Raw genomic sequence first — 57,671 nt, forward strand, 5'->3', positions numbered from 1 at the left:
TCGCAAGGCGGAGGAGGGAGTCGACGCGGTGGGGGTACCACCGTGCCCCCAGGGCACAGGGGGACGTCGGTGACCGACGACAACGCGGCGAGGGCACGCACCAGGGCACGACGGGCAGACGGGACTTTGAAGACACGACCTAGGAGGAGGGGTAGCCGAAGACGGGCCCGTCCTCGGGCGGGGGCGGTGGGGTCCGGGGAGGTGTGCTCGGCGGGGGCGGCACCGGCGACGGCGCGCCCTGCCCGTCCCGTACGGCGGTCTCGGGGGCGGCGCCGGCACCGGGCGCGGGGCCGTCCGTCGGGCCCGGGAGCGAGGGCTCCTCCGCCGGGGGCAGCGGCGGCGGCGCCTGACCTTGGGCCAGCCGCGCGCCCAGGACCTCCTTGATGACGTTGGCCGCGAGCCGGCGCGGCTCGTCGAGTTGGTGTTCCTCCAGCCCGCCGGGGCCGCCGCCGAGCGCTTGCAGCGCGACCTTGAGCTGGTTCTGGAGGGTCTGCAACTGGTCCTGGCGCAGGTTCTCCATGACGAGGCGGGCGTCTTCGGGGCGCCGGGCGAGCTGGAAGGCCATGGCGGCCGGCCCGCCGCGTTCCAGGTAGTAGGTGTAGTACGCGATCTTCTGCGCCTCGATCTCCTGGAACTCCAGCTCCTGGCGGCCCTGGGCCATCCGCCGCTGGTGTTCGAGCGCCTGCTGTTGGAGCTCGATGCCGTGCTGCTGCTGCCCCTGGACGAGGGCGCGTTCGGCGGCGAGTTCGTCCTCCCGCAGGAGCAGCGCCTGCTGGGGTTCGAGGCGCTGGCGCGCGAACTCGATGTCGCGCAGCTGACGGTCCTGTTCCAGGGCCGCCTCGTCGCGCCGGATCTGGAGGCTGCACGCGACGTCGAGCCCGCAGCGGACGCCCAGCGGGCCGGCGGCCTCGACGGCCTTGGCGACGTGGAGTTCGGCCGACGTGCCGTCCTGCATGGCGTAGGTGCGGAGCACGGGCCGTACGGCCAGCTCGACCAGGCGCTGCACCATGGCCGGCACGTTCCGCTCGCCGCTCGCGACGAACGCGGCAGGGTCGATCACCTGCCAGGTGCACCCCAGCGAGACCTCGAAGAGGAAGGCGTCGTTCTGGCTGGGGAGGGCGAGGACGGTGGTGGCCTCGTGGCGCCCCATGTCCACCTCGTACACGCTGGTCCAACGCCGGGTGGCGAGTTCCGTGCGGCCGGGCCGGTTCGGCGGCAGATAGGTGTCGAGGCCGCCTTGGGAGGTGGTGAAGACGAGGGCGTGGTCGATGCGCGTGGCGCGCAGCGGCTTGAAGCGGGACAGCTCCTGGATCGTGACCACCGGGTCGACGAGCACGGAGTGGCGGTGGGCTTCCTGCTGCCACTGGGGTGGCTGGTTCATCATGGTGAAGCTGCTCCTTGGCACGGTTCGAACGGCGGGCACCCGAGCGGGTGTTGCCGGAGGGTTTCGCCGAGCGGCGGGGACGCGGGGTGGGGCGGGCTCACCGGGTTCGCCGGTGCGCCGCATTCATCGGGGTCGCCGGTTCACCGGGACGCAGCGTCGGCGGGCGTACGGGCGCCGGTGGGCGGGGCGGACACGAGGGTGCGCAGCCGGACCGCCACGGCGGGCGGGCCGGACTCCCCCTCGCCGCGCAGGCTCTCCAGGAGGTAGGCGAGCCGTCGGTGGTCCTCCACGGAGACCGTGAGCAGGGGCAGCAGTTCGGCGAGCGCGGCCTCGGCCCCCCGGTCGTCCTCGGCGGAGCGGACCCACTGGCGCATGTTGTTCAGCCCGGACGCGGCGCACTGGGGGTCGTTGAGCACGCTCCGCCACAGGGCGGCGAGGTCACGGCGGACCAGCGCCCCGTCCGTGCCGGGTGTGCGGTCGGCGCGCCCGAACAGGTCGAGCAGGAGGGGCCGCCCGGTGCCCGCGGGGCCGTCCTTCGGGCCGCAGGCGTGCACCATGGCGCTCAGCACGAAGGCCCTGGTGGTGCCGTGCGTCAGCGGCGGCAGGGCGCCCCACAGCTCGGCGACCGCCGGCCAGTCGTCGCGCGCGGACGCGTCCTGCCCGGCGGCGAGCAGCAGCGCGGCGGCGGACTGGGCGAGGTCGTCGCGCTCCTGCGGCCAGCCGCGGGCGGGCCCGCCCCGGGCCTCCGCTTTGCGTGCGGCCTCGGTGAGCGCGGCGAACCCCTCCCTGGGGAAGGCGTCGCCGACCAGGGCGTAACTGCGGACGGCGGTCCAGCGCAGCCGGTGGTCCGGGGCGACGCACCAGTCCGCGAGGATCCGGGACACGTGCGGGGTGCCCAAATGGTGGGCGAGGGCCAGGGCGTTGGCCGCCGCGAGGCGGGCACGCATCCGCGGCTGCGCGGCCCAGGAGCGGATGAGGAGCGCCATCGTCGACGGCAGGTCGGCCTCCGCCATGACGGCGGCGGTGGCGGCGGCCCGGGTGCGAACGACGGGGCGGGGGTCGTCGGCGAGGCGACGCAGCCAGGCCACGAGCGCGGGCCGGGCGGAGGGGTGTCCCGTCCAGACCTCCCGCAGCAGGGCGATGGCGGTGAGCCGATCCCTGAACTGCACCTTCGTCTGGAGCACCGGGCCCCACTCGGTCTCCTCCGACTCCTGGTAGCGGTCGGCGAGCGCCTGCTCGACGCGCTGGGCGCTGGAGGTGCCGAAGACGGGGATGCGGGCCGGTTCCCCGGGGTTCTCGATGCGCTGGAGGAGGCCGAAGAGGATGTCGCTCAGCTCGGCGGTCAGCGGGTAGGGGGCTTCGTTGAAGGTGGCGAGGGCGATCAGGAACGCCTTGTCGTGGAGGGTGTGTTCCGTGCTGTCGAACCACTCCCGGACCTGGCGTTCGGCCGCGTGGTGACCGAAGGCGCCGAGGTCGGCCAGGGACACGGTGCCGCGGGCGTGGCCGGCGACGCGCCGGGCGAAGCCGGCGGTGTCGGCGACCGGCCGGTGGTGCGCGAGGACGGACCGGACCTCGGCGAGGGCGAGGAGTTCGTCCACGCTGCGTCCGGCCAGGTCCAGGTTCTTGAGGTGCCCGGCGAGCAGGGCGGCGGGCGCCGGCGGCTGCCAGGGCACGTGGCCCACGCCGCCGTGGATGACGGGGTGGGGGCCGACGACGAGGACGAGGTGGCTGCCGGTGGCCTTGAGGCGTTCGCTGAGGGCGCGGACGTGGTGTTCGCGCAGGGGGCGTTCGGCGCTGGTGGCGAAGTCGGCGACGAGGTGGCCGCAGCCTTCTCGGATCTCCGCGACGAGCCGGCCGGGCGGCAGCGCGGGGTCGAGGGACCGGTAGGAGCGGGAGCGCACCGCGCGGAGCAGCATGAGGGCGGCTGCCCTGCGGCCGGTGGTGGCCGGCCCGGCGAGGACGGCCAGGCCGTGGGCCGTGAGGTCGGCGAGGGCGAGGGCGAACGGACTGCCGGGCTGCCACGGCTCGTCGGGGCTCTCGGTGTGGTCCGGCGAGGTGCCGTCCGACGGTTCGTCGTCCGACGGTTCGTCGTCGCCCTCCGCGGGGGGATAGACGAAGTTCGCGGCGAGCGCCTCGACTTCGGCGCCGGGGATCTCTCCGGACCGCTCCTCGATGTCGCCGCCGAGGTGGTACTCCACCTTGCTGCCGCCGAGTATGACGTCCCCGGTGACCTGCCCGCCGCTCACGCCGTGCTGGTCGCCGCCGACGAGCGAGCCGCCGAGCCGGGCGGACTGCCCGAGCATGATGCCGGGGCTGTGCCGGTAGAGGTCGCGGCGGGAGTCCCAGGCGTGCTCCGTCTCCGCGTCGCCTTCGGTTAACTCCTCGGCCCCGGTGTCCGGTTCGCCGGCGCCGTCCGGTGCGGGCGGGCCGACGACGGGGTCTTCCGGGGGCGGTCCGTAACCGTCCGCGCCGGCCGGATGGTCCTGGGGCGCGTTCACGACCGGCCCCCGTCAGCGGTGCCGCCGCGGGACCCGGCGTCGCGTTCGGTCCGGGTACCGCCGAGGACCACGTCCCCGGTGACCTGCCCGCCGCTCACGCCGTGCTGGTCGCCGCTGACGAAGGAGCCGTGCACCACGGGCGCGCCGTGGAAGTGGAAGACGGCCCCGGCCGGCCGTTCCTGCGCAGCGGGTGCGGGGGTCGCGGCGGGGGTGGTGTCAGGTGCGGACCGGGCAGCGGGCGGGGTGGTGGGGGCGGACGCTTGGTCCGCCGTCGCCCCCTGGTGGATCCAGGCGGGCAGCACCCCGTCCTTCACGACGACGTCCGCGGGCCGGAAGTGCTCCGGCCGCACCCCGCGGTGTCCGTGCCGCACCACGCCCTCGTACACCAGGGCGCTCACCGCGAGGACGCAGTGCTCGTCCTGGCGTCGCGTCAGCGCGCTGCGCAGCACGTCGGCGTCGAGCAGTCGGCACGCCTGGTTGAGGTCGTGTCCGACGAGTCCCCCGATGGTGCCGGCGTGTGCGTCGTGGGCCACCTCGCCGGCGGCGAGGACGGTCCGCACCCGCATCTGGGCGCTGTCGGAGGCGAGCAGGTTGTGCTCGTGGAGGAGGTCCGGGAGGGTGCTGAGGAGCGAGCGCAGGAGCGCGGTCTTCGCCACGTCCCCGCTGATCAGCACGATCAGCCCGTCCCCGCGGTCCTCGCGGTACTGCTGGGTCGCTTCGACGCCGGCCGCCTCCAGGGTCTGGTCGGCGATCTTGTTCAGGGTGCGGCGCAGGACGACCTGCACCACGTCGTCGCGACGGCTGAACCGCTCGATGTCGAAGAGCAGGATGGTCCGGTTGACAGGCTCGCGCATGGCCGCCTTCCGTTGATGACACGGCCCGATGGGGCCTTGGGACATCGAAGAAGATGTCAGGGGCGGGGAGTTCGAGGCGACGGAAGTTAGCACACTCGGAATGTGACCGTGTGCACAGAACGAAGGCCCGGCCGGGTGGTCCGGCGCGGGCGGTCAGCCGTTGCCCAGGCTCGCCATCTGCCGCAGCACGTCGGGGCGTACGACGACGAGCCCGCGCCGACCGGTCCGTACGACGCCCCGGTCCCGCAGTTGCTTCAGCAGCCGGGCGACGGCTTCGCGCGAGGCGCCCACGGAGCCGGCGAGGTCGCTCTGGGTGAGCCCGGCCCTGAGCCGTACGCCGTCCTGCGACTCCTCGCCGTGGGTGCGGATCAGTTCGAGCAGCAGCAGGGCGAGCCGTTCCTGCACGGTGAGGGAGGCGAACTGCACCCGCCGCCGGTCGCTGTCGCGGGTGCGGTCGGCGGTCAGGGCGAGCAGTTTGCGGGCGATGCCGTGCCGTTCGTCGAGGAGCGCGCCGAAGCGGTCGGCGGGCACGGCGAGCGCTTCGATCCGTTCGAGCGCGGTGACGGTGGCCCCGCGCGGCCGTCCGCTGAGCAGGGCCTGTTCGCCGACGAGGTCGCCGGGGCCACGGAGCGCGAGGAGCGCTTCGTACCCGTTGGGCGCCGCGGAGGTCACCTTGGCCCAGCCGGAGAGGATGACCAGGACGTGGGTCGAGGGCTCGTGCTCGCGCAGCAGGACCTCACGGGCGGGGAAGGCCAGGGGGCTGCCGCTGTTCAGGAGCGCCTTGCGGTCGTCGGATTCCAGCCGGGCCAGGAACGGGACCTGGTCTTCGAACTGCATCAACTTCCCCTCCCCCGATGCCCCTTCGGACCGCACGCACGATCCTCGGAATGAGCCGGGAGGTTAGCGCATCCCGGCCGCGGCGGGAGGGGGCGGGCTCACAGCAGCGCGGGTGCGTGGAAGGCGCCGAGGCCGGAGGTGAGGTCGCGGTCCAGCCAGTAGCGGCGGGGTACGGCGAGCATCACGTCGACGCTGACGGCGAGGATGCCGGGGATGGCCGCCAACTCGTGGTCGACGAAGTGCGCCACCGCGGAGCGGTCGGTGACCAGCGCGGTGGCGAGGACGGACGGGTCGCTGGCGACGTGGGCGACCAGGCGCGTCTGCGGGAGCAGGTCGATGCGGCGCATCACTTCGGGGGTCTCGCCCGGGGCGACCCGCAGCCGGAGCATGAACGGGGTCTCGAAGCCGAGCCATTCCGGCACGACCTCCAGACGGGGTCTGACCCAGCCCTCGTCCAGGACCCGGCGGACGACGCGGTGGGCGGTGGAGGTGGCCAGCCCGGCCGTCCGCGCGATGCTCGCGGCGGAGGCGCGGCCGTCCTGGAGGAGCAGGGCGACGACGGTGCGGTCCGCTTCGCTGAGCGGCTTGGCCGGGGGCGTCGCGGTGGCGGTCGCGGTGGCCTCGGGTCGGGCGCCGACCAGGTGCAGCAGGTCGTCGCGTTCGGCGTCGGTGAGGGACTGGGGGTCCCAGGTGATGCCGCGGCGCAGGGTGCTGAGGGCGGGCAGGGCGTTCACCCGGCGGACCCCGCGGACGGAGAACATCCGGTCGATCGCCCGGCTGGTCTCCGCCTCGGAGGGGGCGTGGACGACGGCGTACAGGGGGTAGTCGCCGGAGATCTGCGCCATGAGCTGGAGGTGCGGCAGCTCGCGCAGACGGTGCAGGACGGCGAGCGGGGTGTCGCCGCTGATGTCGAGGAAGACGTGCACCGGCATCGCCGTGGAGTGCACGCCCCAGTCGGCCTGGCCGATGACCCGGACCATCCGGGCCTCGTGGAGCCGGTCGTAGCGGCGTTTGAGGGTGCTGGCGTCGGCGGCCAGGATCCCGCCCAGGTCGTCCCAGGTGGCCCGGGGTGCCAGATGCAGCGCGCCGATGAGACGCCGGTCGAGCTCGTCGAGGAGAGGGCGGGTCATGGCGCCTTACCTTAGCCCGCCAGTTAATCCCACCGTTATCTGCAAGGACTAGAGAATCTCTCACTCAGGTGCCATTGTTCGCAGGAACATCCTTCCCTTGTACGAAGAGGTACCGATGAGCGTCACCTCCGCCGAGCCTCGGCCGACCGAGCCGCAGTCGAGAGCCCTGCGCACCGCGTTCCGGTTTTTCGCGGCGATCGAGAAGGTCGGCAACAAACTCCCCCATCCCTTCTGGCTGTTCTGGATACTCGCGGGGGTCGTCGCCGTCCTCAGCGCCGTGCTCGCGGCCGTCGACGTCAGCGCCGTGCACCCCGGCAAGGGCGAGACCATCACGGTCAAGAGCCTGCTCAGCCACGAGGGCCTCACCATGGCCATCGAGGGGGCGGTCGACAACTTCGCGGCCTTCCCGCCGCTGGCCACCATCCTCACCGTGATGTTCGGCATCGTCGTCGCCGAGAAGAGCGGGCTGTTCTCCGCCCTGCTGCGCCGCATGGTCGAACGGGTGCCGGGCAAGTACCTCACCTTCGCCCTGTCGCTGACGGCCATGGTCAGCCATGTCGCGGGGGACGCCGCGTACTTCACCCTGGTGCCGATCGGCGCGCTGATCTTCCGCGCGGCAGGCCGCAGCCCGGTGCTGGGCTGCATCGTGGCGTACGTCTCGATCTCCGCCGGGTACAACGCCTCCCCGTCCCTGACCACCACCGACGTCCTGCTGTCGGGCATCTCCACCGCCGCCGCCCAGACCATCGACGCCGACTACGTCGTCACCCCGGTCGGCAACTACTTCTTCGGCATCGGCTCGTCGGTCCTGGTGGCCCTGGTGATCACCCTCGTCGTCGACAAGGTCATCGCGCGGCGCACCGACCTGGAGCCCGACGAGCCGGTGACCGCGCCGGACGCCGAGGAGCGCGAGGCGATCGAGGTCACCGCGCAGCAGCGGCGCGCGCTGCGCGCCACCGGGCTGGTCGCCCTCGGCTTCGTCGTCCTGCTGGTGGCGGCGATGGTGCCCGTCTCGTCACCGCTGCGCGGCGAGGGCGGCGGCATCGTGAACTCCCCGGTGATCGGCGGGATGGCGCTCGTCCTCGGGCTGTTCTTCGCGGTGGTCGGCACCGTCTACGGACGGATGACCGGCACCTTCTCCGCCCCTCGGGACATCATCGGCGCGATGGTCGACGGCACCCGGTCGATGGCGCCGATCCTCGTCCTCTTCTTCGCGATCTCCCAGTTCCTCGCCTACTTCAAGTGGACGAACATCGGGGACATCCTCGCCGTCAAGGGCGCCGAGACGCTGCGCGACCTGGACATGCAGGGCTGGACGGTGCTGGTCGGCATCGCCGTGCTGATCACCATCATGAACCTCGTCATCACCAGCGGCTCCGCGCTGTGGGCGCTGGCCGCGCCGGTGCTCGTCCCCATGCTGATGCTGATCGGCATCGAGCCGGAGACCACCCAGGCCGTCTACCGGGTCGCCGACTCCGTCACCAACTGCGTCACCCCGATGAGTCCGTACTTCGTGATGGCGCTGGGCTTCATCCAGCAGTACCGCAAGTCCGCGGGCATCGGCACCCTGGCCTCCTTCACGATCCCGATCGCCGCCGTCGTCTGGGTCGCCTGGATGGCGTTCTTCGTCGCCTGGTACCTGCTCGGCATCCCCTTCGGCATCAGCTGACCCCGCTCCCCCGCCCAGGCGTTCCCCACCCCGTACGAGAAGGCAGACCATGACCGCCGTACCCACAGCCGAACTCACCGCCCGCGCCCACGAGGCGTCGGCGGAGATCGTCGCCGACGTCCTCACCCTCGTCCACCACGAGACCGGCAGCTACGACCTGCCCGGCCTCGCCGCGGGCCTGGACCTGCTGCGCGAGCTGACCGTGCACCGGCTCGGCCCGCCCGAGCGCGAACAGCGCCACCCGGGCGGCGAGTGCGGCGACACCCTCACGCTGACCTACCCCGGCACCGGCCCCGGGCACGTCGCGCTGGTGGGCCACTACGACACCGTGTGGCCGACCGGCACCCTCGCCGGGTGGCAGCACCCGGCGCCGGGCGACGACGGCCGGGCGAAGCTGAGCGGCCCCGGCATCTTCGACATGAAGACCGGACTGGTCCAGGGCGTCTGGGCGCTCAAGCTGGCCCGGGAGTCCGGCGCGCCCGTGCCCACCGTCACCTTCGTCTTCAACGGTGACGAGGAGATCGGCTCGCTGTCCTCGCGGCCGGTGATCGAGGACGTCGCCCGGCGGGTCGACGCCACCCTCGTCCTGGAGCCGAGCGCCCACGGCGCGGTGAAGACCGCCCGCAAGGGCTCCGGGATCTTCCAGGTCACGGCCACCGGGATCGAGGCGCACGCCGGGCTCGCACCGCAGGACGGGGCGAGCGCCATCACCGCGCTGTCGGAGTTCGTGGTGGCCGCCGCAGCCGTCGCGGCGCCCGCCGTCGGCACCACGGTCAACACCGGGACGATCCAGGGCGGCTCCGCCACCAACGTCGTCGCCGGCCGGGCCACCGCGAGCATCGACATCCGGGTCAGCAGCGCGGCCGAACAGGCCCGCGTCGACGACGCGCTGGACGCCATCGAGGTCAGCGACCCCCGCGTCCGCATCGACGTCGACCACGCGTGGAACCGGCCGCCGATGACCCTGGGCGCCGCGTCCGCACCCCTGCTCGACCTCGCCCGCACGGTCGCCCGCGAACAGGGCCGCACCCTGTCCCACACCGCCGTCGGCGGCGCCAGCGACGCCAACTTCGTGGCCGCCCTCGGGCTGCCCGTGCTGTGCGGGCTCGGTGCCGTCGGCAACGGCGCGCACGCCCAGGGCGAGTTCATCTACCCCGACACCGTGCCCACCCAGACCGCGCTCGTCGCGGGGGTGCTCGGCCGGCTGGCGACGCCCCTGAGGGGCCCGGCCGCCGCCGGCTGACGCGCCGCGCGCCGAAGGGGGCCGGGGCTATATTCCGGACATGCTCGTGGATGCCGTGGCCCAGTCGATCGTCGACGACGTCGTGACCCGTCTCGGCGTCAGCGTGAACATCATGGACGAGCGCGGCGTCATCGTCGCCAGCAGCGACCGCACCCGGCTGGGCAGCGTCCACGAGGGCGCCCTGCGGGTGCTGCGCACCGGCGAGCCCCTGTCCCTGACGCGGGAGGCGGCCAGCGCGCTCGACGGCACCCGGGCGGGCGTGAACCTCCCCCTGCGGGTGGAGGGGCGCCTCGTCGGGGTCGTCGGCGTGCCGGGCGAGCCCGCGGAGGTCGGCGAGATCGCCCGGGCCGTCGCCCGGCTCGCCGAGCTGATGGTGATGCGCGAGACCTTCGCGGGCGAGGTGGGCTGGCGGCACCAGGTGCGCCGGCAGGTGCTGCGCGACCTGCTGGCGGACCGGCTCACCGAGGAGGGCTGGCGGCAGGGCCAGCAGCTCGGCGGCTGCCGGGTCGACCCGCCGTACACCCTCTTCGCCGTGCGCGCCGACGCCCTCGCGAGCGAGGAGGAGCCCCGGGAGCCGTACCGGCTGCTGGAGCTCGACGAGCGCTCCGCGCTGATCGCACCCGACGAGACCGGCACGGTCTGGACGGTGACCGGTGGCAGCGCCTCGGTCTCCCTGCGCTACCGGCTCACCCGGCTGTGCGAGGCGGACCCGGCGGCGGGGTTCCTCGAAGCCGGGCCGGCGGACGACTTCGCCGCCCTGCTGCACCAGGCGGGCCGGGCCCGCTTCGCCGTGCGCCGCCACTTCACCGGGGCCGTCCGCCTCACCGACGTCGAGCTGCCCGTACTGCTCGCCCGGCTCGACCCCGAGGTGCGGTCCGCCGCCGCGGAACGCGTGCTCGGCCCGCTCTCCGCCGAACTCCGCCGCACCCTGCGCGTCTACTTCGCCAGCGACTGCAACGCCGCCGAATCCGCCGAACGGCTCCGGGTGCACCGCAACACCCTCGCCTACCGGCTGCGCCGGATCAGCGAGCTCACCGGCAAGGATCCCAAGGTCTTCCAGGACGCCGTGGCGCTCCAGGTGGCACTGCACCTGTGCGACATCGACTGAGCGTCCGCGTGAGCGTGAGCGCCCCCGCACTTCCGCCGGTGCTTGTGCACCGCGCATAAAAGCGGGCGGTGAACGGCGGATGAAATCCGTTCACCGGGCCAGTATTCGCCGGTGACGGAAGCGCCTAGAGTGCCGACACGGCTCATCGAGAGCCCGTTATCGCACCCCTTCAGACCCTTCTTCGGAAAAGGAGCACTTCCTGTGCGTGTCGTCCTCGCTCCTGACTCCTTCAAGGGCAGCCTGTCCGCCGCGACCGTCTGTGCCGCGATGGCAGCCGGTGTGCTCCGCGCCCTGCCCGGCGCCGAGGTCGTCCGGGTGCCGATGGCGGACGGCGGGGAGGGCACGCTGGACTGCATCGGCGCGGTCACCGGCGGCTCGGAGGTGCGGCTGGACGTCAGCGGTCCCCTCGGCGCCCCGGTCTCCGCCCGCTATCTGCTCGCCCCCGACGCCTCGTCCGCCGTCGTCGAACTGGCCTCGGCCTCCGGCCTGCCGCTGCTCGACCCGGCGCGGCTCGACCCGCTGCGCGCGGACACCGCCGGCACGGGCCGGCTCATCGCCGACGCCGTCGCGCGGGGCGCCCGCTCCGTACTCGTCTGCGTCGGCGGCAGCGCCAGCACCGACGGCGGCACGGGGCTGCTGCGCGCCCTCGGCGTACGGTTCCTCGACGCCGACGGGAGCGAGCTGCCGCCCGGCGGCGGCACCCTCGTCGACCTCCACCGCGTGGACGTCTCCCAGGTGCCCGCCGAGGTGCGCGCCACCCGGTTCCACATCGCCTGCGACGTGACGAACCCGCTGGTCGGCCCGCGCGGCGCCGCGGCCGTCTTCGGCCCCCAAAAAGGCGCGGGCCCGGCCGACGTCGACCTCCTCGACCGGGGTCTGACCCGGCTCGCGGACGTCCTCGCCGACCAGCTCGGCACCGCGGTGCACGACCTGCCCGGCGCCGGGGCGGCCGGCGGCACCTGCGGCGGCATGCTCGCCGTCCTCGACGCCACCGCCCAGCCCGGCTGCGAACTCGTCGCCCGCAGCGTCGGTCTGCCCGAAGCCCTGGCCGGCGCGGACCTCGTCCTGACCGGGGAGGGGCGGTTGGACCGGCAGAGCGCCGACGGCAAGGTCGTCTCCCACGTCGCGGCGCTCGCCGCGGCCCGGGGCGTCCCCGCGGTGGCGCTCGCCGGTCAGGTGGTCCCGCCGCTGACCGAGTTGTACGGGCTGGGCCTCACCGCTGCGTTCAGCATCGCGGACGGCCCGCGCACCCTCGACGCCATGACGGCTTCGGCCGCCGAACTGCTGGCGCACGCGGCGGAACAGACCGTACGGCTGCGCACCGGCTGAGCCGCCCCTCCGCCCGGTCCGCCGAACGGACCGCCCCCCGTACACGACTCCCCGTACGCAGTCCCCGTGTACGCACGTCCCCCTCCGTGCCCGGGCCGTGCCGGCCCACGGCCCCGGGCACGCCGCCACCCCGCTAGGAGTCCCATGAGCACCGCCGGTCCCGCCCTGCTCGCCGCCCTGGCCGCGAGCATCGGGCTGATCATCCTGCTGTGCGGACGGTTCCGTCTGCACCCCTTCCTCGCCATCGTGCTGTCCACGTACGTCTTCGGGCTGCTGGCGATGGGCGTCGGCGCCGCCACCGGTGCCGACCGGAAGTTCGTCGACGACCTCGCCGGCACCATCGCGGAGGGCTTCGGCTCGATCCTCGCGAGCATCGGCCTGGTGATCCTCTTCGGCACGATCATCGGCAAGGTGCTGGAGCGCACGGGCGCGGCCGTCACCCTCGCCGAGGGCGTCCTCAAGGTCGTCGGCAAACGGCATCCGGCGCTCGCCATGTCCCTGATGGGCTGGGTCGTCTCGGTGCCCGTCTTCTGCGACTCCGGTTACGTCGTGCTCTCGCCGCTCCAGCGCTCGATCGCCCGCAAGACCGGCAAGAACCCCGTCGTCCTCGGCACCGCCCTGGCCACCGGCCTGTACGCGTCGCACACCTTCGTGCCCCCGACGCCCGGCCCGATCGCCGCCGCCGGCAACGTCGGCATCGGCTCCGACGGCCTGATCTGGGTCATCCTCTTCAGCATCCCGGTCTCCCTCGTCGCGGCGATCGCGGGCCTGGTGTGGGCGCTGCGCCGCACCGGTGACCTGGAGAGCAAGCTGCCGGACGCGCGCCAGACCTTCGAGGAGTACAAGGCGCAGTTCGACCGGCTGCCCTCGATGGGCAGCGCGCTGGCCCCGATCCTGGTCCCGATCGTGCTGATGGCGATCGGCTCCGTCGCCGCCTTCCCGTCCGGCGGCGGCACCCTCGTCGACGGCGCCTTCGGCGCGTTCCTCACCGACCTGGGCGACCCGGTGAACGCCCTGCTCATCGGCGTGCTGCTGGCGCTCGCCCTGCTGCCGCCGAAGCGCGACGCCAAGGCCCTGACCACCTGGGTCGCCGAGGGCCTGGTGGACGCCGCGCCGATCCTCGTCATCACCGGCGCCGGCGGCGCGTTCGGCGCGGTCATCAAGGGCACCCCGATCGCCGACTACATCGCCTCGCTCATCGGCGACGGCTCCGCGGTCAGCGGCGTCACCGCGCTCCTGGTCCTCTTCGGTCTCGCGGCGCTGCTGAAGACCGCGCAGGGCAGCAGCACCGCCGCGCTGATCATCACCTCCACCCTGGCCCAGCCGCTGCTGCCGGCGCTCGGGCTCGACGGCACCATGGGCTCCATACCGATCGGCCAGGTCATGGCCGTGCTCGCGATCGGCGCCGGTGCGATGGTCGTCAGCCATGTGAACGACTCGTACTTCTGGGTCGTCTCCCAGTTCTCCGGCATGGACGTGAAGACCGCCTACCGTGCGCAGACCGCGGCCACCCTCGTCCAGGGCCTCACCGCGCTCGCCTTCGTCCTCGCGCTGGGCGCCGTGGTGCTGTAGGACGCGTCCCACAGCGGGCCCCCGAGTACCGGACTAGGCTGGGAGACGGACTCGGGGGCTTTCCTGGCCAGGAGGCGAGTGACCATGGCTGGGCTGGTGATCCGTAACTTCGCCGCCGCCGACGAGACGCGGCCCTTCGAAGCCGGCAAGGGCAAGTTGGACCTGCTGAACACGGCCGGCGGCCCCGTCGGCCGGGCCGTCTTCGAACCCGGCTGGCGCTGGTCGGAGCACGTCAAACCGTTGGCGGGGACCGACAGCTGTCAGTCCGCCCACACCGGTTACGTGGTGAGTGGCCGCATCAAGGTCGTCATGGACGACGGGGAGAGCGCCGAGGCGGGACCGGGCGACTTCATCGAGATCACGCCCGGGCACGACGCCTGGGTCGTGGGGGACGAACCCTGCGTGGCGATCGACTGGACCGGGTACGGCGACTACGCGAAGCCCGCGTGAGCGGCCGTCGCCCGGAGGAAGAGGCTCGGGGCCGGGGGTGATTCCCCGGCCCTCTGCCCTCCGCTGCGCGGTCAGCCGGCGAGCTGACGCACCGCGGCCAGCAGCCGTGCCGCCTGGGTGACCCGCGCCGACGAACCGCCCTGGGCCGCCACGTCGGCGAGCCCGGTGGCCAGGTCCCCGTCCTTCTGCGCGTCCTTCTGTGCCGTACGGTCCGCGGCTCCGGGCTCCGCGCCGTCCCCCTCGCCTCGGCTGGGGGCGCAGCGTTCCGCGCAGTCGGCCGCCACTTCCAGCAGCTCCCCGAGGGCCCGCACGGGCGGTCGGGCCGGCAGCAGCGCCGGCAGCGCCGCCGCCAGGACGGCCCACGTCGTCTCGTGCGCGCCGGTGGCCGCGGCGGTGCGGGCGGCGTCCGCGAGCCGGTTGGGCTTGAGTTCACCGCTGACGACCCGTTCGCCGACGAGCCGGCCCAGCAGCTCCGGGTCGAGCTGCCGGCGCGCGGCGAGCGTCAGCAGGGTGTCGACCGCGGCCAGCCGCACCTCCTGGTCGGGCGCGCCCAGAGCGGTCACCACCGCCCGGTGCAGCGGCGGGCCGGCCACGCCCTCGCCCTCCCCTTCGGCGAGCAGCGGCAGGGAGCCCATCAGACCGCGCCACTCCCAGCGCCCGGCGCCCCGGGTGCAGAGGTGGTCCAGCAGCGCCAGCACCCACGCGGCGACCGCGTCGCGGTGGTGCGGCAGGGTCGCCACCCAGCCCGGGGTGAGCTGGGTGAAGTCGTGCTGGCCGTCCGGACAGCGGTACGAGTGCAGATGGCCGGTGTCGACCGGCCTGCTCAGCCAGCGAGCGTGTGAGGGCAGCAGCCGTCGGGCCTTCAGCAGGTCCCGGGTGCGGTCCGCCAGGGCGCGGGCGCCGCGCGCGGTCTGCTCCAGCAGCGTCGACGTCGGGGGCTGGCCGTCGGGCCAGACCGGCTCCCTGGGCTTCTTCGCGCCGTCGGGATCGCCTTCGGGCCGTTGCAGGGCGACCAGCTCCGGCCAGGTGTCGTCCAGCCAGGTCGCGAGCCGGTCGCCCTCGTCGGTCCCGAGGAGCGCGGCTTCCTGCGCCGCCGGTCCACCGCTGGCCGGCGCGACGCGCAGCAGCGCCTGGGTGAAGTCCACGGGTTCGGGCCGCACGCCGAGGCGCTGGTACTCCCGCAGGCGCTCCACCAGCACCTCGGCGTCGAGCGCCCCGGTCTCCCAGGTCGGGGTGGCGAGCAGCAGCGGCAGCGGGTCGGTGCGCAGCCGCCAGGCCACCTCGGCGAGCCGTCCGCGCAGAACGGCGCCCATGCCGTTGACGGGGCAGACGTCGGAGGCGGTGCTCTGGGCGTGGACCTTGCGGACCGTCTCCAGCGCGATGGTCCCGACGCCCGCGGCAAGCACTTCCCGCAGCCCGGTCACTCCGTACGGGAGGGGGTTGCCGTGGCCGGGGTTGCTGAACCACCACGCGTCCTCGAAGCTCTCGCGCACGGCCGTGACGAGCGGCTGCCGATCCTGGTACGCCAGTCGGACCAGTCCGTCCAGGGCCCGCTCGAAGGCGACGGCGGTCGGCTGCGTGGCGACGGCCGCCACCAGCTCGGAGATCAGCTCGGGCACGGAGGATGCGGGTGCCTGGGCGCGCCGGCGGACGGGGGCGGCGGGCAGTGTCTCCGCCTCGTACGCCGTGGACTCGTCGGCGAGCGGCGTGCCGAGCAGCTCCGCCGCGGTCCGTCGGTGCACGGTGCCGAGGAGCAGCGCGGATTCCGCGAGCGCCAGCCGGGTCGCCGTGTCGACGGCGGGCAGGTGACGGGCCACCAGCTTCAGGGCCCGCTCCTGCGCGGCGGCGTCCGCGTGGCCGAACGCCCCGCCGACCGAGTGCAGGAGGGTGCCGACGGCGTCCTGGTCCTTGGCGCGCGCCCGGGCCGTCAGCACCTTGCCCAGCAGGATGAGCTGGTCGCGTACGAGCTTCTTCTCGGGCCGGAAGAACACGGACTCGCACGCCTCGGCCAAGGTGGCGTCCGGGAGCCGGCCGTCGAGCGCGAGGCGGCCGAGCACGCCCTGGGCGTGGGCGGCGACCTGGGGGACGCCGTCGGCGGCCATGCCCATCCAGTCGGGGATCCGGGCGGCCTCCTCTTCGGGGGTGAGGGCGAGCTGCTTCAACACGGCGAGGGCGAACCGCAGGTCCTGCGGCCGGCCGCCACGCAGCAGTCGGGCGACGCAGTGGTCCACCAGCTCGGGTCGGGCCATCGCACCGCACTCGGCGAGTCGGGCCAGCGCCTGCGGCCAGTGGTGCGGCTTGTCGGGCTCGGCGAAGTCCAGCACGTCCACCGGTATCTCGGGCAGCTCGAACAACCGGCCCACCAGGGTGGAGACCTGCGGCTCCTGGAGGATGCCGCGCATCAGCAGTCGGCGCTCCGTCAGATGGCGGGCCCAGCCGCGGACGTAGCCGTCGCTGGTGGGCACCGGACAGCCGGCGACGTCCACCAGCTCCCGGATCAGGGCGTAGTCCTCCTCGCCGGTGGAGGTGCGGGCCGCCAGTCGGTGGGCCAGGTCCGCGAGCCAGGCGGGGTCCCGCTCGGAGAGCACCTGCACCAGCGGCGGCAGCACCGGCATCTGGGCCGGGCCGCGGGGCAGCCGCAGGTCACGGGCGCCGATCCAGGCGGCAGCGGCGGCGGCGCCGGTGTGGCAGGCGGCGCCCGCGACCAGCAGCGCCATGCTGATCTTCCCGCGCTTCTTCCACGCCTCCCAGTCCTCCCAGTCGCTGTTGCGCTGTTCGTTGCGCAGGGACTTGAGTTCGTGCAGCAGTTCCTTGCGTTCGGCGGGCGTGAGCGGGGCGAGCCGCTTCACCAGCTCTTGCAGTTGGTGGCCGCGTACGGCGTCCATCACCTCGTTCATCTGGCGCCTCCCGCCGTCTCGATGCCGAGCGCGCCGGTGGACGCGGTGGCGCCGGGTGCGGCGTCCGGTGACGCGGTGGCGCCGCGCCGGACCATGCGGACGGCCAGCGCGTGCTTGCAGGGCCCCCGTCCGCCCTGGTGCTCCGCCCACCAGGCGCAGGTGCACCACAGCCGTCCGGCGCGCTCGCCGACCCGGTAGGTCCGGTCGCCGGAGACCACCGAGGCCGGCTCGCTGCCGGCGCCGAGGCGCACCGCCCCGGCCGCCACCAGCTCGCGGGCGTTCACCAGTCGGGGGTTGTGCTTCTCCGTGCGGCGGGCGTCATAGGGCAGCTCGCGGTGGAAGTAGGCGGCGTCCGCGACGTCGTACCCCACCCGGCCCGCGGTGCCGAGGCGCACCAGTGCCGCCCGGACCCGCCCGACCGGCAGTCCGGAGCGCTCCGCCAGCTCCGTCGGGTCGATCGTCGGCTCCCAGGCCAGCAGCACCGAGATCAACTCGGCGTCCCCGGCGGCCTCCTCCGTCGCGAGCGCCTCCAGGACCCCGCCCTCGCCGGAGAAGCCGCGGGCGGTGTCCGGCGACAGGGTCAGCGTCAGCCGCATGCCGGGCAGCTCCACCTCCCAGGCGGACGGGGTGCGGTCGTGGCCGGTGCCGGCCGGGGCGTACACCCGCAGGGCGGTGGCGTGCCGCAGCACCCGGTGCAGCGCGGTCAGCCGCTCGGGGCCGGGGAGCCGGACCGCGCCGTCGGTGGGCCGGGTGGTCGGGCGCAGGGTACGGCCCGTGGGGACCATCCAGGTCGCGTTCCGCGAGGCGCGGCCGGTCGTCCGGGGCAGGGTGCGCAGGAAGCGCACCGCTTCCAGGCCGGTCAGCTCCGCGCGCAGGTCGAAGCCGGCGGTGGCGACCTGTGCCTCGGCGAACCCGCGCAGCCAGCGGTCCGGCAGCGGGACCTTCTTCTCCACGACGGACCCGTCCTCGGTGGTGACCGCCAACTCGTCCGGGCCCACCCGCAGGTGCATCGGGCTGTCCCCGGTCATCCGGGAAAGCGCCTCCCGCAGCGGATTGTTCACGTCCACGTTGGTGGTGCCGTGTCCGGTCTCCGCCCCGTCGAGCCCGTCGCTCAGCACGTCGAGCCGGGCGTACACCCCGCAGCAGCCGGAGAAGGACTCGAACCGCAGGCGGTCGCCGTTGCCCGTCACCACCGGGTCGAGCAGCGGCCGCGGCGTGGGGTCGGTGTAGCGCGCGGCGGCCACGTCGGCGACGGCCAGCAGGGCGCGGGCCGCGGCCTGCGGTGCGGCCAGGAAGCCGGAGAAGAAGGTGGGGTGGGCCTCGGCGCCGGTCGGGGTGAGCCCTCCGGAGGTCTCCAGGCCGAGGAGGCTGCCGTCCGCCCGGGACTCCAGGGCGGAGGAACGGGCGTAGGCGAGCGCCTGCGTTGTTCGCGTCATGGGGCCAGACCGTAGGACCCACCACTGACAACGGCCCAGGCCCGTAGGAAACTTCGCAGGTCGGGCGGGGTGCGCCCGAGTTACGGAGGCATGCGCTCCGGTGGTGGGGCGCTGGCCGGCGACATCCGTACGGGCGGCGTCGGGGACGTTGGCGCTCAAGGTGTTCGGCCGTTCGCGGCCGACCGGCGAGGAGCCGGCCGGCCCCGTCGCCGAAGTCTCCGGCGTCGGCCCCTTGTGCCGACGGTGCCGCGTCTGCCAGATTCTCCGCAGCCACATGTGTCATGGACGCAACAAGTACCCCTTGCTGCGTCCGCCCCCTCCTGCGCACCCCAGCAGGGCTCCACCCCCACACGATGGAGAAGACCACGTGCGTATCACCCGACTCATACCCGCGCTCGCGACCGCCGCGCTCTCCGTAGTCGCCCTCGCCCCCACCGCCGCGGCCCAGTCGCCCGAGCCGGCGCCGGCCACGAAGAGCGCGCCGAGCGGAGACGTCGGCACCAAGGCCCTGCCGATCATCGGCGGCGGCTACGCGAGCGACGCCCCCTGGGCGGCCCGGCTGTTCTCCAACGGCCGGCAGACGTGCAGCGCCACGATCATCGCGCCCACCTGGATCCTCACCGCGAAGCACTGCGTCACCGGCGGCGGCCTGTCGTTCCGCATCGGCAGCCTCGACCAGAGCAGCGGCGGCACCGTGGCCAACGCGTCCGGCGTCTACAACCACGCCTCGTCCGACCTCTCCCTGGTCAAGCTCGACCGCTCCGTCTCGGCGACCTACGCCCGCCTCGGGCAGCCCGGCTCGGTCTCGGTGAACCAGACGGTGCAGGTGTACGGCTGGGGCGCCACGTCCCAGTGCGGCTCCGAGATCAACTGCCAGTCCCGCTACCTGAAGGTCGCCAACGTCGTCGTGACCGGCGGCTGCCGCGACGCGTACAACGGCTCCGCGATCTGTGCCCGCCGCGGCGACGGCATCACCGCGGGCGGCGACTCGGGCGGTCCGATGATGGCCAACGGCATCCAGGTCGGCGTCGCCTCCACCAGCGACCGGCAGACCATGACGGCGTACACGAACGTGACCGCGTACCGCTCCTGGGTCCAGTCGATCGCCGGCGTCTGAGCGAACCCCGGCCTCACGCCCGAAGGTGGGGCCCGGCCCAGGCGCCTGGGCCGGGCCCCACCCGCCGTGGCACTGCTACGGCCGCACCTGGATCAGCGCGTGCGTCCCGCTCGTGCGCCACGCGGCGCCGGAGGCTTCGAGGGAGTCCAGCCGCTCCTGCTCCAGGCCGACGACGACGTCGGACTTCAGCGTCCGCAGCGCGGCGACGACCCCCGGAAAGTGGGCGGTGCGCTCGGCGAACGGCGTCGTCGCGTCCCACAGCCGGTCGCCCACCAGCCGTCGGTAGTTGAGGTCCCCCTTCAGGAGCGTGAGAGCGCCGCCCGTGAACTCCCCGCGCAGGTCGTCGGGCATCTCCTCATACGGCAGCGGGGCACAGAAGAACGGGTGGGTGCGGACCTCCAGGCCGCCCGCCGCCATGGCGCGCCACAGCCGGTCACCGATCCGGGCAGCCTCACCGGGCGCCTGGCGCAGGCGTCGCAGACAGTCGACGACGTCGGCCGTCATCGCGTCGGAGACGTAGTACGGATACGGCTTGACGTGGAGCACGACCCGCGCCGCGTGCCGGTGGTGGAGGAGGTGGTCGATGAGGACGAGGTCGGGGATGAGCTCGCGCCCCGCGTTGTCGGCCACCACGGCGACACTCGCGCCGGCGCCGGCCGGCAGGAGCCGCCACAGCAGGGCACCGTCGTCGGCGACCAGCGCGGAGGCGGCGTCGTCGACGGCCCGCTCCCCCGCCGAGACCAGGAAGCCGAGGTCCGCACGGTTGCCCCAGAGCGACGCGCCGAGCAGGGCCGCGGCCCGCTCGTCGGCCGGCGCGTCGACGAGCGCGTCCAGGGCCCGTAGCTCCTCGGCCACCGCTTCGCCGCGCAGCTCGGTCTGCTTGAACGGCGCGAAGGGGTCGATCCCCCGCCAGGCCCCGGCGCCGAAGTACCCGACCGCGCCGAGCAGCCTGCGGTAGAAGTAGCTCTCGGACCAGAGGAACGGCGCGTCGTACCACGACCGCCCGAAGCGGCCCCGCCCCCACTGCGTCCAGCGCTCGGCGTCGTGCTCCTCGGCAGCCAGCGGCTGGACGACGCCTTCGGCGGTCTCGGTGAGCAGGGCGTCGAGGGCGTCCTGCTGTCGGCGGCCGTACGGGAAGGCGTCGCGGACCTGCTGGATCAGGGCGGGGTGGCGCTCGGCCAGCACGCCCCGGGCGAACGAGCCGGGCTCGTTGCCCAGGACGACGGGCGCACCGACGGCGCCACCGGGGACCTGCGGAGTCCTGTCGGTCATGGTGTCCCAGCCCTTCGCTTCTCTCTCACGGGCCCATGATCTCCACACCACGACGCCGACCGCAGGACCGCCCGGACCGGCTCAGGAGGACGCGCGTGCGGTGAGCGCCCCGAGCAGACAGCAGAAGGCCGCGACGGCGGTGACCGTGCGCAGGGCGTTCATGCGGTTCCAGCGCGCCTCGAAGCGTTCGCGGACGGCGCGCAGGTCGGGGATGGCGTCGGGGTCGCCGGCCGCGATGAGCGCGTTGTTGAGCGGGACGTTCACCGCGAGGGTGACCGCGAGCGTGACCGCGTACAGGACGAGGGCGGCCACCGTCCACGGCAGCACGTCGCGGTGGTCCGCGGGCAGGTGCAGGCCCGCGGACAGCGCGGTGAAGAGGAGAGCCGCGTTCGACACCGCCATGAACAGCGGGTTGTGGATCGCGGTGTTCAGGCGCTGCGAGGCGTCGACGAACGTGCGGTCGTCGGCCTTCGCGAGGCCGGGCATGACCGAATTGGCATAGGCCAGCACGATGCCCGCGACGAGACCGGTCGACCCCGTCGCGACGAGCAGGGAGAGAAGGCGGAACGCACCCATGGCGGAACTCCGGAAAGGGGTGAGGTGGTGAAGCGGTGAAGGTGGGGAAGGATCCGTCGGTACGCGGGGGTCACCCGCGTGGTCGACCGCTCCGGGCGACGAAGGAGGAGGGGCGGTGTCCCGGCCGTGTCACGGCATCCGGGAAAGGGGCCACCGTCGGGGAAAAGAGCATGCCGTCCTCCAGAGCATCAGCTGTCGCATAAAGCGCAGGGACTCTCGGAAGCCGGAAAGGGGGACGTACTCGTCCCGGGCATCTCGGAATATCGCTGCCGTCGGGCAGACCGTAACCCATCGAGCGGAGCGAGGTCGACGCCTGCCGTCGGTCGCGGGCGTGTGCGAGATTGGCGTCATGCTGACCCCCGGCCAAGCCAAGAACCTGCTCGTGGCGTACTTCGCCGAGCACCCGCCGCCGATCGCGGGCGCGTTGCACATCGCACCCGAGTGGTACGAGGACGCCACGGACTACCTGCCGGCCTGGGGCGCTCGGGAGTTCTTCGTCGACGGCCAGGCGGCGTACGGCCGGGTGGACAACACCGCGATCTTCATCGACAAGCGCACCGGCACGGTCCGCGCGGACCTGTTCACGCCGAACTTCGACAAGATCCGGGCGATGACGCCCGTGATCGTCACCGCCGAAGCGGAGCACTCCCCCACCCCCGACGAGAACCGGCTGGTGGCGGTCGGCCGCGCCCTCTTCGCCCGGTTCGCCGACGCCCCTGCGCTGGACGTCGTCGACCTCCCCGGCGGACTGGGCGTCTGCCTGGTGCACGCCGTCCGCGGCGGCGGCAAGATCTACGTCGCACCCGACGAGACGGCGCTCTTCGTGGGCTCGGCGGTCTCCTTCGACACCGGCCTCGAAGCCTTCCGCTCCGGCGCCCGCACGCCCGGCAGCGGCGGCTGAAGCCGCGCTCGGGCGGGCGGCGACGCCCCGCGGCACGGATCCCGCCACCGGGGTGCGCAGGGAAACCCGCGGGGCCCCGGAGCGGTGTGCTATGATCTTCAAGTTGCAGTTTTGGTACCCATGAACCTATGTGCGCCTGACGGGAATATTTCTCTCCTGCAGGCGCATTATTTGTTTCCGGCATCTCCGGATGGGGCCTCTGCCTACCAAAGGGAGAATGTCATGGCACAGGGAACCGTGAAGTGGTTCAACTCCGAAAAGGGCTTCGGATTCATCGAGCAGGACGGCGGCGGCCCCGACGTCTTCGCCCACTACTCCAACATCGCGACGCAGGGCTTCCGTGAGCTCCAGGAGGGCCAGCGGGTCTCCTTCGACGTCACGCAGGGCCAGAAGGGTCCGCAGGCGGAGAACATCGTCCCCGCCTGATCGCCGGACGCTCATCGACTCACCGGGGTCCGCACCATCACGGTGCGGACCCCGGTGAGCGCTGTTTCCAGGAAGGCAGATTTAACCGCATGTCCGTCAGGCCCCCGAAATCCCATCGCCGCAGCTCGTCCCCGCGGCCGTCCGCATCGCCGTCCAAGGAATTCCGGCTGCCGGAGGGTACGACACCCGCGCTTCCCGCCGTCGCGGAATTCGCCGGTCTGGACATGCCCGCGGAACTGCTGGAAACGCTCACCGCACAGGGCGTGAGCACCCCCTTCCCCATCCAGGCCGCCACCCTGCCGAACTCGCTGGCCGGCCGTGACGTGCTGGGCCGCGGCCGGACCGGGTCCGGCAAGACGCTCGCGTTCGGGCTGGCGCTCCTCGCCCGGACGACCGGGGTGCGCTCGAAGCCCAGGGCGCCCCTCGCCCTCGTGCTGGTGCCGACCCGGGAGCTCGCCCAGCAGGTGGCGGACGCGCTGAGCCCGTACGCGACGGCCGTGGGCCTGCGGCTGGCCACCGCGGTCGGGGGTCTGTCCATCACCAAGCAGGCCGGGGCGCTGCGCCGGGGCGCCGAGGTCCTGGTGGCGACGCCCGGGCGGCTGAACGACCTGGTGGACCGCGGGGACTGCGACCTGTCCGAGGTGCGGATCACCGTGCTGGACGAAGCCGACCAGATGACCGACATGGGCTTCCTCCCGCAGATCACCAAGCTGGTCCAGCAGGTGCGGCCGGACGGGCAGCGCCTGCTCTTCTCCGCCACCCTGGACCACAACATCGACCGTCTGGTGCGGCGCTTCCTGACCGACCCCGTGGTGCACTCCGTGGACCCGTCGGCGGGCGCGGTGACCACGATGGAGCACCACGTGCTGCACATCCAGGACGAGACGGAGAAGAAGGCCGTCACGGCGCGCATCGCGGCCCGCGACGGCCGGGTCATCCTCTTCCTGGACACCAAGAGGTCCGCCGACCGGCTCGCCAAGCGGCTGCTCGCCGCGGGCGTCCGCGCGGCGGCGCTGCACGGGGGCCGCTCCCAGCCGCAGCGCAACCGCACCCTGGAGCAGTTCAAGAACGGCCAGGTCACCGCATTGGTGGCGACGAACGTCGCCGCCCGCGGCATACACGTCGACGACCTCGACCTCGTGGTGAACGTCGATCCGCCGACCGACCACAAGGACTATCTGCACCGGGGCGGGCGCACGGCCCGGGCCGGTGACTCGGGCAGCGTGGTCACCCTGGTCCTGCCGGACCAGAAGCGGGACGTCAGCCGGCTGATGTCGGACGCCGGCATCCGGCCCCGTACGGCCCGCGTCACCTCCAGCGCCCCGGAACTGGCGGCGATCACCGGTGCGCGCGAGCCGTCCGGCGTGGCCGTCACCATCGAGGTGCCGCAGCCCACGCCGCCGAAGGCGGGCCGGCCGAACCGGAAGGCCGGCACCGAGCCCGGCAAGCGCTCCGGGCGTCGGCGCCGCGGCGGCGCGGGGGGCCCGACCGGTGCCGCCACCGGGTCGTCGGACGCCCCGGCCGCGTCCGACGGGCGCGGTTCGTCCCGTACGCCGAGGCCCCGCGGGGCCAACGGGAGCGGTGCGGGCTCGGCCGGCCGTGACTCCGGGCGTCGGCGCGGCGGTCGCCGCCCGTCCACGGGTGGCGGGGCTTCTTCCCGCTCCGGATCGCGCGGCGGCGGCACGCCGCCGCGCACGGCCTGACGCCGGGCGGGCCCGTCAGGGCCGGGGCCGCCACGATCCGGAACGACCCCGGCCCTAGGGCGTGATGACCGACGCCTGGGAGCCGGAGCGCAGGACGTGGTCGACGTGGATCTGCCGGGCGATGGACCGCCCGTTGGTGACACTGGCCGCAATGGCCACCGCCGAAAGCGAGTTCCCGTCGGGGAGCCCTGCGAAGTACAGGCCGGGGAGCGCGCCGAGGACGCCCTTGCGCTGGCGGGGCGCCCCGTCGCCGTCGAGCACGTGTGCCGGCAGGATCCGGTAGTCAGGGCCGAAGCCGGTGCACCACACGATGGTGGTGATGCCGTGGCGTTCCAGGTCGAGCGCGGGCCCGAACGGGGCGATGTGCGCCATGTCGACGCCGGGGGCCGGCCGTTGCCCGGGGACCGGGTAGCCGCGTTCCCGTATGCCGGCGTCGATGGTGTCGACGATGTGGCGGTACGAGCGGGCTGATGCTTCGGCGACGGCGACGACGTTGTCCTTCAGCTGGAGGACCGGTCCGTCGGCCGCGCGCACGGAGCCGACGAGCACGGCTCCCCGCGCGGCCAGGGTGCCGAGGTTGAGGTCGCCGCCGCCTTCCCGCACCGCCGCCACGGGGAGGCCCGGCAGCACGCCGGCGTCCGCGCCCTCCCCCTCGAAGGCGGCTGCCCTGTCGTACTCCTCGTGCAGGGCGAAGGCGTACATCCACTCGTGGAGGCTGCGGCCGCGGTGGTGGTGCGGCCAGGCGTGGTGTCGACCGACCGACAGGAAGACGCGACGGCCGGCGCTGACGAGTTCGTCGGTGATCTGCTGCCCGCTGATCCCGGTGCCCACCACCAGCACGGCTCCGGGCGGCAGTGCCGCGGGGTTGCGGTAGTCATGCGTGTGCACCTGGGTGACGGACGGGTCGACGTCGGACGCGAGACGGGGGACGCGCGGCGCCGCGTAGCCGCCGAGGGCGGCGACGAGGTTGCGGGACTCGATGACGCCCCCGGCGTCCAGACGGGTCCTGAAGCGTACGTCGTCGCGTTCACCGACGTCCGGGAGGCACTCGACCTCGCGGACCGGTGTGTGTCGCAGCACCCGCAGCTTCCGCTGCTGCGCGTACCGGCGCAGGTGGTCGGCGAGTTCACGGCCCGGCATGAAGCCGTCCGGGTCGTCCCCGTCGTACTCCCAGCCGGGGAGGCGGACCGAGCGGTTGCCGCTGCCGACGAGCAGGCTGTCCCACCTCTCGTGGGCCCAGGACTGGCCGATCTCCCCCCGTTCGACGACGATCGACTCCCGGCCCAGCTCCTGCAGGGACGCGGCCACGGCGCACCCCTGCTGGCCGGCGCCGATGACGACGGTCTCCGAGTAATCGCCTGCTGCCATGATCAAGCCCTTCGCCAAGTGGACACGCAACCGGGGGTCGACCCGGTTCGGATCCTTCCTGCTGAAGTTCGCTTGATGTCAACTCAACGGCAGCGGCGGCAGGTTGTCCGCGTCTCAGGCTGGGGCGTCGCACTCTTGCACTCCGCTCGGGCTGCGAACGTCACGGAGCCGCGTGACGAAAACCCGACCGCGCCTTCGCGGCCGGGGCCGAGCGGGGAACGCCCGGCGCCGGCGGACGACTCGACGTGCAGGCGTTGTGGTTCAGAGCGGGGTGAGGACGCAGAACTCGTTGCCCTCCGGGTCGGCGAGGACCGTCCACGGCACGTCGCCCTGGCCCACGTCCACGGGCCTTGCGCCGAGCGCCTTCACGCGCTCGACCAACTCCGCCTGGTGGGCCGGCGAGGTGGTGGCGAGGTCGATGTGCACCCGGTTCTTCACCGTCTTGGCTTCGGGGACGCGCATGATGTCGATGACGACCGCACCGGGGTCGGGATAGGGAACGCCTTCGGGTTCCAGATTGGTCACGCCTGGTGCCTCGCTGTCGATACCCCAGCCGAGCACCTCCGCCCAGAACCGGCCGACCGCGGAGTCGTCCCCGGCCTTCATGGCAATTTGAACGAGTCTCGTCGACATGTCGCCGATGCTAGATCCGCGGGCACGAGGATTCATCCGCCTTTTTTGGGGGGCGCCGTCACTCCTCCAAGGGCAGGCACTCGGCGAGCAGGTCCACGACGTCGCGCCAGGCCCGCTGGGCGTGCCGGGGGTGGTGGCCGACGCCGGGCAGCACGGTGTGGTCGACCGGTGGGTGGTGGAAGGCGTGCAGGGCTCCCCCGTAGACCACGAAGCGCCAGTCGACGCCCGCGGCCTGCATCTCGGCGGTGAACGCCGCCCGCACCGCGGGCGGCATGATCGGGTCCTCGGAGCCGACCCCGGCCCACACCGGGCAGCGGATGCGGTCCGCCTCTCCCGGTCGGCCCACGGTGAGTCCGTTGACCGTGCCGATGGCGCGCAGGTCGACGCCGTGGCGCCCGAGTTCCACCGCGATCGCTCCCCCGGTGCCGTACCCGATGGCGGCGATCCGGTCCACGTCGACACGGGGTTCGCCGCGCAGCACGTCGAGCGCCGCGAGGCCGATGCCCCGCATCCGGTCGGGGTCGGCGAGCAGCGGCAGGCACCGGGCCAGCATCTCCTCGGGGTCGCTCAGACAGCGCCCGCCGTGGAGGTCGAAGGCCAGCGCCACGTACCCCGACTCGGCCAGGGCGTCGGCCCGGCGGCGTTCGACGTCGCTGAGCCCCAGCCCTTCGGGCCCGACCAGGACCGCGGGCCGTCGGTCGACTCCGGCGGGGAGCGCGAGGTGCCCGATCATCGTGAGGCCGTCGGCCTCGTACTCGACCCTGTGCGTGGTGACCGTCGTCATGAGCTGGACTGTAATGTCCGTCGCGCCTGGTCGGGCGGGTGTTCACCACCAGCAGACGACGGCGGGCGTACGGTGTGGGCCCGGGTCTCACCTGGCGGGTGCCGCGCCCCGGGTACTGGTCAAGGTGTTTATATGGGCGTCACACTTACTTTGCCCCGCGTGCGGCAACGGCGCCGAGCGCTCACCGATGGGCCGGGCCCGAGCGCGTCGCACGCGTGCTGGATCCGGTGCCCGCCGCGCCAGAAAGGCATTCCGTGACGACGCGTTCCGACATGCAGCACACCCTCGGCGACATCCTGGCCGACATCGAACGGCGCAACCCCGCCCAGCCCGAGTTCCACCAGGCCGCCCACGAGGTCCTGGAGACCCTGGCGCCGGTACTCGCGGCCCGTCCCGAGTACGCCGAGGCGGGTCTCGTCGAGCGGCTGTGCGAGCCGGAGCGGCAGGTCATCTTCCGGGTGCCGTGGCAGGACGACCGCGGGCGGGTGCAGGTCAACCGGGGCTTCCGCGTCGAGTTCAACAGCGCCCTGGGGCCGTACAAGGGCGGTCTGCGCTTCCATCCGTCGGTCAACCTCGGCGTCGTCAAGTTCCTGGGCTTCGAGCAGATCTTCAAGAACGCGCTGACCGGTCTCGGCATCGGGGGCGGCAAGGGCGGCAGCGACTTCGACCCGCACGGGCGCAGCGACGCGGAGGTCATGCGGTTCTGTCAGTCCTTCATGACGGAGCTGTACCGGCACATCGGCGAGCACACCGACGTGCCGGCGGGTGACATCGGCGTCGGCGGCCGGGAGATCGGCTATCTCTTCGGCCAGTACCGGCGCATCACCAACCGCTGGGAGGCCGGTGTCCTCACCGGCAAGGGCAGCGGTTGGGGCGGCTCGCTGATCCGCCCGGAGGCGACGGGGTACGGCAACGTGCTGTTCGCCGGCGCGATGCTGCTGGAGCGCGGTGAGGACCTGGAGGGTCAGACGGCGGTGGTCTCGGGCGCCGGCAACGTCGCCGTCCACACCATCGAGAAGCTGCACGCCCTCGGCGCCAACCCGGTGACCTGCTCGGACTCCTCCGGGTACGTCGTGGACGAGAAGGGCATCGATCTGGAGCTGCTCAAGCAGGTCAAGGAGGTCGAGCGGGGCCGCGTCGACGCGTACGCCGGGCGTCGGGGCGCTTCGGCCCGCTTCGTGCCCGGCGGGAGCGTGTGGGACGTCCCCGCCGACGTCGCCCTGCCGTCGGCCACGCAGAACGAGTTGGACGAGAAGGCCGCGGCCACGCTGGTCCGCAACGGCGTGAAGGCGGTCTCCGAGGGCGCGAACATGCCGACGACGCCGACGGCCGTCCAACTGTTCCAGCAGGCGGGCGTCGCCTTCGGCCCGGGCAAGGCGGCCAACGCGGGCGGCGTCGCGGTCAGCGCGCTGGAGATGGCGCAGAACCACGCCCGTACGTCCTGGTCGGCGCAGCGGGTCGAGGACGAGCTGACGCACATCATGAACGACATCCACGCCACCTGCCACGAGACCGCCGAGCGCTACGGCGCCCCCGGCGACTACGTGACGGGCGCCAACATCGCGGGCTTCGAGCGGGTCGCGGACGCGATGCTGGCGCAGGGCGTGATCTGACGTCCCGGGCGACTCCGGCAGCGGTGGCGCGGGCGCGACTGCCGGACGGCTGACGGCTGACGGCTGACGGCTGACGGTGGTCGTTGTGCATCGCCGCGTGCCTTGGGCAGGATGGCCGCACGGGGACGGCAGCGGGCGGCCCCGGGGTCGCCCGCCCGGCGCTGAGGAGCGCTGCATGGAGATCGGGGTCTTCCTCCCCATCGGCAACAACGGCTGGCTCATCTCGAAGAGCTCCCCGCAGTACATGCCGACCTTCGAACTGAACAAGACCGTCGTGCAGCGGGCCGAGGAGTACGGACTGGACTTCGCCCTGTCGATGATCAAGTTCAAGGGCTTCGGGGGCGAGACGGGGTTCTGGGACCACTGTCTGGAGTCGTTCACCCTGACGGCGGCCCTGGCGGCGGTGACGGAGCGGATCAGGCTGTACGCGTCCGTACCCGTCCTCGCCCTGCCGCCGGCGATCGCCGCCCGGATGGCGGTGACCGTCGACGCGATCGCCCCCGGCCGGGCCGGCGTCAACATCGTCACCGGCTGGGCACCGGCCGAGTACGCCCAGATGGGGCTGTGGCCCGGGGACGAGCACTTCGCCAACCGCTATGCGCGCGCCGCCGAGTACGTCACCGTGCTGCGGCAGTTGTGGGGCGCGGGCACGAGTGACTTCACCGGCGAGTTCTACCGGATGGACGACTGCGTGCTGTCGCCGCGCCCGGCGAACGGGCACATCGACGTCCTCGCCGCGGGGCAGAGCGGTACGGGGATGAGGTTCGCCGCCGAGCACGCCGACGCGAACTTCATCCTGGGCCGTGGCGTCAACACCCCGCTCGCGCTGTCCGCTTCCACCGCCGCGCTCGTCGAACAGGCGCGCGCGACGGGCCGCGACGTCGGTGCGCTCGTGCTCTTCATGGTCATCGCGGCCGAGACGGACGCCGCCGCGCAGGCGAAGTGGCAGGACTACCACGACCACGCCGACCTCGCGGCGCTGGGCTACCTGACGGCGCAGACCGCGACGGACCGGATGTCCGAAGGCTCCTCGACCGCACGGACCGTGGCGCTGCCCGAGGGGGCCGTGAACCTCAACATGGGAACGCTCGTCGGCTCCTACGCGACCGTCGCGGGCATGCTCGACCAGATCGCCACGGTCCCCGGCGTCAAGGGCGTCATTCTCGTCTTCGACGAGTTCGTCGACGGCATGGAGGACTTCGGCACGCGCATCCAGCCGCTGATGAAGTCCCGCACGGCCGCAGCGGGGACGCCCTGAAGGGCGGCGCGCACCGTGCGCGGCACGCCCCGGGCCGTCAGGCGTCCTTGGCGAAGACGAGGACCTCCGTCGAGGCGACGCCCAGGGGTGCCAGGAAGCTGCCCTGCAGGGTGCAGCCGAGGGTGGCGAAGAGGTCGACGCAGGTGCTGCGGGGCAGGGCGGCCGGGTAGGAGCCGTGGCCCGTGCCGCCCTTCGTCGCCCAGGTGCGCACCGCGTCCGGGTCCAGGCAGGTCTCCGTCATGACGTCGAAGACGATCCGGCCGCCGGGGCGCGTGACGCGCGCCATCTCGAAGAAGTAGCGGGCGGCGCAGAGGAAGGTCACGGTGTTGAAGACCTTGTGGGCCTGGACGAGGTCGACGCTGTCGTCCGGCGTCGGGGCGAGGCTGGACCCCTCGGTCGGTCGGGCGACCACGCCGAACGTCTCCACCAGGTAGTCGGCCCAGGGCGCGGCCGTCTCGTAGATCTCGTAGCGGGCCGGTGAGCACTCCTTGAGCGTCTTCTCCAGGTACCGTCCGGACCCGGGGCCGATCTCCAGCACCGTCTTCGGGTCGCCGGCGAAGACGCCCAGGGCGCGCAGTTCGTCGATGGTGTGCTGGGTGGCGCCGGGCGTGCCGTTCATGACCTGGTCGATGTGGTCGCCGACCGACAGCCCGGCGGCCCGTGCGGCCCGCATCGTGGCCTCGAACGGGATGAAGTCGTCCACACCGCCCCGGTGGGTGCTGCGTACGATGTCGAATCCGGCACGTCCCATGAGCCGTTTGACCCCGGACTTCAGTGCCGACGTGCCTCTGTCCGCTGCACTCATGAAGCTTGACCCCCCAGGTCGTCGCCACCCTCGGGGTCAGCATAGGATCGCGGGCGCGCACGCGCAGCGGGACGGCGAATTCGCCGCCGTACCAAGGCAGTTCGGGTGCTACGGGAGGGGCAGCGGTGTCCGTGGAACGCGGTGGGCGGGTGATCGACCGGGCGGCACCCGCGGTGCTGCCCCCTTCGTTACGTGCCGGGCTCGCCCTGGTCGCGGCGCTCGCCGCGCTGGTGGTCGCCTTGGTCGGGGCCTGGTACGCCGGTCACAGCCGGCCCGGTGCCGTGGACGCGTGGGTGCAGCCCGCGGTGGACGGCACGGGGTCGCCGTGGCGGCGCGTGGCGCTGGCCGTCGACTTCCTGGGCGAGCCGATCGGCGCGGCGGTGCTCGTCGGCGCCGCCGTAGCGGGTTGTCTGCTGCTGCGGCAGCCCCGCGCAACGGTGCTCGTCGTGGTCGGCACCGGCGCGACCGTGGGGGCGACGACGCTGCTCAAGCCCCTGGTAGGGCGCACCATCCACGGCGACAACCTGTCCTATCCGAGCGGGCACACCGCCTTCCTCACCGCCTTCGCCCTCGCGGTCGCGCTGCTCGCGGCCGGCCGGCTCGGCCTCGGCCCGGGGGCCGGCGCGCTGTTCGTGCTCGGCGCGGCGCTGGTGGCCGGCGCCGCCATGGGCTGGGCCCAGATCGCGCTGGGGGCGCACTACCCGACGGACGTCCTCGGCGGCTGGTGCACCGCGGTGGCGGTGGTGACCGCGACCGCGTGGCTGGTCGACCGGTGGCAGCCCGCCTGACGCCGCGTCACACCAGGCGGCGGAAGACGGGCTGCACCGGCCGGCCGCCCAGCCAGGGCGTCGGGTCTTCGGCGTCCAGCGCCTTCCGGTACACCGCACACGCCTGGGCCACCGCGTCGACGGTGCGTGCGACGTCGACGTCGTCGAGCGCGCTGCTCACCACGAACGACGGCGCGAGCACCCCGGCCGCGAGGAGTTGGCGCAGGAACAGGGTGCGGTACTGCTGCGACGGCTGCCGCTTCTCGTCGAGGGTGGCGAAGACCAGGTTGCTGGCCCGGCCGCGGACGACGACGTGGTCACCGACGCCCGCGCCGGCCGCAGCCTCGCGGACGCCGACAGCCAGCCGCTCCCCGATGGCGTGCAGTTGGGCGGTGATCCCCTCCTCGACGTACGTGGTGAGCACGGCCATCGCGGCGGCCAGCGCGTGCGTCTCCGCGCCGTGCGTGGTGGACAGCAGGAACACCCGCTCGGCGGAGTGCCGCAGCCCGCCCCGCTCCATGAGTGCGCGGCGGCCGGCCAGCGCGGCGACGGCGAACCCGTTACCCAGCGCCTTGCCGAACGTGGACAGGTCGGGGACGACGCCGTACAGGCCCTGCGCGCCCGCCTCGGACCAGCGCAGGCCGGTGATCATCTCGTCGAAGACCAGGACGCAGCCGTGCCGGTCGGCCAGCTCGCGCAGTCCGGCGAGGTAGCCGGGAGTGGGGTCTCCCCCGCTCGAACGGAGTTCAGAGCGAGGGGAGGGTTCGGTGTGGCCGGCGGGTTCGAGGATCAGACAGGCGACCTCGCCCTGGTGGCGGGTGAGCAGTTCCTCGGTGGCGGCCAGATCCCCGTAGGGGAACGCCACGGTCAGGTCGGTGGTCGCGGTCGGGATGCCGGCGGACATCGGCGTGGTGCCGATGAACCAGTCGTCGACGGAGAAGAAGGGGTGGTCGCGGCAGACGGCCACCCGGGGGCGTCCGGTGACGGCACGGGCCAGGCGCACCGCGGCGGTGGTGGCGTCGGAGCCGTTCTTCGCGAACTTCACCATCTCGGCGGTCGGCACGGTGGCGAGGAAGAGTTCCGCGGCCTCGGCCTCCACGATGGAGGGCCGCACGAAGTTGCTGCCGCGGTCCAGTTCCCGGCGCACCGCCTCGATCACGCGCGGGTGGGCGTGGCCGAGGCTGACCGAACGCAGACCGGAGCCGTACTCGACGTAGCGGTTGCCGTCGACGTCCCACACGTGGGCGCCGCGGCCGTGGCTGATGACCGGGGCCAGGTCCTCGGGGTACTGGTCGTCGCCCTTGGCGTAGGTGTGCGCGCCCCCGGGGATGACGGCGTGCAGCCGTTCGTTGGCCGCCCGCGAGCGGGGCAGGCTGAACTCTTCGCTCTCTGCCACTTCTTCCCCTTCTTTCACGGGCTCTTCAGCTCTCCTTCCGCTTCAGGACGTCGGCGAGGCTCGGTGCCTCCCGGTCCCGCCGGGACATCGAGGTGGCCGGCAGCGGCCAGTCGATGGCCAGCTCCGGGTCGTCGAAGGCGATCGTCACGTCCTCGGCCGGGTCGTGGGGGCGGTCGATCCGGTACGCGACGTCGGCGGTCTCGGTCAGCGCCTGGAAGCCGTGGGCGCACCCCGCCGGGACGTACAGGGTCACCTGTGTGTCGCCGGACAGCTCGAAGGAGGCCCGGCCCAGATAGGTCGGCGAGTGCGGCCGCAGGTCCACGATCACGTCGAAGACCTTCCCGTACGAGCACCGCACCAGCTTCGCCTCGCCGGCGCCGGCGCGCAGGTGCAGTCCGCGCAGCACGCCCCGGACCGAGCGGGACACGCTGTCCTGGACGAAGGCGTCCGGGTCGATGCCGACCGAGCGGACCGCGTCGGCGTCGAAGGTGCGGCAGAAGAAGCCGCGTTCGTCGGCGTACGGCGTGGGTTCGAAGAGGTACGCGCCGGCGATCGCCGGGACTTCGGTCGCCTTCATGGGGCCTTCCTCAGGGCGTGTGCGGGGGTGGGGTCGGTCGTCGGGAACAGGGCCGCGGCCAGGGCGGTGAACTGGTGCTCCAGGCGTCCGGCGACGGCCAGGTTCCGCTCGGCGAGGGTGTGTCGCAGTTCGGTCGACCGCTGCTCCAGCGCCCGGAACTGGGCGAGCAGCCGGTCCGCGTCGACCTCGCGGGCGGGGTGGCAGTACGCGTCCAGCCCCATCTGGGCCATCAGCGCGTCGCTCTTCGCCGCGTAGCTGAGGGCGAGCGTCGGAGTGCCGACCTTCAGCGCGCACACCAGGTTGTGGTAGCGGGTCGCCACCACGGCGTCGGCAGCCGCCGTCTCCGCCATCAGATCGGCCAGCGAGGTCGTTTCGGCGGCGGTGACCAGCGGCGAGTCCACCGCGTCGAGGATCGCGGCGACCACCGACGCGTCGACCTCGTCGCCGGTGAGCAGCCGGACTCGCCGGCCGTCCTCGACCAGTGCGCGCACGAAGCGGGTCGTGCCCTCCAGGTAGCGCCGGTGGATCTCCTCGGCCCTGGCGCGGTCGTCGTCGCCGCCGTGGAAGGCCATGACGCCGACGCAGACCGGGCCGGGCCGGTCACCGACGGCGCTCGCCCGCGGGGTCGGCAGGGCGAAGGCGAGGTCCGGGTACACCTCGTCGCGCGCGGTGTCCACGCCCATCGCCCGCATCGCGTCGCGGGACGGGCCGTCCCGGTAGGAGCGGTACGCGGCCAGCCGCGCCGAGAGGCGCACCAGGGCCCGGGTGGGCCGGCTGCCGATCGCGGCGGCGCCGACGCTGACCAGCGCGACCTTGGTGCCGAACAGCCGGCCGCTGGCGCAGAGCAGGAACAGCGCGTACGGGAAGCCCCACGGCCGCAGCGGCAGGGTGGCCTCCAGGACGCCCATGCCGGGCACGATCACCACGTCGTGCCGGCGCACCCAGGCGGCGGTGCGGAAGACGTCGACGAACTTGCCCAGGCCCTTGCCGACGATCGCGCCCGCGCGCGACGCGGTCCGGTACTCGCCGCGGTACCAGTGCAGCCGCGTCGCGGGGATCGCGTACCGGGCCGTGACGACCTCGGGTCCGCCGCACAGGGCGTCCACGACCGCCTCCGGGTGCGCGGCGGCGAGGTGTCCGAGCACGGCCTCCAACGATCCGTCGTTGCCGAGGTTGCCGGAGCCGAGCAGGCCGAACACCCCGACGCGCACCGCCCCGTTCGACGGCTTCACGACCGCCTGCCTTCCCGGCCGGCGACGAGGGCGTCGACGCAGACGGTGACCCGGCCCGGGTCGACGGGGGTGCGGTCCTCGACGCGCTCGCCGGCGCCCGGACGGACCCGGCTGGTCAGCCATGCGACCAGGTGGCGGCGGCACGCGCGCCGCTCGTCCGGGGACAGCGGCGCCCGGCGGATCGCCGCGACGAAGCCCCAGACGTACTCGGCGAGCAGTCGGGGCGTCGGGTGCAGCGGGCCGGCGCGGCGCGGGTCCAGGTTGACGCACCGCGAACGCTTGGAGGGGTTCGCCCGCTCGGCGCGGGTGGGGTGGTCGCGGCGGAAGTACAGCAGCTCCGGCACCTGGTGGAAGCGTCCGTGCAGCGTGATCTCGGCGACGAAGGTGCGGTCGGCGTGGTGGTAGCTGTCGTGCGGCTTCACCCGGCGCAGCACGTCGGCCCGCATCACCCCGTAGAAGTCGTCGCCGCCGGGCTCGAACAGCAGGCTGCGGAAGCGCTCCGGTGCGTGCGGGGAGCCGGTGGCGAGTCCGTACGGGTAGGGGACCTTCACCCGGCCGTCGGCGTCGATGACGGCCTGGTCGGTGTGGGCGAGGATCACGTCGGGCCGGGCGTCGAGCGCCTCGACGCAGCGCCGCAGCAGGTCGCGGGCGTACAGGTCGTCGTGCGACGCCCATTTGAACAGTTCGCCGCGGCACTCGGTGAAGACGTAGTTGTGGTTGGGCGCGGCGCCGATGTTCCGGGGCAGTCGGATGTAGCGGATGCGGGGGTCCCGGTCGGCGTACCGGCGGCAGATGGCTTCGGTCCCGTCGGTCGACGCGTTGTCGGAGATGACCAGTTCGAAGTCCTCGTAGGTCTGGCCGAGCAGGGCGTCGAGGGATTCGGCGAGGTACTCCTCGCCGTTGTACACCGGCAGTCCGATGCTCAGTCGAGGGTGGGCGATCATGACGTCCTCACTTCACGGATGGTGTTGTGGTGGTGCTCGCGCAGGGCGGACCGCAGGTGCAGCCACCACACGGCCGAGCCGCTGAGCGTTGCGGCGGCCACGCCCCAGGCCGAGCCGACCGTGCCGGCGACGGCCGCTCCGCCGAGGCCGCCGCCGACGTAGCAGGCGGAGGCGAACAGTTGGCAGCGCAGGCTGCGCCGGGCCGCGCCGAGCGCACGCAGCCCGGCCGCCGCGCCGACGCCGAGTCCGGCGCCGGCGACGCCGAGGGTGGCGGGGACGAGGAGTTCGAAGGCGGCGTCCCACACTCCGCCGAGCACCAACTCGCCGAAGCGGTCGGGCACCGGCAGCAGCGCCGCGCCCCACAGCAGCGCGCCGACGGCCTGGCCGCCGCCGAGGAGCAGGCAGAACGTGCCGAGTCGGTGCGGGGCCTGCCGCAGCACCCGCGCCGCTTCCGCGACGGTGACCAGGGACAGCCCCATCAGCACGGCGAGGAAGGGGCCGAGGAGGAGTTCGGCGCCCCGGATGACGCCCACCGCGCTGACGCCGACGATCGCGCCGAGGCCGTACGCCCGCAGTTGGGCCGCGCCGCTGACGCCGACGTTCTCGACCAGGTAGCGGTAGCCCAGGTCTCTGTGGGCGCGCAGCCAGGCGCGCGCTTCGGTGACCCGGGGCCGGATGCCGGACTGGAGGCAGCCGTACGCCGCGGCGACCGCGGCGGCCGTGCCCCAGGCGAGGACGAACCCGGCGACGCTGCCCGCGCGGGCCGCCAGCACCATGGCGGGGACGAGCGCGAGGGCCCCCAGGAGGTCGTTGACGCACGCCTTCCGCCCGGTGCCGGCGGCGAAGAACGAGAACCGCCAGGCGTCTTGCAGCAGCAGCCCGGGCAGGACGACGCCGAGGCAGGCGAACGCGTGCCCCACGCCGCCGCCCAGGGTCAGCCCGACGGCGAGGCACACCGCGCCGACGGCGGCACCGACGCCCAGCGCGGTGCCCGTCGCCCGGGCCGCCGCCGCCCGCCAGGACGCGTCCGACACCCCGCTGAAGCGCACCATCAGCGGGTCGGTGGCCAGCCCGCGGGAGACGCCGAGCACCACGCCGTAGGTCACCCACGTCAGGCTGAACGCGCCGAACGCGGACAGCCCGAGCGAGCGGGCCACGTAGATCCCCACCGCGAAGTTGGTCATGCTGCACACCGCCTGGTCGGCCAGTCCCCAGGACAGCCGGCGGGCGACGGCCCGTCTGGCGGTGGGCCGGGCGCGTTCGGCCCGGGCCGCCTCCGTCGTCGCCTTCTCCTCCCCGGTGGTCATCGCCGTCACGCCTTGATCAGCCCGGCGGCGCCCAGGGCGTCGGCCGCGCCGGCGACGGTGTCGAACGGCAGCCCGGACCGCTCGGCGACGTCCAGCAGGCTGTGCTCCCCGTCGGCGAGGTTGAGCACCCAGAGCATCGCCATCTGGGCCTGCTTGGCGTCGCTGCGACCGCCGAGCGAGTCGTACAGCCCGCGTCGGCCCAACTGCGGTTCGCCACAGGGGCTGAGGTTGAGGTAGCGCCGGTTGCGGTCGAGCACGGCGCACGCCTCGCGGCAGACGGCGAGGGTGTCCGCCATCGCCGCCGGCGTGACGAAGCCGGGGTCGTCGGCCGAGGTGTGGTACTCGGGGTAGCCGGCGTACGGGGTGCGGCTGAGCGAGCCCACGCCGAGGTCGAACCCGGGCGAGCAGAACTGCCGCTCGTCGTAGCCGTACGGCGTGAAATCGGTGATGCGGTGCGGGCGTTCGGAGGAGGCCAGCACGTACCGCAGCACCCGGTCGATCTCCGCGTCGCCGCGCCGGCTCTGCTTGTACGTCAGCGCGCCCCGGTCACCGGCGCAGGCCAGCACCAGCCCGTGCTTGACGCGGTCGATCCGCTCCGCGTTGCGGGCGAGCCAGGTGATCGCCCCGATGGTGCCGGGGGCGAACAGGAACCGGTAGGTGTACCAGGGCTTTCGCTCCGCCAGCTCCCGGGCCAGGTACGTCGCCACCGCGATGCCGGCGAGGTTGTCGTTGGCCAGCGAGGGGTGGCAGACGTGGCAGGAGACGATCACCTCGTCGGGGACCTGCCCGGGGACGACGTGTTCGGCGTAGGTGAGGTGGCCGTCGGCCAGGGTGGAGTCGATCCGGACCTCGTACTCGCCCTCCGGTAGCGCGTCCAGGGTCTGCTGCGCCAGGCAGAACCCCCACTCCGGCCGGTAGTAGCTGGTGCGGTAGGGCACCCAGGTCGGGTGGTCCGGCAGGGTGTGCAGGTGGTCGCGCAGCTCGGCCAGCGGCATCCTCGCCGACACGGGGACGCTGTAGCCGAGGACGTGCAGGCTGGACGCGGCGAAGTCGACGACCCGGTTGCCGGCGGCGTCGGCGACGTACGCGTCCTTGATGTTCCACTCCTTGGGCACCGTCCAGTCGAGCACCTGCGTCCCGGTCGGCACCTCGTGCACCTGGAGGGGTACGTACTCGTCGACGATCGCCAGGGTGGCCCGGACGCCGTCGCCGGTGATGCTGCGGCACAGGGGGTACAGCCGCTCCACCAGGGCGTGCATCTGCTCGCCGAGCCCGGTCATCGGCGCCACCGCAGGGTGTCGTCGACGGTGTCCGCTTCGGTGGCGGCGCGCAGCACGGCCAGCCGGGTGTAACGGCGTTCGAAGTCCTCGCGGGTCAGCCCGTGCTCGCGGTAGGCGTCGGCGAGTTCGAGGGCGCCCCGCTTCACCGACCACTCGCATGCGAAGCCGGGCACGGCGGCGCGGAACCGGGCGAAGTCGACCCGGTACGAGCGGGGGTCGGCGCCGGTCTCCCCGGTGATGACCACCCGCGAGCCCTCGACGGCCTCGGCGACCTGCCCGGCGATCTCGGCGACGGTGACGTTGTTGGTCTCGCTGCCGATGTTGAACGCCCGGTCGTGGACGGCTTCGCGCGGTGCGTCGAGTGCGGCGGCGAAGGCCCGGGCGATGTCGACGGCGTGCACCAGCGGGCGCCAGGGCGTGCCGTCGGAGAGCACCAGCACCTCGCCGGAGAGCAGGGCGTGGCCCACCAGGTTGTTCAGCACGATGTCGGCGCGCAGCCGGGGCGAGTGGCCGAAGGCGGTGGCGTTGCGCAGGAACACCGGGGTGAAGTCGCCGTCGGCCAGGGCGTGCAGGTCGTCCTCCACCCGCACCTTGGACTCCGCGTAGGGAGTGACCGGGCGCAGCGGGGCGTCCTCGGTCACCAGGTCGTCACCGCCGGCGGCGCCGTACACGGAGCAGGTCGACGCGTACAGGAAGCGCCGCACTCCGGCGTCGCGGGCGATGCGGGCCAGTCGTACGGACGCATGGTGGTTGATGTCGTAGGTGAGGTCCGGCGCCAGCGCTCCCAGCGGGTCGTTGGAGAGCGCGGCGAGGTGGATCACGGCGTCCACCCCGGCGACGTGTTCCGCGGTGACGTCGCGCAGGTCCACCCGGTGGCCCGGCGGGTCCGCGGGCGTCGGGCCCAGGACGCAGTCGGCGAACAGTCCGGAGTCCAGTCCGACGACGTCGTGGCCGGCGGCGGTGAGCACCGGGGCCATCACGGTGCCCAGGTAGCCCTGGTGTCCGGTGAGCAGCACGCGCAAGGTTCATTCCCCCAGGTCGAGAGTGAGTTTGGTGACGGCGAACGCCTCGGCGTAGCGCGCGTGGCATTCGATGCCGCGGATCCGCGCGAGCCCGAGGAACGCCTCCCGGTCGTACCAGGGCCGGTGGCGCTGTGAGGCGTAGTGCTCCTGGAGCAGCTGCACCTTGCGTTCGGCGACGTCCGCTGACAGCGGCTGGTAGGCGGTGGGGCGGCCGAGGTCGCCGTCCCACTTGGCGATCTCGTAGCCGAGCACGAGGTGGTCGCGGAAGGCGGTGGTCATCAGCTGCGCGAGGCCCCGGTGGTCCTGGTGCGCGTCGTCGGTGCGCGGCGCCAGCACGAGGTCCGGTTCGGTCCGTGCGCGCAGCTCCTCCAGCGCGGTCTTGGCCTCGTCCCACTGCGCGGGCAGTCGGCCGTCGGCCAGTTTGAGCACGGTGAGCCGCAGTTCGGCGCCGGGGCAGAAGGCGGCGAGCGCGGCCCGTTCCTCCTGCTCGCGTTCGGTGCCCCCGCCGGTGAGCACGGTTGCGTCGACCCGGATGCCCGGGTGGGCCAGGCAGGTCGCGAGCAGCGTGCCGCCGGCGCCGATGGCGATGTCGTCGCAGTGGGCGCCCACCGCGACGAGCCGCTCCAGGCGGCCGGCGCCGAGCCGGATCACGCGCTCCTCGTTCCTGCGCCGTCGTGCTCCCAGACGCTCCAGGGGCGGTCGCCGCGGGCGTAGGCGGCGTCCAGCGCGGCCCGTTCCTTCACGGTGTCGGTCGGCTTCCAGAAGCCGCGGTGCTGGTACGCCACCATCCGCCCGCGCTTGGCGAGTTCGGCACAGCCGTCGGCGACGAGGTCCCCGTTCTCGGGGATGTGGTCGAAGACCTCCTGACGCAGCACGAAGTAGCCGCCGTTCTCCCACAGCGGCAGTTCGCTGACCGCGGTGATGCCGCCGACCAGGCCGTCCTCGCCCAGGTCCACGCAGTGGAACGAGGACTGCGGCGGGACCACCATCATCGACGCGCCGGCGTCGCGCCGGGCGAACTGGTCGATCATCTCGGGCAGCGGGGCGTCGGTGAGCACGTCGGCGTAGTTGGCGAGGAACATCTCGTCGCCGTCCAGGTGGTGGCGGACCCGGCGCAGCCGCTCCCCGATCGGCGACTCGATGCCGGTCTGCACGAACGTGATCTTCCAGGAGGCGATGTCGGTGGAGAGCAGTTCGGTGCGCCCGCCCGAGAGCACGAAGTCGTTGGACGTCGTCTCCTCGTAGTTGAGGAAGAAGTCCTTGATGTGGTGGGCGCCGTAGCCGAGGCAGAGGACGAACTCGGTGTGCCCGTAGTAGGCGTAGTAGCGCATGACGTGCCAGATCAGCGGGCGTGGGCCGACCATCGCCATCGGCTTGGGCACGTCGTCGGCGGCGCCGCTGCGCATGCGCAGCCCGTAACCGCCGCAGAAGAGTACGACCTTCATGCTGTGACCTCTTTCACGACGCGACCTCGACAATGCTGAGTTCCGGGATGGGGAAGACCAGCCGGCCGCCCCACTCGTGCACGTAGGACAGCTGCTCGACCAGTTCGTCCCGCAGGTTCCAGGGCAGGACGAGCACGTAGTCCGGTTCGTCCGCGCGGATCTGCTCGGGCGGCAGGATGGGGATGCGGGTGCCGGGGGTGAACCGGCCGTGCTTGTAGGGGTTGCGGTCGACCGTGTACGGGAGCAGGTCGGGCCGGATGCCGCAGTGGTTGAGCAGGGTGTTGCCCTTGCCGGGGGCGCCGTAGCCGACGACCGTCTCGCCGCGCTCGGCCGCTTCGACGAGGAACCGCAGCAGGTCGCGGCGGACCTTGGCCACCCGGGCGGAGAACTCGGTGTACCCGGACAGTTCCTGGAGCCCGGCGGCCTTCTCCCGCGCCAGCACGTCGGCCACCCGCCGGGTGGGCTCGCCGGCCGCCTCCGTCGGCCGGGCCCACAGCCGGATGGAGCCGCCGTGCGTGGGCAGCAGTTCGACGTCGACGAGGGCGAGCCCGCCGCTCGCCAGTGCCCGGATCGCGGCGGCGACCGTGTAGTACTGGAAGTGCTCGTGGTAGATGGTGTCGTACTGGTTCTGCTCGATCAGGGTCAGCAGGTGCTGCACCTCGACGGAGACCCAGCCGTCGTCGGCGACCAGGGCGCGCAGGCCCCGGGTGAACCCGACGACGTCGGGGATGTGCGCGTACACGTTGTTGGCCACGACCAGGTCGGCGGGGCCGTGTTCGGCGCGGACGCCGGCGCCGGTGGCCGAGTCCAGGAACGCGGTGAGCGTGGGCACGCCCGCCTCCCGGGCCGCGGCGCCGACGTTCACCGACGGCTCGATGCCGAGGCAGCGGACCCCGCGGTCCACCAGGTGCTTCAACAGGTACCCGTCGTTGCTCGCCACTTCGACGACGAAGGCGCCCTTCTCCCCGCCGTCGAGGCCGAGCCGCTGCACGGCGTCGGTGACGAAGGTGCGGGCGTGCTCCACCCAGGAGGTCGAGTACGAGGAGAAGTACGCGTACTGCGTGAAGGTCTCCTCCGGGGTGATCAGCGGCGGGATCTGCGCGAGCCAGCAGTCGGTGCAGACCCGCAGGTGCAGCGGGTACGCCGGCTCCGGCCGGTCCAGTTCGTCCGCGGCGAGGAAGCTCTCGCACGGCGGGGTCGCGCCGAGGTCGACGACGCTCGCCGTCGCCGTCGATCCGCACAGTCGGCATCGTGTCATCTGCTGTCCCCATCCCTGCCCGCGCGGGTCGCCCGTCGCGAGCCAGTGCTCCTCGTCGACGGCGGGCCGTCCCCGCCGCCCAACCGACCCGCGATCGCGGTGCGGTACCCCTCCACCAGGCGTTCCAGCCCCACGGTCGGGCTGAACCCCTGCTCGTAGCGGCGCCGGGCCGCCTCCCCCATCTCCCGGTTGCGGCCCGGCTCGGCCGTGATCCGCCGCAGGCAGGACGCGAGCGAGGCGGCATCGCCCGGGCGGTGCAGCAGCCCGGTGACCCCGTCCTCGACGAGTTCGACGAAGGCGCCGTGTCCGGCGGCGACGGCCGGGACGCCCGCCGCCATCGCCTCCACGACGACCAGGCCGAACGCCTCCAGCCACGTCGAGGGCGCCACCACGGCGACGGACTCGGCGATGACCCGCCGGCACTGTTCCGGGTCGTACAGGCCGACGTGGCGCACGTCGGCCCGGCCCGCGGCCCAGGCGGTCACCTCCTGCTCCAGCGGGCCCGCGCCGGCGATGACGAGCGGCACGCCCGCCCCGCCGTCCGCGGCGATCTCGTCCCACGCGGTCATCAGCATCCGCACGCCCTTGGCCTCGGCGAGCCGGCCGAGGTAGAGCAGGTGCTGACCGGCGCCGGAGCGGCGGGCGCCCGGGTCGGGCACGAAGTTGTGCTTCACCGCGAGCCGTTCGGCCGGCATGCCGGCCCGCACCAGGACGTCGCGCTGCGCCCCGGAGATGCAGAAGAACCGCTCCACGCCGGACCACCACCGCCGCCGGTTGACCGACAGGCTGACCGCGAGCGGCACCGTCGCCAGCCGGGAGCTGCGGTAGCAGCCGTGCCGGACGGCCGGCAGCGGCGTGGAGCCGACGCACTCGGTGCACGGCCGGCCGTCGCGTTGCAGCGTGCCGGGCGGGCAGATCTGGTTGTAGTTGTGCAGCGTGGCGACGGCGGGCACGCCGGCGTCGGCGCAGGCGGCCAGCACCGCCGGCGACAGCAGCGGGAAGACGTTGTGGACGTGCACCACGTCGGGCCGCTCGGCGCGCAGCCGGGCGGCGAGTTCGGTGCGGACCGACGGGTTCCACGGCACCAGCAGCGGCACCGCGACCTTGCCCGGCAGGGAGCGCGCGGCGATGTCGTCGCTGCGCCGCTCGAACAGCTCCACCCGGTGGCCGGCCGCGCGCAGCAGCGCCACCTCCTGGTCGACGACGTTGTTCTCGCCGCTCGGCTGCGCCGACGAGTAGCGGTTGTGCACCACGAGGACGTGCATGCTCAAGGACGCCTCCGTTCCTGGTCCCGTCGCGGGATGAGTTGTCGAGTTCGTGGAGGGGGTGCCGACGCTGTCGGGGACGTGGCCGCGGCCGGGGCCGCCAGCAGGGAGGCGGCCACCGCCAGGTGCAGCAGGTACGGCGAGGCGTCGCCCAGCCCGGCCTCGGTGTACGAGGCGATCGCGCAGTAGCTGATAAGGAAGATCGCGCAGGCCCGGTGCAGCGACGGGGGCCGCAGCAGCGCGACGCCGCCCAGCACGACGACGATCGACGCCACCAACACCACGCCGATCAGGCCCTGTTCGTGGTAGACGGCCAGCCAGCTGTTGTCGATGGGGAGCCCGCCGAACGACTTGTCGCCCAGGCCGACGCCGAACGCTTCCTTCGCGGTGGAGCGCGGCTGGGCCAGCAGGGCGTCCCAGACCTTGGCCCGGCCGGTGAGGCTGGTGAAGTTCTCCTGGCTCTGTCCGCGCAGGAACCACGCCCGCAGCGCGGGGGCGAACCCGACCGCGGCCACCGCGGCGCACAGCACCGTCCAGGCGAAGAACCGGCGGGCGGCGGCGCTGGTCAGCACGAGCGAGCCGATCGCCAGCGCCAGCCCGATGAGCAGGCCGAGCGTTGCCGTACGGGTGTGGGTCAGCGCCAGCATGACGAGCGACACCACGATGACCAGCGTCGCGCTCGTCCGGTCGGTCCGCCGGCCGAGGACCAGCAGCACCGTGAGCCCGATGATGACCGCGGCGTACTGGCCGATCTGCGGCGGGGTCAGCGGCCACAGCGCGCCGACCAGCCGTCCGCCGTACAGCTCGGGCATCGCGGCACCCGGTGAGACGACCGCGCCGGCGGCGACCGACCCGAGCACCGCGAAGTACATCCGTATGTGGTGCCGTACGAAGGTCAGCTGCCCGTCCCACCAGCGGCTCAGCAGCCACAGCGCGCCGACGAAGAGGCCCAGCCGGGCGCAGCGGAACAGTGCGCCGAACCCGGACTCCAGCTGCATGCTGGAGATCACGCTCGGCACCAGCAGCAGGGTGAGCAGCAGCAGGAAGGCGCTGGGCCGGATGCGGAGCCGCAGGTTGAGTGCGAGCGCCAGGGTGAACGCGGCGACCAGCGCGCCCATGGTGACCATCTGGATGAGGGAGCGCGGCAACGGCACGACGGTCTTCGCCCCGGCGGAGCCGAGCGTGTTGAGGACCAGCAGGCCCCAGGCGACGCCCACGGTCTTCGGCGTACGGACGGGCGGGGTCCTTCCGGCGGCCCCTTCGCCCGGCGCTCCCCCCTGTGCTCCGCCCGGCGCTCCACCGGGCCGCAGTTCGCCCACCTCAACCACCGGCCCGCGGGTCGAGGGTGCTGTCGGCGTCCTGCTCGTACGGTGCGGCCTGCCACTGCCCGAAGTCGAGCACCCGGCTCGGGTCGTGGGCGACGAAGGTCCACGGCCCGAGGTAGACGTTGTCGTACCAGCGGTTGCGCTGCTGGTGGGTGATCGCCTCGGCGACCCGCTCGCCCTGGTACGGCGACCAGTCGGGGTAGGTGCCGTAGTTGGCCAGCACCGCCATCCGGTCGCACTTGACCGTGCACTTCAGGACGGACTTGTCGAGGACGAAGCGGTTGCCGTGGACCTCCACCCGCTGGGTCTTCCACCGGCAGTCGGCGTACAGCGGCGCGGTGGCGATCGACGGCCGTGCGCAGCGCTCGGCACGCGGCACGAGCAGCGTGCAGTGGCCGGACGAGGTGTTGGCGGGGCTGTTGCAGAAGCGGTCGGCGTTCTCCCACAGGGTGATCCCGGACCAGTTGTCCTCCAGGACGTTCCACTGGATCTCGATCTTGTCGGTGCGGGCCCGGACCCGTGGTTCGCCGCCGGACTCGGACACGTAGACGGTCGCGAAGGGGAAGCTGTCGCCGCGGTCGGCGTGCTTGCGGCCCTCGACCCAGTTGTTCCGCCGGATCGTGTTCTTCCGGATGACCGCGTTGTAGCTGGTCTCGTAGATCAGTGCGGCACCGTCGTTGGCTTCGATGAGGTTGTCCTCGAAGCGGAAGTCGTTGTTGTTGGTGTCCGCCCACAGCCCGGCGCCGCGGTTGTCGTGCACCCAGTTGCCGCGGACGTCGGCGCCGTTGACGGCCCAGAACTTGATGCCCGCGGTGCAGCCGCAGCCCGGGCGCTTGCGCTCCCAGTCGTCGGTGTTGTTGGCCGTGATCTCGTTGCCCTCGACGACCAGGCCGCGGACGGGGCCGGCGGCCTTGTACGCGTTCATGCCGTACTGGCCGTTGCCGCGCAGACAGCTGGCGCTGACCCGCTGGCGGGCGCCGGCCATCAGCCCGGCGCCGGCGTTGTGCTGGATGGTGGCGTGCTCGATCACCCATCCGTCGGCCGAGTCGTGGTTGACCACGCCCTCGTTGTGCGGTGCGACGAAGCCCTGCACGGTCAGATGGCGGATGGTGACGTCGGGGGCGCTGCCGCCGAACGCGTACTGGTTGGTCCGCCGGCCGTCGAGCACCGCGCCGGGTGCGCCGAGGTAGCGGTTCCCCTTCCGCGGGATCACCTGGGAGTAGCGGTCCGGCGGGAGCCGGTGCGCGCCCGGTCGCAGCCAGAACGTGGTGTTCGGGGGGTTGTTGCGGGTCTTGGTGGCGAGGTCGCCGACCACCGCGGGGTCGACCGTCACCGCGCCCGCCGGCGGCTGCGCCGGCCCGGCGGCGGGCCGCGCGCACACCCCGGCCACGGAGCGGGCCGCGGACGGCGCACCGGTCGGCTCCGCGGGGGCGCCCTGGGTGCTCACGCAACTGCCCGCCAGCAGGGCCGGTGCCGCCACCGGCACCGCCCAGTTCCGCCACTTGATCACCACGCCCCTCCCCCTCTCCCTAGTCGCGGAACCTGAGCACGGTGGTGAACTCCTGCGCGTCCTCGGCGAAGCCTCTGCCGACGAGCGTCGTGGCCGGTTCCTTGCGGCCGAAGCCGGCGGAGTACCAGCCGAGCGGCGGTTCGGTCTCGCCGCGGTGCGCGCGCCAGCTCAGCCCCTCGGGGAGGTCGAGCACCGCGGAGCGCTCCTCGCCGTCCCGCGTCCACGTGAGGACGGCCCGGCTCCCCGCCAGGTCCGCGGTGATCGTCGGCCCGAGGTGGAACGCGAGGCGCGCGGCACGGCGCGGGCCGCCGCGCACCTCGTCGACCAACCGCAGCTCACGGCTCGCGGCCGTCAGCTCCACCCGGCGGCGGTGCACCGTGCTTCCGTAGCCGTCGTGCTCGGCGCTCCAGCGCGCCACTGCCCCGTCGGACGCGTCCGCGAGCAGGACGCGGCTGCGGGCGTGCCGGGTCCACAGGAACGGGCCGCCGGAGGTGGACTGGTCGCCGCCGTCCAGTTGGAGGGTGTTGTGGCCGAGGGTCGAGCGGAAGTACTGCCGCCACTTCGGCTCTCCGTGGTAGCAGTACGTCCCCGGGTCGGCGAGCACGTCGACCCCGTCGTGCCGGACCTCCACGGACAGCGCGTCCGCGTGGGCGTGGGCGGCGATGGACAGGAAGCCGTGCGGACCGCCGTCGCAGCGGCACCAGATCTCCCCGGGGCCGCGCAGGACGGTGAGTCCCGCGTCGGCGAAGTGGGCCGGCCTGCTGGCCGGTCGGGTCGCGGTCGGCCGCGCGGGCCGGATCAGCGCGGCCAGCAGCGGGGTGCGCACGTCGGTGCCGGTGACCGCCGGCCACCAGGAGAGCCGGCCGAAGACGGCGTCCCCGGTGGCCAGCAGCGAACCCCAGCGGTCGGTGCCGGTGCCGTCGACGACCAGCCCGTGCCCGTCGTCCGCGTCGCCCTGGCGCGGCGGCCGTAACCGTCCGTCGACGACGGCCGCGAGGGCGTCGGTCATGCGCAGCAGCACGAGCCGGACGGATTCGGGGACGGGGACGCCGGCGGTGTCCGCCTCGGCGACCGCGGCCAGGCCGAGTTCCAGCACGAGCCCGTGGTACTCGCTGGCCAGTTCGCGGTTGAGGCCACGGACGAAGGTGTTGGCGCGCAGGTGCCGCTCCAGCGATCGCAGCGCGTCGGCGCGCCACCGCGCCGAGGTGGGGAACCAGCCGAACGCGCAGGCCGCGGCGAGCTGTCCGGCCGCTTCGGCGATGACGTGGTTGTTCGCCGACGAGCCCCGGCTGGGGAACGCGGCCAGCCAGCGCTGGTGGTGCCAGATCTGCTGGAGCGCCACCGGGTTGTCCTCGAACAGTCCGGCCGCGCCCGGCCAGCCGTCGAGCAGCCGGCGGATCCACACCCAGGCCAGCAGCCGGATGCCCAGCTCGATGCCGCTGGTCCAGTGCACCCCGCGCAGCGGCTCGTTCGTCGCCCACCAGGACCTCAGGTGCGCGGCGACCCGCTCGGCGTACGCCTCGTTGCCGGTGATCGCGTAGGCGGCGGCGAGCACGGTGAGGTGGTGGTGCCGGGACAGCTCCCAGATCTGCTTGACGTCCCCGACCGCGTCCTCGTCCCGGTACGGCACGTCGAAGGCGTAGCCCCCCGTCGCCCGGCGCCCGGTCTTCGGGTCGTACCACCAGTCGGGGGCCACCAGGTCGTCGCGGTCCACCCCGAAGTACGTGATGCGCCCCGCCATCAGCCGGTCCGCCTCGGCGACGAGGCGCTTCGCGGCGTCCGGCGGCACCGCGTCGAGCGTTCCGGCGGGCAGGACGGCGGTGAACCGGGCGTCGGTCGGCTCCGGGGCGCTGGGCACCCCCGACCGCCAGCGCCGTCGGCGCACCGCGTCGCCCACCCGGCCGCCGACCTCCCGCGGCCCCATCCGCGACAGCCGCCGCAGGTACCAGCCCGCACTCCCCGAACTCACCGTCATCGCGTCGCCGCCAGCGTCACCGGTGCACCACTGGCCAGGCTGGTCCGCACGGCGAGGGTGGCCGCCGTGGTGGCGACCAGCGACTCCAGCGGGACGGGCATCGGCCCGCCGGTCCGTACGGCCTCAAGGAACGCGTCCAACTCGGCCCGCTGGCCCTTGTCCCGGGCCTTGGGGAGCCGTGAGCTGACCCACCGCTTGCGGCCGTAGACGGTGGCGCGGACGAAGTCGTCGAGCCGTAGCGCCCGGCCGTCCGCGACCAGGTCCAGGGTCTCCTTGGGGAAGCCACTCGGGCCGGTGGTGACGTAGCTGATGGTGGCGGTGGACCCGCCCGGGTAGCGCAGGACGACCTGGAGGTCGTCGCCGCCGGGCGTGGCGAGCGCGTACACCGAGACCGGGTCGGCCGCCAGCAGCCAGCTCGCGGTGTCGATGAAGTGGCCGCCCTCGCCGGCGAACCGCGAGCCCTCGGTGCTCTGTTGGAGGTACCAGCTGCCGTGCGCCAGCCGGCCCGCGTTGACGAGGTAGCGCACGTGCGCCGGACCGGTCCGGGGGCCGACCCGCTCGCCGGCCTCCCGCAGCAGCGGTGCGAACCGCCGGTTGAAGCCCACCTGCAACCGGTCGTTGCCGGACTCCTCCACGGCCGCCAGCACACCGGCCAGTTCGTCCTCGTCGAGCGCCAGCGGCTTCTCCACGAAGACCGTCTTGCCGGCCAGCAGCGCCCTGCGGGTGAGTTCGGCGTGCGAGCTGTGCCGGGTGACGACGAACACCGCGTCGATGGAACGGTCTTCCAGTACGGAGTCGAGCTCGCAGGTCGCTTCGGCGAAGCCGAACTTCTGCTTCGCGTTCGCCGCGGACAGCGCCGTCGTGGTGACGACCTTGGCCAGCTCCACTCCGTCGCGCCCGGTCAGGTGCGGCAGCAGCATCGACGTCGCGTAGTTGCCCGCGCCGACGAACGCCAGCCGCACCCGACCCTTGACGGACCGGGCCGGGGCGGACGCCGCGGCGCTGCGCCGCACGGCGGGCACGGCCGCCTCCGGGGCCGTCGGCTCCTGCTGCGGCGCGTGGTCGGGGTAGCGGAACAGCACCGCCACGGCCTTCAGGTCGCCGTCCTTCAGGCTCCGGTACGTCTCCACGGCGTCGTCGAAGTCGGCGACGTGGGAGACCAGGGGCTCCACGTCGATCCGGTCGCGGGCCAGGAGGTCGAGGAAGCACGCCAGGTTGCGGCGCTCGGTCCAGCGCACGTAGCCGATGGGGTAGTCCCGGCCCTCAAGTTCGTACTCCGGGTCGTAGCGCCCGGGGCCGTAGCTGCGGGAGAACCGTACGTCCAGCTCCTTCTCGTAGTACGCGTTCCACGGCAGGTCCAGACGGCACTTGCCGATGTCGACGACCCGGCCGCGGTCCCGGCTCAGCCGGGCGGCCAGCTCCACGGGCTGGTTGCTGCCGCCGCCCGCGGCCAGGTACACCTGGTCCACGCCGTGTCCGCCGGTGAGTTCGGCGACGGCGTTCACCACGGCCGCGGACCCGGGGTCGCCGCAGGCCGCAGCGCCCAGGCGCTCGGCCAGTTCGCAGCGGGCCGGGTCGGGGTCGACCCCGACGACGGTGGCTCCCGACGCGGTCAGCAGCTGCACCACCAGTTGGCCGATCAGCCCGAGGCCGATGACCAGGGCCACGTCGCCGAGTTGCGGTTCGCCCTGACGCACGCCCTGCATCGCGATCGAGCCGACGGTGCCGAAGGCCGCGTGCCGGGGCGCGAGGCCGTCCGGCACCCGGGCGTAGAGGTTCTTCGGCACCCAGTTCAGCTCGGCGTGCAGCGCGTGCTCGTTGCCGGCACAGGCCACGAGGTCGCCCACCGCCACGTCGTCGACCCCGGCGCCGACCTGCTCGACCACGCCGCACAGCGAGTAGCCCAGCGGGGTGTAGGAGTCCAGCTTGCCCATCACCTTGCGGTAGGTGGCGGGCAGCCCGTTGGTGGCCACGCTCTGCATGACCTTGGCCACCTGGTCCGGCCGGGAGCGGGCCTTGCCCAGCATCGACATGCCGGCCTCGGACACCTTCATCAGCTCGGTCCCGGTGGAGATCAGCGAGTACGCGCTGCGGACCAGCACGCCGTCCGGCTTGCACCCCGGCACCGGCACGTCCAGCAGCGCCAACTCACCGCTCTTGTAGTTCTGCACGACCTGCTTCACCCGAGCTCCTCTTGTTTCTCCGCCGTCTGTCACGCCACCCGGCCGTCCGTACGCCGCCCGGCCGTCCTGCGGGCCGTCGAGCCTGCGCCGTCGCGGCCGTCGAACTGTCTGCCGCGGGCCGTCAGGCCGCCTGGCTCCGGCCGGAGCCGGAGGTCGCGCTGCGGTACCAGTACTCCAGGGTCAGCACGTGCCACAGGTGCTTGGAGAAGTCCCGCTGCCCGGCCGCGTCCTCGGCGACGAGCCGCTGAAGCGCCTCGCGGCGCAGGAATCCGGACCGTACGAGCACTCCGTCGTGCACCACCTCGCGCACCAGCGGCGCCAGGTCCCGGCTCATCCACGCCCGCAGCGGGGCGCTGAACAGGCCCTTGGGCCGGTACACGATCTCCTTGGGCAGGATCGAGGTGGCCGCCTCCTTGAGCACGGCCTTGCCCTGCCGTCCGACGATCTTGCGGTCCCCGGGGACGGCGAACGCCGCCTTGACCACCTCGACGTCCACGTAGGGAACCCGCACTTCGGTCGACGCGGCCATGCTGGCGCGGTCCGTGTAGGCGAGGTTCAGGCCCGGCAGGAACATCCGTGCGTCACCCAGGCACATCCGGTTGACGTGGTCGTCGAGGTCGTTGTCCCGGTAGACGTCCGCGTGCTCGGTCAGCACGTCCTCCACCGTCCCCGCCAGGTCCGGATCGACCAGGGCGAGCAGTTCGTCCTGGTCGTACATGGTGTAGCTGCGACGGAACGCGGTCTCCTCCGGCAGTTCGGCGAAGGAGAGGAACCGCTTCGCGAACCGCACCGAGCGGTATCCGCGGCGGGAGGTGGCGACCGGCAGCCGGTCCACGGTCCGGTGCAGACCGCGCCGCAGGGGCCGCGGGACGCGCTGGTAGCGCAGCGCCAGCAGGTTGGCCAGGTGCTTGCGGTATCCGGCGAACAGCTCGTCGGCCCCCATCCCCGAGAGCATCACCTTGACCCCGGCCTCCCGGGCGGCCGAGCAGATCAGGAAGGTGTTGATCGCGGCCGGATCGCCGATGGGCTCGTCCAGGTGGTACGTCATCTGCGGCAGCAGGTCGAGCACGTTCGGGGCGATCTCGATCTCGTGCAGGTCGACGCCGAAGCGCTCGGCCACCCGCCGGGCGTAGCGCAGGTCGTCGGGCATCGCCTCGAACTTGGCGTCCTCGGCGCGGAACCCGATGGTGTACGCGGAGATCCCGGGCCGGTCCTCGGCCGCCAGCGCGGTCAGATAGCTGGAGTCGAGCCCGCCGGAGAGGAACGTCGCCACGGGGACGTCGGAGAGCAGGTGCCGTCGGCTGGACTCCGCCACGACGGCGGCGACGTCCGGCAGCTCGCCGCTGCGGGCCTGCTCCCGGGCCTCGCGGGCGACGTCCTTCAGGTTCCAGAACCGGCCGCGCTCCACCCGACCGTCGGGGCGGCACCGCAGCCAGCTCCCCGGCGGCAGCTTCTCCGCCTCGCGGAAGGCACAGCGCGAGTCCGGCACCCAGTAGTACAGCAGCGAGGCGACCAGGGCCGCGTGGTCGACCTGGAGCGATCCACCGGTGACGGCGGCGAGCGCCTTCAGCTCGGAGGCGAACACCAGGCCGGTGCCGCGCCGCAGCAGGAACAGCGGCTTGATGCCGAGCTGGTCGCGCGCGAGGACGAGTTCGCCGGTGCGCTCGTCGAAGACCGCGAACGCGAACATGCCGCGCAGCCGGGGCAGACAGTCCGTGCCCCAGCGCCGCCACGCCTCCAGCAGCACCTCGGTGTCGGAGGTGCCGCGGAAGCGCACCCCGGCGGCGGTCAGCTCGGCGCGGAGTTCGGGCGCGTTGTACAGCTCGCCGTTGTACGTGAGGGCGAGGCCGCCCGAGACCATCGGCTGGGCGCCGGTCTCGGAGAGGTCGATGATCGCCAACCGGCGGTGCCCGAGGTGCACGTCGGCGCCGTCGGCGCCATTGGCGACGGGGTGGCTGTAGCGGCCGGCGCCGTCCGGGCCGCGGTGGGCGAGGACGTCGGTGAGCCGGTCGACCACGACCTGCCCGCCCGGCCATCGGTAAGTCCCTGCGATGCCACACATGTTCTACCGCGCCTCCTGGTCGCTGTCCGGGATCCGTGCGGCCGGCGCCGAAGGGCGCTCCGTCCGCTGCGGGCCCGCTCCGTTGAGCCGGGCGGGCCGCTCCAGCCGGCCCGTACCGCGTCGTCGGGCCGACCGCTCGTGGTGGCCGCGCAGCGCGGTCCGCTGCCCGTCCCACAGCGTGCCGTCGGTCCGGTCCCGGGGGTCGGGGTCGATCAGCACCACGCCGACCACCGGGACGTGCTGGTCCGCGAGTTGGCGGGCGACGGTGTGCAGCCAGGCGGCGCTGCCGTGCCCGGCGCGGACGACGAGCACGGTCTGGCCGCCGAGGTACTGGAGGTCGGTCCACGCCGTGCCGGGCGCCACGGAGCCGACGCCGAGCCGGCGCGTGTCGTGCGGCACGGCCTCGGCGCCCTCCGGGCCGACCACGGTCGGGCCGTCGGGCTGCGCGCGGAGCCGGGCCCCGGGCAGTCCGTCGATCACGACCACCGGGCCGTCGTCCGCCAGTGCCGCGGCCACGTCCAGGGCGATCGCGCCCGTGCTGCGCGCACACCCCAACTCCAGCAGCGACACCCCTTCGGGCGTGCCGCGCACGGTGCGGGCCAGGGTGGTGGTGAGCCGTTCGCGTTCGATCCGGGTCCGTCGGCGCTGCCACGGCCAGATCGACCGGCGGGGTACGCGGCGCGCCTCCGCGATGACCGAGGCGCCCAGGTTCGCCGCGATCTCGCGGCGCAGCACGGGGCGGTCGGCCACCACGGTGCCGACCGCGGCGAGGACTAGCCCGACGACGAGCCCGAGGGCGGACCCGATGACGGCGTTGGTGACGACGGTCTTGGGCAGGGAGTGCCGCACCGCGCGCGGGCCGTCGACGATCTGGGTGCCGGCGACGAGCCGGGGCGTGCCGGTGCGCGCCTCTGCCGCGCGCTGGTCGAAGTCGGCGATCCGCGAGTTGAGTTCGGCGCGGCGGGCGAAGAGGGACTCGATGCTCGCCGACGCCTTCTCGTTGCCGTCCGGCGACCGTGCTCCGATCGCCTTGTTGACCTCGGCGAGTTCGGTGCGCATGCGGTCCCGCTGGTCGAGCAGCGCCTTGGCCTCGGCCTCCGCGGCTTCCCGCATCCGCCGTACGTGGTCCGCGACGAACGCGTCGGCCAGGGCCTTGGCCCGGGCGACCGCCTGTGCGTCACTGTCGCCGGTCACGTCGATCTGGAGCAGGTTGTTGGTCAGGCCGGTGCCCCGGTACTGCGTCATGAAGTCCTCGGGATCGTCCGGGGACTTGAGGGTCCGCAGTGCCTCGGTGGCGATCCGGGTGGTGCCCAGCAGGGCGACGTCGGTACGGATCAGGGTTCCGGTGTCGTTGGGCTGGTCCTCCTGGTGGGCGACCAGCACCTTGGTCACCGCGCTCGGCGGTGGCGGCAGCAGGACGGCGACGGCCACGCCGATCAGCAGCCCGAGGAGCGCCACGGCGCTCCACAGGCGACGGCGCCTGCGCACCGCCACCACGAGCGCGTGCAGGTCCAGCAGCGGAGCGGCGTTCGACGGCTCCGGGGTCGTGCTCGTCGTCACACCGGCTCTCCCGTCGCACTGCCACGGGCCGCGAGCGCCGGGGCGGCGTCGTCGGGCGGTAGGTCGGCGGATCCGGTGGGCAGGGTCCGGACGGGGCCGGCGACGACGATGCCGACGACCTCGTGGCTGCCGTCCGCGCACGCCTCGGCGATGCCGGTGAGTTCCCCCGCGGTCCAGTTGCCGGCGCTGAGGACGACCACGGCGCCGGACTCGGTGGAGCGGTCCGGCACCATCGGCTGGGCCACGGAGACCTCCACCACCCGCAGGTCGGCGCTCCCCGCGAGTTCGTTCCCGGCCTCGGCGACGAGTTGGTCCGCGGCCCGGCGGGCGATGTCGTCGCTGTCCGGCACGACGACCAACAAACCGTGCATGACGGGGAGGTGGTCCCGGAGGCGAGCGCACACCCGCTGGTAGCGGACCCGTCGGCTGGCCTCGTCGCCGGACGCCTGCGGGGTGGCGACGTCCCATCGGACGTCGAGGTCCAGCAGTCGGCGCAGCCGGGCCCGCGGGCCACCGTCCCGTGCCCGGCGCACGCGCCGTGCGGCGGGCACGTCGACGGTGCCCAGCAGCGTGGAGCCCAGCGCCGCGGCGATCTCCGGTTCGGTGCGCAGCCTACGGTTGGTCCGCGCGGCGGCGAGGTGGCCGATGACGGCGGCCAGGAAGAACACCAGCGCCCCGGCGGCGACGAGCTGCGCCCTCGTCGGCGGCGCTTCGCCGGTCGGCCGCTGCGCGGGCCCCATGACGACCATGCCCGCCTTCTCGGTCGCCGATTCGGCCTCGTCGAGCTTCTTCACGGCCTCCTCCAGCGAAGTGCGCAGCTTCTCCAGCGCGGTGCGCGCCTGCACGCTCTCCACGGTCCGTCCCGGGTCGGCCGCGTTGGCCAGGTCGGTGATGCGGCGGCTGGTCTCCAGCACCTTCTGCCGCAGCGCTTCGGGGCCCGTGGGCGCCTCCGGGTCGGCGCCGTCGCCGGCGATCCGCGCGGCGAAGGCGACGAACTGCTGGGCGGACCGGTCGGCGAGTTGCTGCGCGCGCCGGGGGGTGTCGGCCGTGCCGGAGATCTTGATGATGTTCCCGTCCGTGGTCTTGGCGCTCACGCGGTCCCGTAACTCCTCGCCGCTGACGCCCTGCCAGCCGAGAGCGGTGGCCGTCCGGTCGACCACCGCGGAACTGGTCGCGATCTCCACCTGGGTCAGCAGTTCGCGCTGCTCCCACTGCCCCGGCAGCAGGACGGACGCCGATGCGGTGTAGCGCGGCGGGAAGAGCACCGAGGTGCCGTAGCCGACGAGTGCGCCCAGCAGGGCGAGGGCGGCGAGGAGTCGCCAGCGCCGACGCAGGACGAGCCCGATCGTGACCAGCCGTATGGTGTCATCGCTCAACGACGGGGCCACTTCCCTGTCCTGACCGGGCGGCCCGTCGACACCGGTGCGCGGTCGCGGCAGGCGGCGTCGTAGGCGGCGAGGAGCGCGGCTTGCGAGTTCCGCCAGGAGAGCTGTCCGCTGATCCGCTCCTGGCCGATCTTGCCCATCCGGGCCCGTCTCTCCGGATCGTCGAGCAGGTCCGCGACGAGGTCGGCGAACGCGGCCTCGTCGTTGGCGGGTGCGTAGACGGCGGCGTCTCCTGCGGAGACCCGGGCCTCCTTCAGGTCGAACGAGACGATCGGTCGGCCCATCGCCATGTACTCCAGGACCTTGTTCATGGTCGACACGTCGTTGAGCGGATTGCGTGGGTCGGGTGAGAGGCACACGTCCGCGGTGGACAGGTAGCGCACCAGGTCGGCGTCGGGGATGCGCCCGGTGAACTGCACCTGGTCGTGGAGCCCGAGTTGCCCGGACAGCTCCACCATCGCGTCGAAGGCGTCGCCGGAGCCGACGAACACCGCGTGCCAGTCGGTCCGCCCTCTCTCGTCGCGCAGCTTCGCCAGCGCCCGCAGGGCGTAGTCGACGCCGTCCTGCGGTCCCATGACGCCGAGGTAGCACAGCAGGTGCGGCTTGCCGCTCTTCAACTCGGGCTCGGGTTCGACGGGTTGGAACCGGTCGGTCTGGGGTGCGCTGCGCACCACGAAGACATCGCCCGGCCGCCTGCCGCCGCGGCGCACCGCGACGTCCCGGTAGCTCTCGTTCGTGGCGAGCACGACGTCCGCGGCGCGGTACGTCATGCGTTCCAGCGCGCACACCGCGCGGTACAGCAGGTCCTTGCCGCGGTCGAACCGGGACAGGTACAGCTCGGGCACCAGGTCGTGCTGGTCGAAGACGAACCGGGCGCCGCGCCGCTTCAGCCACAGCGCCGGCAGGAACAGCAGGTCGGGCGGGTTGCAGGCGTGCACCACGTCGACCGGGCCGACCTTGCGGGCCAGCCGGGCCGTGTGCCAGAGCGCCGATCCGTACTCCCGTAGGTAGCCGGCCGGTCCTCCGGTGGCCGCCCGCAGGGGGTAGCGGTGGATCCGCACCCCGTCGATCTCCGCCTCCGGTTCCGTGTCCCGCTTGCGCCCGCGGGGGCAGATGACGTCCACCCGCCAGCCCGCGTCGCGCAGCGTCGTGCACTCCTGCCACACCCGCCGGTCGAACGGCACCGACAGGTTCTCCACCAGGACCAGCGCGCGCCGCTTCGTCCGGTCGCCGCTCGTTGCGTCACCAAGCAAGGCCCATGTACCCCGGTTCGGCCCGGCGCGCGTCGGCGTCGGGTAGGCGGATGAGATCGATGAGCACGGGGCCTTCGCCGTGGGGCAGCGCCGACAGCACGGCCGGGTCCTTGGTCCCGACCAGGCAGACCTCGGCGTGGTCGAGCACCTCGTCGACGGAGTCGGCGAGCAGGTGCGCGAGGTGCGGCAGCCGGGTCTCGATGTACTCGCGGTTCGCGCCGAGGAGCCGGGAGAGGCTCACGTTGGCGTCGTAGATCTTCAGGTCGTACCCCTTGCCGAAGAGCCGCTCCGCCAGCTCGACGAGCGGGCTTTCGCGGAGGTCGTCGGTGCCGGGTTTGAAGGAGAGGCCGAACAGGCCCGCACGGCGCTTGCCGGTGCGCTCCACCATGTCCACCGCGCGTTGCAGGTGTGCGGAGTTGGAGGGCAGTACGTGGGAGAGGATGGGGACCGAGACGTCGGCGCGCTGCGCCGCGTGGACCAGGCTGCGTAGGTCCTTCGGCAGGCAGGAGCCGCCGAAGGCGAAGCCGGGGCGCAGGTAGGCGGGGCTGATGTTCAGCTTGCGGTCGGCGAGGAACACGTCCATCACCTGGTGCGAGTCCACCCCGAGGGCCTGGCACACGGCGCCCAGCTCGTTGGCGAAGCCGACCTTGAGGCCGTGGAAGGCGTTGTCCGCGTACTTGATCGCCTCGGCGGTGGGGAGCGGCACCCGGAACACCTCGCCGGGCAGGCCGTCGTAAAGCGCGAGCACCGCGTCGCCGCTCGCCGGGTCGAGTTCGCCGACGACGGTCTTGGGCGGGTCGAAGAAGTCCCGCACGCTCGTGCCCTCGCGCAGGAACTCCGGGTTGACCGCGACGCCGAAGTCCACCCCGGCCGTGCCGCCGACGGCCTTCTCCAGGATCGGGACGAGCAGGTTGGTGCAGGTGCCCGGGAGCATGGTGCTGCGGAAGACGACGGTCTGCCAGCCGCCCCGCTCGGCCAGTGCGGCGCCGATCTGTTCGGTGACCCGCTCCAAGTAGGTGGTGCACAGGCTGCCGTTGGGCTCCGAGGGCGTGCCCACGCAGA

The 57,671-nt window shown here is 73.2% G+C and carries 45 protein-coding genes and 1 pseudogene (1 of these 46 running past the window's edge); 13 read left to right on the top strand and 33 right to left on the bottom strand.

The annotated features are described in order from the left end of the window. Nucleotides 1–139 precede the first annotated feature (139 nt). The 5 genes from AB0E05_RS14605 to AB0E05_RS14625 form a co-directional block, all read right to left on the bottom strand. Nucleotides 140–1,384: a PE-PGRS family protein gene (locus AB0E05_RS14605; protein WP_361963062.1), complete on the bottom strand. Its 1,245-nt coding sequence runs from the start codon at nt 1,382–1,384 to the stop codon at nt 140–142. 140 nt (nt 1,385–1,524) lie between these two features. Further along, on the bottom strand, nt 1,525–3,882 hold the full coding sequence (locus AB0E05_RS14610) for a hypothetical protein (RefSeq protein ID WP_361963064.1): 2,358 nt from the start codon (nt 3,880–3,882) through the stop codon (nt 1,525–1,527). Further along, nucleotides 3,879–4,736: a hypothetical protein gene (locus AB0E05_RS14615; RefSeq protein WP_361963066.1), complete on the bottom strand. Its 858-nt coding sequence runs from the start codon at nt 4,734–4,736 to the stop codon at nt 3,879–3,881. The genes AB0E05_RS14610 and AB0E05_RS14615 overlap by 4 nt, the downstream gene beginning before the upstream one ends. Nucleotides 4,737–4,889: 153 nt before the next feature. After that, nucleotides 4,890–5,573: a Crp/Fnr family transcriptional regulator gene (locus AB0E05_RS14620; RefSeq protein ID WP_361963068.1), complete on the bottom strand. Its 684-nt coding sequence runs from the start codon at nt 5,571–5,573 to the stop codon at nt 4,890–4,892. A 98-nt stretch (nt 5,574–5,671) separates the two neighbouring features. Next, the gene (locus AB0E05_RS14625) at nt 5,672–6,703 is read right to left on the bottom strand and encodes an Lrp/AsnC family transcriptional regulator (protein WP_361963070.1); all 1,032 of its coding nucleotides are present in this window, start codon (nt 6,701–6,703) and stop codon (nt 5,672–5,674) included. A gap of 115 nt (nt 6,704–6,818) precedes the next feature. On the opposite strand from AB0E05_RS14625, the gene AB0E05_RS14630 reads away from it, so the two are divergent. The 6 genes from AB0E05_RS14630 (at nt 6,819) to AB0E05_RS14655 (ending at nt 14,074) form a co-directional block, all read left to right on the top strand. Then, entirely contained in the window at nt 6,819–8,372 is a 1,554-nt protein-coding gene (locus tag AB0E05_RS14630) for an AbgT family transporter (RefSeq protein ID WP_361963072.1), read from the top strand. A gap of 49 nt (nt 8,373–8,421) precedes the next feature. Continuing rightward, nucleotides 8,422–9,615 (top strand): M20 family metallopeptidase, encoded by a 1,194-nt coding sequence (locus AB0E05_RS14635; protein ID WP_361963074.1) that lies wholly within the window; start codon nt 8,422–8,424, stop codon nt 9,613–9,615. Between the two features lie 40 nt (nt 9,616–9,655). Continuing rightward, nucleotides 9,656–10,723, top strand: coding sequence for a sugar diacid recognition domain-containing protein (locus tag AB0E05_RS14640; RefSeq protein ID WP_361963076.1), 1,068 nt, complete (start codon nt 9,656–9,658; stop codon nt 10,721–10,723). Nucleotides 10,724–10,924: 201 nt separating this feature from the next. Beyond that, complete coding sequence (locus AB0E05_RS14645; RefSeq protein WP_361963079.1) at nt 10,925–12,052, top strand: glycerate kinase; 1,128 nt, start codon at nt 10,925–10,927, stop codon at nt 12,050–12,052. 144 nt (nt 12,053–12,196) lie between these two features. Continuing rightward, nucleotides 12,197–13,624 (top strand): GntP family permease, encoded by a 1,428-nt coding sequence (locus AB0E05_RS14650; protein ID WP_361963081.1) that lies wholly within the window; start codon nt 12,197–12,199, stop codon nt 13,622–13,624. Nucleotides 13,625–13,708: 84 nt separating this feature from the next. After that, a complete protein-coding gene (locus AB0E05_RS14655; RefSeq protein WP_361963083.1) occupies nt 13,709–14,074 on the top strand; it encodes a cupin domain-containing protein in 366 nt (121 codons plus the stop codon). Between the two features lie 71 nt (nt 14,075–14,145). Here the strand turns inward: AB0E05_RS14655 and AB0E05_RS14660 are convergent, their stop codons facing one another. Together AB0E05_RS14660 and AB0E05_RS14665 are read right to left on the bottom strand one after the other, a co-directional pair. Further along, complete coding sequence (locus tag AB0E05_RS14660; RefSeq protein ID WP_361963085.1) at nt 14,146–16,971, bottom strand: DUF6493 family protein; 2,826 nt, start codon at nt 16,969–16,971, stop codon at nt 14,146–14,148. Further along, entirely contained in the window at nt 16,968–18,407 is a 1,440-nt protein-coding gene (locus tag AB0E05_RS14665) for an SWIM zinc finger family protein (RefSeq protein WP_361963087.1), read from the bottom strand. The genes AB0E05_RS14660 and AB0E05_RS14665 overlap by 4 nt, the downstream gene beginning before the upstream one ends. A 367-nt stretch (nt 18,408–18,774) precedes the next feature. On the opposite strand from AB0E05_RS14665, the gene AB0E05_RS14670 reads away from it, so the two are divergent. Next, on the top strand, nt 18,775–19,524 hold the full coding sequence (locus AB0E05_RS14670) for a trypsin-like serine protease (protein ID WP_361963090.1): 750 nt from the start codon (nt 18,775–18,777) through the stop codon (nt 19,522–19,524). Nucleotides 19,525–19,599: 75 nt separating this feature from the next. On the opposite strand, the gene AB0E05_RS14675 is transcribed toward AB0E05_RS14670, so the two are convergent. Further along, on the bottom strand, nt 19,600–20,796 hold the full coding sequence (locus AB0E05_RS14675; RefSeq protein ID WP_361963092.1) for a damage-control phosphatase ARMT1 family protein: 1,197 nt from the start codon (nt 20,794–20,796) through the stop codon (nt 19,600–19,602). A gap of 81 nt (nt 20,797–20,877) precedes the next feature. After that, nucleotides 20,878–21,372 carry a DUF1772 domain-containing protein gene (locus AB0E05_RS14680; protein WP_361963094.1) on the bottom strand — a complete coding sequence of 165 codons (495 nt, stop codon included), beginning with the start codon at nt 21,370–21,372 and terminating at the stop codon, nt 20,878–20,880. A 349-nt stretch (nt 21,373–21,721) separates the two neighbouring features. Here AB0E05_RS14680 and AB0E05_RS14685 point away from each other — a divergent pair, with 349 nt between their 5' ends. From AB0E05_RS14685 to AB0E05_RS14695, 3 genes are all read left to right on the top strand, one after another. Continuing rightward, nucleotides 21,722–22,273 (top strand): hypothetical protein, encoded by a 552-nt coding sequence (locus AB0E05_RS14685; RefSeq protein WP_361963096.1) that lies wholly within the window; start codon nt 21,722–21,724, stop codon nt 22,271–22,273. Between the two features lie 222 nt (nt 22,274–22,495). Then, nucleotides 22,496–22,699, top strand: a complete 204-nt coding sequence (locus AB0E05_RS14690) for a cold-shock protein (protein ID WP_007502648.1) — start codon at nt 22,496–22,498, stop codon at nt 22,697–22,699. Between the two features lie 89 nt (nt 22,700–22,788). Beyond that, a complete protein-coding gene (locus tag AB0E05_RS14695; protein WP_361963098.1) occupies nt 22,789–24,402 on the top strand; it encodes a DEAD/DEAH box helicase in 1,614 nt (537 codons plus the stop codon). 54 nt (nt 24,403–24,456) lie between these two features. Here the strand turns inward: AB0E05_RS14695 and AB0E05_RS14700 are convergent, their stop codons facing one another. The 3 genes and pseudogenes from AB0E05_RS14700 to AB0E05_RS14710 all read right to left on the bottom strand — a co-directional run bounded on the left by AB0E05_RS14700 (nt 24,457) and on the right by AB0E05_RS14710 (nt 27,187). Then, entirely contained in the window at nt 24,457–25,770 is a 1,314-nt protein-coding gene (locus AB0E05_RS14700; protein WP_361963100.1) for an NAD(P)-binding domain-containing protein, read from the bottom strand. Between the two features lie 267 nt (nt 25,771–26,037). After that, nucleotides 26,038–26,403 (bottom strand): annotated as a pseudogene (locus AB0E05_RS14705) (VOC family protein); the annotation flags it as partial. A 58-nt stretch (nt 26,404–26,461) separates the two neighbouring features. Further along, entirely contained in the window at nt 26,462–27,187 is a 726-nt protein-coding gene (locus tag AB0E05_RS14710; RefSeq protein ID WP_361963102.1) for a dienelactone hydrolase family protein, read from the bottom strand. 254 nt (nt 27,188–27,441) lie between these two features. Between AB0E05_RS14710 and gdhA the strand changes: the two genes are divergently transcribed. Then, nucleotides 27,442–28,800 carry an NADP-specific glutamate dehydrogenase gene (gene gdhA / locus AB0E05_RS14715; protein ID WP_361963104.1) on the top strand — a complete coding sequence of 453 codons (1,359 nt, stop codon included), beginning with the start codon at nt 27,442–27,444 and terminating at the stop codon, nt 28,798–28,800. A 175-nt stretch (nt 28,801–28,975) separates the two neighbouring features. Continuing rightward, nucleotides 28,976–30,058 carry a pyrimidine utilization protein A gene (rutA, locus tag AB0E05_RS14720; protein WP_361963106.1) on the top strand — a complete coding sequence of 361 codons (1,083 nt, stop codon included), beginning with the start codon at nt 28,976–28,978 and terminating at the stop codon, nt 30,056–30,058. A gap of 37 nt (nt 30,059–30,095) precedes the next feature. On the opposite strand, the gene AB0E05_RS14725 is transcribed toward rutA, so the two are convergent. Next, nucleotides 30,096–30,809: a class I SAM-dependent methyltransferase gene (locus tag AB0E05_RS14725; RefSeq protein WP_361963108.1), complete on the bottom strand. Its 714-nt coding sequence runs from the start codon at nt 30,807–30,809 to the stop codon at nt 30,096–30,098. Between the two features lie 203 nt (nt 30,810–31,012). Here AB0E05_RS14725 and AB0E05_RS14730 point away from each other — a divergent pair, with 203 nt between their 5' ends. Beyond that, on the top strand, nt 31,013–31,651 hold the full coding sequence (locus AB0E05_RS14730; protein ID WP_361963464.1) for a phosphatase PAP2 family protein: 639 nt from the start codon (nt 31,013–31,015) through the stop codon (nt 31,649–31,651). Nucleotides 31,652–31,658: 7 nt separating this feature from the next. Here the strand turns inward: AB0E05_RS14730 and AB0E05_RS14735 are convergent, their stop codons facing one another. From AB0E05_RS14735 to AB0E05_RS14830, 20 genes are all read right to left on the bottom strand, one after another. Next, nucleotides 31,659–33,026 (bottom strand): glutamate-1-semialdehyde 2,1-aminomutase, encoded by a 1,368-nt coding sequence (locus tag AB0E05_RS14735; RefSeq protein ID WP_361963111.1) that lies wholly within the window; start codon nt 33,024–33,026, stop codon nt 31,659–31,661. A gap of 25 nt (nt 33,027–33,051) precedes the next feature. Further along, nucleotides 33,052–33,603: a dTDP-4-dehydrorhamnose 3,5-epimerase gene (gene rfbC, locus AB0E05_RS14740; protein ID WP_361963113.1), complete on the bottom strand. Its 552-nt coding sequence runs from the start codon at nt 33,601–33,603 to the stop codon at nt 33,052–33,054. Then, nucleotides 33,600–34,835: a polysaccharide pyruvyl transferase family protein gene (locus tag AB0E05_RS14745; RefSeq protein WP_361963115.1), complete on the bottom strand. Its 1,236-nt coding sequence runs from the start codon at nt 34,833–34,835 to the stop codon at nt 33,600–33,602. Before AB0E05_RS14745 ends, rfbC begins: the two co-directional genes overlap by 4 nt. Then, nucleotides 34,832–35,779: a glycosyltransferase family 2 protein gene (locus AB0E05_RS14750; protein WP_361963117.1), complete on the bottom strand. Its 948-nt coding sequence runs from the start codon at nt 35,777–35,779 to the stop codon at nt 34,832–34,834. The genes AB0E05_RS14745 and AB0E05_RS14750 overlap by 4 nt, the downstream gene beginning before the upstream one ends. Next, nucleotides 35,776–37,086: a hypothetical protein gene (locus tag AB0E05_RS14755; RefSeq protein ID WP_361963119.1), complete on the bottom strand. Its 1,311-nt coding sequence runs from the start codon at nt 37,084–37,086 to the stop codon at nt 35,776–35,778. Before AB0E05_RS14755 ends, AB0E05_RS14750 begins: the two co-directional genes overlap by 4 nt. A 5-nt stretch (nt 37,087–37,091) precedes the next feature. After that, nucleotides 37,092–38,366, bottom strand: coding sequence for a DUF4910 domain-containing protein (locus AB0E05_RS14760; protein WP_361963121.1), 1,275 nt, complete (start codon nt 38,364–38,366; stop codon nt 37,092–37,094). Further along, nucleotides 38,363–39,388: an SDR family oxidoreductase gene (locus AB0E05_RS14765; RefSeq protein WP_361963123.1), complete on the bottom strand. Its 1,026-nt coding sequence runs from the start codon at nt 39,386–39,388 to the stop codon at nt 38,363–38,365. Before AB0E05_RS14765 ends, AB0E05_RS14760 begins: the two co-directional genes overlap by 4 nt. Nucleotides 39,389–39,391: 3 nt before the next feature. Further along, nucleotides 39,392–40,039: a PIG-L deacetylase family protein gene (locus AB0E05_RS14770; protein WP_361963125.1), complete on the bottom strand. Its 648-nt coding sequence runs from the start codon at nt 40,037–40,039 to the stop codon at nt 39,392–39,394. Continuing rightward, nucleotides 40,036–40,833, bottom strand: coding sequence for a glucose-1-phosphate cytidylyltransferase (locus AB0E05_RS14775; RefSeq protein WP_361963127.1), 798 nt, complete (start codon nt 40,831–40,833; stop codon nt 40,036–40,038). The genes AB0E05_RS14770 and AB0E05_RS14775 overlap by 4 nt, the downstream gene beginning before the upstream one ends. Nucleotides 40,834–40,846: 13 nt before the next feature. Continuing rightward, complete coding sequence (locus AB0E05_RS14780) at nt 40,847–42,091, bottom strand: class I SAM-dependent methyltransferase (RefSeq protein WP_361963129.1); 1,245 nt, start codon at nt 42,089–42,091, stop codon at nt 40,847–40,849. After that, nucleotides 42,088–43,356: a glycosyltransferase gene (locus tag AB0E05_RS14785; RefSeq protein WP_361963466.1), complete on the bottom strand. Its 1,269-nt coding sequence runs from the start codon at nt 43,354–43,356 to the stop codon at nt 42,088–42,090. Before AB0E05_RS14785 ends, AB0E05_RS14780 begins: the two co-directional genes overlap by 4 nt. Before the next feature lie 2 nt (nt 43,357–43,358). Further along, nucleotides 43,359–44,573: an O-antigen ligase domain-containing protein gene (locus AB0E05_RS14790; RefSeq protein ID WP_361963131.1), complete on the bottom strand. Its 1,215-nt coding sequence runs from the start codon at nt 44,571–44,573 to the stop codon at nt 43,359–43,361. 103 nt (nt 44,574–44,676) lie between these two features. After that, the gene (locus AB0E05_RS14795; protein WP_361963133.1) at nt 44,677–46,194 is read right to left on the bottom strand and encodes a right-handed parallel beta-helix repeat-containing protein; all 1,518 of its coding nucleotides are present in this window, start codon (nt 46,192–46,194) and stop codon (nt 44,677–44,679) included. 16 nt (nt 46,195–46,210) lie between these two features. Beyond that, nucleotides 46,211–48,166 carry an alginate lyase family protein gene (locus tag AB0E05_RS14800; protein WP_361963135.1) on the bottom strand — a complete coding sequence of 652 codons (1,956 nt, stop codon included), beginning with the start codon at nt 48,164–48,166 and terminating at the stop codon, nt 46,211–46,213. Then, nucleotides 48,163–50,349, bottom strand: coding sequence for a bi-domain-containing oxidoreductase (locus AB0E05_RS14805; protein WP_361963137.1), 2,187 nt, complete (start codon nt 50,347–50,349; stop codon nt 48,163–48,165). The genes AB0E05_RS14800 and AB0E05_RS14805 overlap by 4 nt, the downstream gene beginning before the upstream one ends. A 121-nt stretch (nt 50,350–50,470) precedes the next feature. Beyond that, on the bottom strand, nt 50,471–52,411 hold the full coding sequence (asnB, locus tag AB0E05_RS14810; RefSeq protein WP_361963139.1) for an asparagine synthase (glutamine-hydrolyzing): 1,941 nt from the start codon (nt 52,409–52,411) through the stop codon (nt 50,471–50,473). Between the two features lie 3 nt (nt 52,412–52,414). Then, nucleotides 52,415–53,971: a Wzz/FepE/Etk N-terminal domain-containing protein gene (locus tag AB0E05_RS14815; RefSeq protein ID WP_361963141.1), complete on the bottom strand. Its 1,557-nt coding sequence runs from the start codon at nt 53,969–53,971 to the stop codon at nt 52,415–52,417. After that, the gene (locus AB0E05_RS14820) at nt 53,968–55,347 is read right to left on the bottom strand and encodes a Wzz/FepE/Etk N-terminal domain-containing protein (RefSeq protein WP_361963143.1); all 1,380 of its coding nucleotides are present in this window, start codon (nt 55,345–55,347) and stop codon (nt 53,968–53,970) included. Before AB0E05_RS14820 ends, AB0E05_RS14815 begins: the two co-directional genes overlap by 4 nt. Further along, nucleotides 55,344–56,609, bottom strand: a complete 1,266-nt coding sequence (locus AB0E05_RS14825; protein ID WP_361963145.1) for a glycosyltransferase family 4 protein — start codon at nt 56,607–56,609, stop codon at nt 55,344–55,346. The genes AB0E05_RS14820 and AB0E05_RS14825 overlap by 4 nt, the downstream gene beginning before the upstream one ends. Continuing rightward, nucleotides 56,599–57,671, bottom strand: the 3' portion of a protein-coding gene (locus AB0E05_RS14830; RefSeq protein WP_361963147.1) for a nucleotide sugar dehydrogenase. Its footprint extends 244 nt past the window's final position; the window shows 1,073 of its 1,317 coding nt (coding positions 245–1,317); its start codon lies off the right edge, out of view; the stop codon is at nt 56,599–56,601. Before AB0E05_RS14830 ends, AB0E05_RS14825 begins: the two co-directional genes overlap by 11 nt.

The organism is Streptomyces sp. NPDC048057, from assembly GCF_040653095.1.
In the GTDB taxonomy this organism is placed as follows: Bacteria; Actinomycetota; Actinomycetes; order Streptomycetales; family Streptomycetaceae; genus Streptomyces.

Bases quoted from the DNA above. Each gene is read 5' to 3' on its own strand.
- AB0E05_RS14695 (WP_361963098.1), top strand. From the start codon at position 22,789: ATGTCCGTCAGGCCCCCGAAATCCCATCGCCGCAGCTCGTCCCCGCGG.
- AB0E05_RS14690 (WP_007502648.1), top strand. From the start codon at position 22,496: ATGGCACAGGGAACCGTGAAGTGGTTCAACTCCGAAAAGGGCTTCGGA.
- AB0E05_RS14775 (WP_361963127.1), bottom strand. From the start codon at position 40,833: ATGAAGGTCGTACTCTTCTGCGGCGGTTACGGGCTGCGCATGCGCAGC.
- AB0E05_RS14675 (WP_361963092.1), bottom strand. From the start codon at position 20,796: ATGACCGACAGGACTCCGCAGGTCCCCGGTGGCGCCGTCGGTGCGCCC.
- AB0E05_RS14640 (WP_361963076.1), top strand. From the start codon at position 9,656: ATGCTCGTGGATGCCGTGGCCCAGTCGATCGTCGACGACGTCGTGACC.
- rfbC (WP_361963113.1), bottom strand. From the start codon at position 33,603: ATGAAGGCGACCGAAGTCCCGGCGATCGCCGGCGCGTACCTCTTCGAA.
- AB0E05_RS14780 (WP_361963129.1), bottom strand. From the start codon at position 42,091: ATGACACGATGCCGACTGTGCGGATCGACGGCGACGGCGAGCGTCGTC.
- AB0E05_RS14750 (WP_361963117.1), bottom strand. From the start codon at position 35,779: ATGATCGCCCACCCTCGACTGAGCATCGGACTGCCGGTGTACAACGGC.
- AB0E05_RS14665 (WP_361963087.1), bottom strand. From the start codon at position 18,407: ATGACGCGAACAACGCAGGCGCTCGCCTACGCCCGTTCCTCCGCCCTG.
- AB0E05_RS14615 (WP_361963066.1), bottom strand. From the start codon at position 4,736: ATGCGCGAGCCTGTCAACCGGACCATCCTGCTCTTCGACATCGAGCGG.
- AB0E05_RS14605 (WP_361963062.1), bottom strand. From the start codon at position 1,384: ATGATGAACCAGCCACCCCAGTGGCAGCAGGAAGCCCACCGCCACTCC.
- AB0E05_RS14700 (WP_361963100.1), bottom strand. From the start codon at position 25,770: ATGGCAGCAGGCGATTACTCGGAGACCGTCGTCATCGGCGCCGGCCAG.
- AB0E05_RS14630 (WP_361963072.1), top strand. From the start codon at position 6,819: ATGAGCGTCACCTCCGCCGAGCCTCGGCCGACCGAGCCGCAGTCGAGA.
- rutA (WP_361963106.1), top strand. From the start codon at position 28,976: ATGGAGATCGGGGTCTTCCTCCCCATCGGCAACAACGGCTGGCTCATC.
- AB0E05_RS14625 (WP_361963070.1), bottom strand. From the start codon at position 6,703: ATGACCCGCCCTCTCCTCGACGAGCTCGACCGGCGTCTCATCGGCGCG.
- AB0E05_RS14620 (WP_361963068.1), bottom strand. From the start codon at position 5,573: ATGCAGTTCGAAGACCAGGTCCCGTTCCTGGCCCGGCTGGAATCCGAC.
- AB0E05_RS14660 (WP_361963085.1), bottom strand. From the start codon at position 16,971: ATGAACGAGGTGATGGACGCCGTACGCGGCCACCAACTGCAAGAGCTG.
- AB0E05_RS14650 (WP_361963081.1), top strand. From the start codon at position 12,197: ATGAGCACCGCCGGTCCCGCCCTGCTCGCCGCCCTGGCCGCGAGCATC.
- asnB (WP_361963139.1), bottom strand. From the start codon at position 52,411: ATGTGTGGCATCGCAGGGACTTACCGATGGCCGGGCGGGCAGGTCGTG.
- AB0E05_RS14710 (WP_361963102.1), bottom strand. From the start codon at position 27,187: ATGACGACGGTCACCACGCACAGGGTCGAGTACGAGGCCGACGGCCTC.
- AB0E05_RS14800 (WP_361963135.1), bottom strand. From the start codon at position 48,166: ATGACGGTGAGTTCGGGGAGTGCGGGCTGGTACCTGCGGCGGCTGTCG.
- AB0E05_RS14655 (WP_361963083.1), top strand. From the start codon at position 13,709: ATGGCTGGGCTGGTGATCCGTAACTTCGCCGCCGCCGACGAGACGCGG.
- AB0E05_RS14725 (WP_361963108.1), bottom strand. From the start codon at position 30,809: ATGGGACGTGCCGGATTCGACATCGTACGCAGCACCCACCGGGGCGGT.
- AB0E05_RS14755 (WP_361963119.1), bottom strand. From the start codon at position 37,086: ATGACCACCGGGGAGGAGAAGGCGACGACGGAGGCGGCCCGGGCCGAA.
- AB0E05_RS14760 (WP_361963121.1), bottom strand. From the start codon at position 38,366: ATGACCGGGCTCGGCGAGCAGATGCACGCCCTGGTGGAGCGGCTGTAC.
- AB0E05_RS14785 (WP_361963466.1), bottom strand. From the start codon at position 43,356: ATGCACGTCCTCGTGGTGCACAACCGCTACTCGTCGGCGCAGCCGAGC.
- AB0E05_RS14685 (WP_361963096.1), top strand. From the start codon at position 21,722: ATGCTGACCCCCGGCCAAGCCAAGAACCTGCTCGTGGCGTACTTCGCC.
- AB0E05_RS14680 (WP_361963094.1), bottom strand. From the start codon at position 21,372: ATGGGTGCGTTCCGCCTTCTCTCCCTGCTCGTCGCGACGGGGTCGACC.
- AB0E05_RS14635 (WP_361963074.1), top strand. From the start codon at position 8,422: ATGACCGCCGTACCCACAGCCGAACTCACCGCCCGCGCCCACGAGGCG.